40 protein-coding genes, 1 pseudogene and 1 other annotated feature (1 of these 42 running past the window's edge) are annotated in these 57,671 nt (G+C 41.1%); of the genes and pseudogenes, 36 read left to right on the top strand and 5 right to left on the bottom strand.

The window, feature by feature from the left end; genetic code table 11:
- From CTER_RS01025 to ilvB, 7 genes are all read left to right on the top strand, one after another.
- Positions 1 to 1,150 carry the 3' portion of a GldG family protein gene (locus CTER_RS01025; RefSeq protein ID WP_242834918.1) on the top strand. The gene continues 266 nt to the left of window position 1, outside the view, so only the last 1,150 of its 1,416 coding nucleotides appear in the window; its start codon lies beyond the left edge, outside the window; the stop codon is at positions 1,148 to 1,150.
- A gap of 3 nt (positions 1,151 to 1,153) precedes the next feature.
- The gene (locus tag CTER_RS01020) at positions 1,154 to 2,554 is read left to right on the top strand and encodes a DUF4340 domain-containing protein (RefSeq protein WP_004622981.1); all 1,401 of its coding nucleotides are present in this window, start codon (positions 1,154 to 1,156) and stop codon (positions 2,552 to 2,554) included.
- A 120-nt stretch (positions 2,555 to 2,674) separates the two neighbouring features.
- Entirely contained in the window at positions 2,675 to 3,769 is a 1,095-nt protein-coding gene (locus tag CTER_RS01015) for a YkvI family membrane protein (protein ID WP_004623020.1), read from the top strand.
- A 196-nt stretch (positions 3,770 to 3,965) separates the two neighbouring features.
- On the top strand, positions 3,966 to 5,156 hold the full coding sequence (locus CTER_RS01010) for a DUF5711 family protein (protein ID WP_004622979.1): 1,191 nt from the start codon (positions 3,966 to 3,968) through the stop codon (positions 5,154 to 5,156).
- 17 nt (positions 5,157 to 5,173) lie between these two features.
- The gene (locus CTER_RS01005; protein ID WP_004623023.1) at positions 5,174 to 5,881 is read left to right on the top strand and encodes a CvpA family protein; all 708 of its coding nucleotides are present in this window, start codon (positions 5,174 to 5,176) and stop codon (positions 5,879 to 5,881) included.
- 355 nt (positions 5,882 to 6,236) lie between these two features.
- On the top strand, positions 6,237 to 7,895 hold the full coding sequence (gene ilvD / locus CTER_RS01000) for a dihydroxy-acid dehydratase (protein WP_004623005.1): 1,659 nt from the start codon (positions 6,237 to 6,239) through the stop codon (positions 7,893 to 7,895).
- Positions 7,896 to 7,941: 46 nt separating this feature from the next.
- Positions 7,942 to 9,621, top strand: coding sequence for a biosynthetic-type acetolactate synthase large subunit (gene ilvB / locus CTER_RS00995; protein ID WP_004623012.1), 1,680 nt, complete (start codon positions 7,942 to 7,944; stop codon positions 9,619 to 9,621).
- Positions 9,622 to 9,733: 112 nt separating this feature from the next.
- Here the strand turns inward: ilvB and CTER_RS00990 are convergent, their stop codons facing one another.
- Positions 9,734 to 11,965 carry a WG repeat-containing protein gene (locus CTER_RS00990; protein WP_004622991.1) on the bottom strand — a complete coding sequence of 744 codons (2,232 nt, stop codon included), beginning with the start codon at positions 11,963 to 11,965 and terminating at the stop codon, positions 9,734 to 9,736.
- 315 nt (positions 11,966 to 12,280) lie between these two features.
- Between CTER_RS00990 and rpmG the strand changes: the two genes are divergently transcribed.
- The 24 genes from rpmG (at position 12,281) to CTER_RS00870 (ending at position 46,627) form a co-directional block, all read left to right on the top strand.
- Positions 12,281 to 12,430, top strand: coding sequence for a 50S ribosomal protein L33 (gene rpmG, locus CTER_RS00985; RefSeq protein WP_004623026.1), 150 nt, complete (start codon positions 12,281 to 12,283; stop codon positions 12,428 to 12,430).
- Positions 12,431 to 12,678: 248 nt separating this feature from the next.
- Positions 12,679 to 12,912, top strand: a complete 234-nt coding sequence (secE, locus tag CTER_RS00980; RefSeq protein WP_004622984.1) for a preprotein translocase subunit SecE — start codon at positions 12,679 to 12,681, stop codon at positions 12,910 to 12,912.
- Positions 12,913 to 13,043: 131 nt separating this feature from the next.
- Positions 13,044 to 13,562, top strand: a complete 519-nt coding sequence (gene nusG / locus CTER_RS00975; protein ID WP_004623022.1) for a transcription termination/antitermination protein NusG — start codon at positions 13,044 to 13,046, stop codon at positions 13,560 to 13,562.
- A 112-nt stretch (positions 13,563 to 13,674) separates the two neighbouring features.
- Positions 13,675 to 14,100, top strand: a complete 426-nt coding sequence (rplK, locus tag CTER_RS00970) for a 50S ribosomal protein L11 (protein ID WP_004623030.1) — start codon at positions 13,675 to 13,677, stop codon at positions 14,098 to 14,100.
- A gap of 78 nt (positions 14,101 to 14,178) precedes the next feature.
- The gene (gene rplA, locus CTER_RS00965) at positions 14,179 to 14,874 is read left to right on the top strand and encodes a 50S ribosomal protein L1 (protein ID WP_004623032.1); all 696 of its coding nucleotides are present in this window, start codon (positions 14,179 to 14,181) and stop codon (positions 14,872 to 14,874) included.
- A gap of 87 nt (positions 14,875 to 14,961) precedes the next feature.
- Positions 14,962 to 15,168, top strand: a sequence feature (ribosomal protein L10 leader region).
- Between the two features lie 66 nt (positions 15,169 to 15,234).
- The gene (gene rplJ / locus CTER_RS00960) at positions 15,235 to 15,768 is read left to right on the top strand and encodes a 50S ribosomal protein L10 (protein WP_004623003.1); all 534 of its coding nucleotides are present in this window, start codon (positions 15,235 to 15,237) and stop codon (positions 15,766 to 15,768) included.
- A 105-nt stretch (positions 15,769 to 15,873) separates the two neighbouring features.
- Positions 15,874 to 16,257 carry a 50S ribosomal protein L7/L12 gene (gene rplL / locus CTER_RS00955; RefSeq protein WP_004622989.1) on the top strand — a complete coding sequence of 128 codons (384 nt, stop codon included), beginning with the start codon at positions 15,874 to 15,876 and terminating at the stop codon, positions 16,255 to 16,257.
- Positions 16,258 to 16,596: 339 nt separating this feature from the next.
- Positions 16,597 to 18,924 (top strand): helix-turn-helix domain-containing protein, encoded by a 2,328-nt coding sequence (locus CTER_RS00950; RefSeq protein WP_165585938.1) that lies wholly within the window; start codon positions 16,597 to 16,599, stop codon positions 18,922 to 18,924.
- A gap of 30 nt (positions 18,925 to 18,954) precedes the next feature.
- Positions 18,955 to 20,478 (top strand): ABC transporter substrate-binding protein, encoded by a 1,524-nt coding sequence (locus CTER_RS00945; protein ID WP_004623008.1) that lies wholly within the window; start codon positions 18,955 to 18,957, stop codon positions 20,476 to 20,478.
- A gap of 415 nt (positions 20,479 to 20,893) precedes the next feature.
- A complete protein-coding gene (locus tag CTER_RS00940) occupies positions 20,894 to 21,814 on the top strand; it encodes an ABC transporter permease (protein ID WP_004623000.1) in 921 nt (306 codons plus the stop codon).
- A gap of 23 nt (positions 21,815 to 21,837) precedes the next feature.
- Positions 21,838 to 22,719 (top strand): carbohydrate ABC transporter permease, encoded by an 882-nt coding sequence (locus tag CTER_RS00935; protein ID WP_004623016.1) that lies wholly within the window; start codon positions 21,838 to 21,840, stop codon positions 22,717 to 22,719.
- A gap of 72 nt (positions 22,720 to 22,791) precedes the next feature.
- Entirely contained in the window at positions 22,792 to 24,354 is a 1,563-nt protein-coding gene (locus CTER_RS00930) for an ABC transporter substrate-binding protein (protein ID WP_004622987.1), read from the top strand.
- Positions 24,355 to 24,563: 209 nt separating this feature from the next.
- Positions 24,564 to 25,559 carry an HAD family hydrolase gene (locus CTER_RS00925; protein WP_004623015.1) on the top strand — a complete coding sequence of 332 codons (996 nt, stop codon included), beginning with the start codon at positions 24,564 to 24,566 and terminating at the stop codon, positions 25,557 to 25,559.
- Positions 25,560 to 25,642: 83 nt separating this feature from the next.
- Complete coding sequence (locus CTER_RS00920; RefSeq protein WP_004622998.1) at positions 25,643 to 28,459, top strand: alpha-mannosidase; 2,817 nt, start codon at positions 25,643 to 25,645, stop codon at positions 28,457 to 28,459.
- A 119-nt stretch (positions 28,460 to 28,578) separates the two neighbouring features.
- On the top strand, positions 28,579 to 30,066 hold the full coding sequence (locus CTER_RS00915; protein ID WP_004623024.1) for a carboxylesterase/lipase family protein: 1,488 nt from the start codon (positions 28,579 to 28,581) through the stop codon (positions 30,064 to 30,066).
- Positions 30,067 to 30,679: 613 nt separating this feature from the next.
- On the top strand, positions 30,680 to 34,420 hold the full coding sequence (gene rpoB / locus CTER_RS00910; RefSeq protein ID WP_004623007.1) for a DNA-directed RNA polymerase subunit beta: 3,741 nt from the start codon (positions 30,680 to 30,682) through the stop codon (positions 34,418 to 34,420).
- A gap of 19 nt (positions 34,421 to 34,439) precedes the next feature.
- The gene (rpoC, locus tag CTER_RS00905; protein ID WP_004623025.1) at positions 34,440 to 37,937 is read left to right on the top strand and encodes a DNA-directed RNA polymerase subunit beta'; all 3,498 of its coding nucleotides are present in this window, start codon (positions 34,440 to 34,442) and stop codon (positions 37,935 to 37,937) included.
- Positions 37,938 to 38,167: 230 nt separating this feature from the next.
- Positions 38,168 to 39,718 (top strand): GyrI-like domain-containing protein, encoded by a 1,551-nt coding sequence (locus CTER_RS28515; protein ID WP_004623002.1) that lies wholly within the window; start codon positions 38,168 to 38,170, stop codon positions 39,716 to 39,718.
- 206 nt (positions 39,719 to 39,924) lie between these two features.
- Positions 39,925 to 40,167: a ribosomal L7Ae/L30e/S12e/Gadd45 family protein gene (locus CTER_RS00895; RefSeq protein WP_004623017.1), complete on the top strand. Its 243-nt coding sequence runs from the start codon at positions 39,925 to 39,927 to the stop codon at positions 40,165 to 40,167.
- Between the two features lie 146 nt (positions 40,168 to 40,313).
- Positions 40,314 to 40,742: a 30S ribosomal protein S12 gene (gene rpsL, locus CTER_RS00890; RefSeq protein ID WP_004622993.1), complete on the top strand. Its 429-nt coding sequence runs from the start codon at positions 40,314 to 40,316 to the stop codon at positions 40,740 to 40,742.
- Between the two features lie 286 nt (positions 40,743 to 41,028).
- Positions 41,029 to 41,499, top strand: coding sequence for a 30S ribosomal protein S7 (gene rpsG, locus CTER_RS00885; protein WP_004622996.1), 471 nt, complete (start codon positions 41,029 to 41,031; stop codon positions 41,497 to 41,499).
- A 204-nt stretch (positions 41,500 to 41,703) separates the two neighbouring features.
- Positions 41,704 to 43,791, top strand: a complete 2,088-nt coding sequence (fusA, locus tag CTER_RS00880; RefSeq protein ID WP_004623014.1) for an elongation factor G — start codon at positions 41,704 to 41,706, stop codon at positions 43,789 to 43,791.
- Between the two features lie 95 nt (positions 43,792 to 43,886).
- Positions 43,887 to 45,089, top strand: coding sequence for an elongation factor Tu (gene tuf, locus CTER_RS00875; RefSeq protein ID WP_004623013.1), 1,203 nt, complete (start codon positions 43,887 to 43,889; stop codon positions 45,087 to 45,089).
- A gap of 227 nt (positions 45,090 to 45,316) precedes the next feature.
- Positions 45,317 to 46,627, top strand: a complete 1,311-nt coding sequence (locus CTER_RS00870; protein WP_004623027.1) for an ABC transporter substrate-binding protein — start codon at positions 45,317 to 45,319, stop codon at positions 46,625 to 46,627.
- Here CTER_RS00870 and CTER_RS00865 read toward each other — a convergent pair whose 3' ends face one another.
- From CTER_RS00865 to CTER_RS00855, 3 genes are read right to left on the bottom strand one after another with little or no spacing between them, the layout of a single operon-like run.
- Positions 46,628 to 47,611 carry a helix-turn-helix domain-containing protein gene (locus CTER_RS00865; RefSeq protein ID WP_131469355.1) on the bottom strand — a complete coding sequence of 328 codons (984 nt, stop codon included), beginning with the start codon at positions 47,609 to 47,611 and terminating at the stop codon, positions 46,628 to 46,630. It lies immediately after the preceding gene.
- A gap of 8 nt (positions 47,612 to 47,619) precedes the next feature.
- Entirely contained in the window at positions 47,620 to 48,243 is a 624-nt protein-coding gene (locus tag CTER_RS00860) for a response regulator (RefSeq protein ID WP_040759925.1), read from the bottom strand.
- A gap of 12 nt (positions 48,244 to 48,255) precedes the next feature.
- Positions 48,256 to 50,067, bottom strand: a complete 1,812-nt coding sequence (locus tag CTER_RS00855) for a sensor histidine kinase (RefSeq protein ID WP_004623021.1) — start codon at positions 50,065 to 50,067, stop codon at positions 48,256 to 48,258.
- 276 nt (positions 50,068 to 50,343) lie between these two features.
- Between CTER_RS00855 and CTER_RS00850 the strand changes: the two genes are divergently transcribed.
- From CTER_RS00850 to CTER_RS00835, 4 genes are all read left to right on the top strand, one after another.
- The gene (locus CTER_RS00850) at positions 50,344 to 51,411 is read left to right on the top strand and encodes a substrate-binding domain-containing protein (RefSeq protein ID WP_004623028.1); all 1,068 of its coding nucleotides are present in this window, start codon (positions 50,344 to 50,346) and stop codon (positions 51,409 to 51,411) included.
- A gap of 69 nt (positions 51,412 to 51,480) precedes the next feature.
- Positions 51,481 to 52,989: a sugar ABC transporter ATP-binding protein gene (locus CTER_RS00845; RefSeq protein WP_004623011.1), complete on the top strand. Its 1,509-nt coding sequence runs from the start codon at positions 51,481 to 51,483 to the stop codon at positions 52,987 to 52,989.
- A gap of 10 nt (positions 52,990 to 52,999) precedes the next feature.
- Positions 53,000 to 54,001 carry an ABC transporter permease gene (locus CTER_RS00840; protein WP_004623031.1) on the top strand — a complete coding sequence of 334 codons (1,002 nt, stop codon included), beginning with the start codon at positions 53,000 to 53,002 and terminating at the stop codon, positions 53,999 to 54,001.
- 208 nt (positions 54,002 to 54,209) lie between these two features.
- Entirely contained in the window at positions 54,210 to 55,403 is a 1,194-nt protein-coding gene (locus CTER_RS00835) for an oxygen-binding di-iron domain-containing protein (protein ID WP_004622976.1), read from the top strand.
- Between the two features lie 368 nt (positions 55,404 to 55,771).
- Here the strand turns inward: CTER_RS00835 and CTER_RS00830 are convergent, their stop codons facing one another.
- Positions 55,772 to 57,262: a Ppx/GppA phosphatase family protein gene (locus CTER_RS00830; protein WP_004623029.1), complete on the bottom strand. Its 1,491-nt coding sequence runs from the start codon at positions 57,260 to 57,262 to the stop codon at positions 55,772 to 55,774.
- A 159-nt stretch (positions 57,263 to 57,421) separates the two neighbouring features.
- Here CTER_RS00830 and CTER_RS00825 point away from each other — a divergent pair.
- Positions 57,422 to 57,671: pseudogene (locus tag CTER_RS00825) on the top strand (hypothetical protein); the annotation flags it as partial.

Below are 57,671 nucleotides of genomic sequence, written 5' to 3'. Positions count from 1 at the left end.
CCTTTTGGGACAATATGAGAAATTGGGAATAAAGGTTACGTATATTGACCCTGATAAGGATCCGGGAACAATAGCTTCCTTTGATAAGGACAAGACCAAGAATATTGCAAGAGGCGATTTCGTAGTAAAAAGCGGAAACAAGGTTAAAAAGCTCAGCGCCCAGGATCTCTACGGACAGTCCTCCGAATACGGAAGAATGTTCAGTGCGGAGCCCTTAATAACAGGTGCCATCAAATTTGTTACTTCAGATGTAACACCCATTGCCTATTTCGTTCAAGGCCATGATGAAAATTCGGTAGACAGCGATCTCACACAGGTAAGGACGGCGCTTGAAAATAATAACATGGAAGTTAAGCAGCTCTCACTTGTTACAGAGGAGAACATCCCTGAGGATTGCAAGCTGCTTGTGTTTGCTTCCCCCAAGAAAGACCTTACTGATGCCGAAATGATCAAGGTAAATGCTTACCTGAAAAAGAACGGCAGAGTAGTATTTTTATTTGATCCTGTTGAATCGGGAAACAAATTCCCGAACTTTGAAGAAGTACTTCAAGCATATAATGTAGGCATCAATTACGACAAGGTCAAAGAACTTGATCAGAATATGCACTTGCCCGGAGATGAGTACTCACTGGTAGCAAAGCTTGAAAGCAATGATATAAATTCTTCTTACAGCAGCAAGGAGCAGTATTTGTTCCTGCCGGATTCAAGAAGCCTTTCCATACTGAAGAATGACAAGGAATGGCTTAAGACTTACTCACTTGCAAAAACAACTGACAAGGCTCAGGCAGCAAGCATTTTGAACCAGGGTGAAACACAGTCGGGTCCTTTTGATCTTGCAATTGCTTCCGAAATTCAGGGAGGCAGCAAGGTACTCGTATTCGGTAATGGAGTATTCCTCACCGACAGGGCATTATCAAGCCAGTATTCGACTTATTTTGCAACCGGAGCAAACTACTTCGTATATACGATAGTGAACTGGATGCAGGATAAGGCCGACCAGACCACGATTTCTTCCAAACTGGTATCAACCAAAACTCTGACTACAAACGAGAGTCAGGTTAAGGTAATATCTGTCGTTTTAATGGGAGTTCTACCGGTTCTGATAATGGGATGCGGCTTTGTTGTGTGGTCCAGAAGGAGGCATTTGTAAAATATGAAGTTATTCAGAAATGCTATTATTCTCGTTGTTGTTCTTGGACTTCTGGGAGGAGCATACTTTTATCTGAGTAATAGAAACTCGGATAAAAACGACGGTTCAGCCTCAGAGTCCACGCAGGCCGAAGAAATTTCCGTTACATCCGGCAAGCAGGAAGATGTAACTTCGATTGAGTTTAATAATGAGAAAGGTTCCTATAAACTGGTCAAAAAGGATAATGCCTGGTCAATGGAACCCGGGATGGAATTTGAAATAAACAGCAGTTATGTTGATTCGGCTGCCTCAGATTTAGCGGATGTAAATGCAAACAGGATTATTGAGGAAAAAGCTGCCGATCTCGGCAAATACGGCCTGGATAAGCCCACTGCCTCGGTCAAGGTGGGAATGAAGGACGGTTCGATCCAGGAAATTGAAGTCGGAGCTGCCACACCTACAAATGACGGACTTTATATTAAGAAAAAAGGTGAGGATAAGGTATATGTGGTTGGACTTTATTATAAGGACAAATTCACATACAGCAGGGGATATTTCGCTGTAAAGGATATTTTGCCGGTTGATCCTAAAACCTTGAAAAAGCTCTCCTACGAGAAAAACGGAGAGATGCAGTTTGATCTGGATATAAAATCAGAGAGCGATGTGGATATAGTAGCACCTGTCAAGGAAAAGGCAGAAGCCTCGGATGTATCGGCTATGACCAACGCGGTAGTCCAATTGGCAATTGCCGATATTGTGGATGAAAATCCCGATCTGGCCCAATACGGTCTGGATAAGCCTGCCTTTACCCTGGAATATGGAGACGGCAAGACCACAAAGAAGATATTGTTCGGCAAACAGCTTGAAAAAGGTAAAACAACCTATGCCAAATATCCTGACGGGAAGAGCGTATTTACAGTGGATATTTCACCATTGACCTTCCTGGATGTGAAATTCAGCAATATTGTAAATACCTTCGTTTTCCTGCCCAATATCAATGATGTGAACAAGGTTGAACTCACAATTGACGGAAAGACTATCGTATCAGATATAACGACGGTTAAGGATGATTCCGACAAGGATACCTTCAAGGTTGATGGGAAAGATGCAAACATGGAGGGCAGCAATTCCAAGTCACTGTTCAGAAACTTTTATTCTGCAATGATTGGTATTACCATGAGCAGGTATGAGACAGGGGCCACACCCACAGGTACTCCGGAAGTGACTATCAAGTACTTTATGAAGCCTGATTCAAAGCCTGTGACCATTGAGTATATACCAAAGGACCAAAACTACTTCTATGCTGTAAAGGACGGAGTCTACACAAACAGAGTGGTGCTGAAGTCGGTACTTGATGAACCCGATGGCATAAGAGCCTCCTATAAAGCTCTAAAAGAAGCCATTGATAAAGCTGAAAAGAAGTAGCAAACCAACAAGGCAAATTAATAAAATGTAATGTGAAGGGCAGCTCCCTCATAGAATTATACAGAGGTTATAACCTCGGGAACGGAAGGTTCCAAATTTTCTATGTTGGGAGTTGCTTTTTTGGTTAAAGGAGAAATCGGTAATATTTTCAAGGTGGCATTTTTATATATGGCAACGATAATCGGAGCAGGATTTGCATCGGGGCAGGAAATCATACAATTTTTTTCAATGTATTATGCAGGAGGCTTTTTTGGGATCATACTGGCGGGTCTGCTGTTCTCAATTGTAGGGTATGTAGTCCTCAATAAGGTCTACACCGAAAGAATAAGCAGCTATGACGAATTTTTGTTCCCCATGACGGGTTATTTCCTTGGCAGGCTGATGGAATTCATAGTGATGCTGTTTATGGCCTGCATAATGTGCGTGATGGTTGCCGGACTGGGAAATGTGCTTGCCGAGCTCACGGGAATGGAGTACAGATATTGTGTTGCAATAGGTGCGGCAGCCACTCTTCTGGCAATAATGACAAATATAAAGGGAATTGTGACCATAAGCTCTTTCTTATCACCGGTACTTATTGTGGGGATAATATTTGTTGGTCTTTACATCCTGGCATCGAAGGACACCTCTGTCTTCAATATATCCGAAAAGGCCAGGGTGGTCACCAACAACTGGGTATTTTCCGCAATACTCTATGTGAGCTATAACACAATACTCTCAACGGTATTGATGACCAGGATGCTCCCGTACCTTAAGACCGGCAGGGTTGGAAAATGGGGAGGGATAATAGGCGGCGGAATGCTTTGCATAACGGCACTTGTTTTAAATTCGGCACTATACTCCTTTTATCCTCATTCAATAATTTCCGAAATACCGGTGCTTGGTATAATCCAGAACAACAGCAGGCTTCTGTCCAATATTTACAGTATAATTCTGATACTTGCCATGTACACCTCGGCGGTAACCGCCGGTTATTGCCTGACTGAAAGAGTCAGTACCAAAATGAAAATCAGCTACAAACTTGTTGCAGCTGTGATCTGTGCGGTAGCAATACCAATGTCGTCGCTGGGCTTTTCCAGGCTGATAGCCACCCTGTATCCGGTATTTGGTTACCTTGGGCTGTTTCTGCTGTTCATAATACTTTTCCAATTCGTAAGGAGCCAGGTTTCACCGGGAACGGGTCAAAGAAGGGGAAGCAGTCCCGGAAAGTCATGACGACGTCCGGGAATAAGCTGCAAGGCACTTGAGTGAACGCAGGGCTAATCTGCGAAGCAAATTTCTTGTGGGAATAGTGGACTATATTATGCCCCGTATGCTAAACTTTTACTATACGGAGGACGATAAATAAAAAGGTGTGGAAAATCAATATTGATGATTGTTACTAAAGAAAAAGCTTTGAGGTGAAAGAATATTGTCTATTCAGGAAAATCAGGGGGATACCCCGGTTAAAATAAAAAAGCCCAACTCAGTCTCAGGTGTTATAATTTTTTTTCTGCTGATTATAGCTATTATAATTATGGCATTTGCGGTCTACCTTAAGTCAATAGGCTATGATTTCGAAAAATTTAATATAAACAGTGCCATTGCCTTTGCAAAAAATCATACTCAGGATTCAATGGGCGGAACTGCTGCCGACATTTCCTTTTCCCAGGACGGGAGTGTTGATTGCAAGGTTTACAGAGATTATATCATTGTGCTTTCCCAGGATGGGGTAAAGTGGTATGATAAATCAGGTAGACTTTTACAGGAAAAGGCACTTACCATGACCAGACCGGTATTGAGAAGTTCACGCAAATATATGGCGGTAGTTGATATTTCCGGGCGGGATATATATTTCTTTAAGGACAAGACCCAGCTCTGGACAAGGAAACTCGACAGTCAGATAATAAATGCCGAAGTCAGCGAAGAGGGGGATTGTACGGTTGTAACCCAATCAAAGGAATACAAGTCTGCCGTCCTTGTCATTGATGTAAACGGAGTTGACAAATATACAAAGTTTTGCGCGGAGGAAATTGTTCTGGGTGCAAAAACTTTAACCGGCGGCGAGGATGTACTGATCAACCAGGTGGTTACCAAAGGCATTAAAGCAGGGACAAAGTTTGAATTCAACAGTATTTATGAGGAAAAGCCGATTGCGGTTTTTGATATAGCGGATAATGTGTTTCCTGTCGTTCAGACCATAGGAAATAATATTGCAGCCGTAGGCCAGAATACGGTGGTTTTGATGGACAGGCAGGGAAAACAGCTGTGGAGGAAAAGCGCCGAATCCATATATTGTGTGGCTCCCGGTACCGACAAATATGTTATCCTGGCAGGAAAGTTCACCGATCCTTCCGGTTCGGCAAGTCAGAGGGTTTTAGTGCTGAACTTAAAGGGGGAAGAGGTGTACAGCTTTGATCAGCCCGAAAATATAAGCGGCATCAGTGTATATGGGGACCAGCTGGCCTTAAGAACTCAGAGAAGCATATACCTGTATACTGTCAAAGGGAAAAAAATCGGGCATTACATTGCTCGCAATGAGATCAAGGATGCCTATTTGACCGGCTCAAACGAAGCCATAGTAATAACGGGCGGAAACATTTCACTGGTTGAAATAAAATAATACTGAAAGGGTTGCACATGAACTGGACGGACATTGGTGTATTGGTCATTATTGTTATATTTACGGCAATTGGTATGAGGAACGGTTTCCTATACTCTGTCTTCAGGCTGCTCTCATATATATTATCGGTAATTTTCGCCATAAAATTTTATCCTGTCTTATCGGCAATGCTTCAAAAGACAGTCATCTATGCCAATATAAAAGCCTCGGTAATCAGCGGCATAGTCAGGCAGCAGTCAGCCGACGGCCTTTCGCTCCAGGAGAGGACGGCACAGTCGATTGTTGACAGCTTAAAGCTTCCGGGGTTTATAAAAGAGGCCATAATTGAAAATGTCGGTAAAAAGGATGTCCTGGGCTTTCAAAAAATTACCGAAGCTGTAGGTTCCGAGATAGCCACGCTTGTGATAAATATTATGAGTATGATTCTAATATATCTGATAATACGCTTCGGACTCATTTTTGCGCGGGTTATAATCAAAACAATAGCAAAACTCCCGGTTTTCAAGCAGTTGGACAAGGCCGGAGGATTTGTTCTGGGAGCAATAGAGGGCATATTCATGGTATACATACTTTGTGCTCTGCTTGTACTGTTCAGTGCCTTTCCGAAGTTTTCATCGGTAATAGATTCTGTCAGGACTTCACAGTTTGCCAGTTACTTCTATCAGAATAATTTCATTGTCGGCTTTTTATCTCCCGAGCACCAGCAGGAGCAGGTAAAATCATAATTGACTTTAAGGCAATTAATGTTTTCTCCCCTGGTTTACGGTTTGTTTTAATGTTTTTTATCCACTTGCCCCGTCGGTCTGGACACTTCCCTAACATAAGAGTAAAATAAGTTTAAATCAAGCTGGGACAGAGTTATCCCGGCTATTATTTTAGCGTATAGGAATTTATTATCGTTGCAATTGATGATATATCTGAAACAGGAGTGGTACACTAAAAAACACCAAGCAAATAGATAAAATAGATAAAATAGATAAACATGTAATTAGATAAACATATAGGATTAAATAAATTAACTTACTATTGAGACTAAGTGCCGCCAAAAAAGTTTCAGGCGCGCACCGAATGGAGGTTCATATGAGAAGTGATATTGTAAAAAAAGGTATTGAAAGAGCTCCTCACAGAGCACTTTTTAAGGCAATGGGGTATACCGATGAGGAACTTGAGAGGCCTTTAATCGGGGTGGTAAACTCACAAAATGAAATAATTCCGGGACATATACATCTGGATAAAATAACCGAGGCGGTCAAGGCAGGAATAAGAATGGCCGGAGGAACGCCAATCGAATTCGGCGCCATAGGTGTCTGCGACGGTATTGCCATGGGCCATACCGGTATGAAATATTCACTTGCGACCAGAGAACTAATTGCTGATTCCTGTGAAGCCATGGGGAAAGCACACAGCTTTGACGGAATGGTCTTTATACCCAACTGTGACAAAATCGTACCGGGTATGCTGATGGCTGCAGCCAGGATCGATGTACCCTCCATTGTCATAAGCGGGGGGCCCATGCTCTCTCTGAACAAGGACGGAAAGCAGCTGGACCTGAATACCATGTTTGAAGCGGTAGGTGCTTTCAAGGCCGGAAAAATAACCAGGGAAGAGGTCGATGACTTTGAAAACAGTGCATGTCCGGGCTGCGGTTCCTGCTCCGGCATGTTTACGGCAAACTCCATGAACTGCCTCACAGAAGTGCTGGGCCTCGGACTTACAGGAAACGGAACGATACCTGCCGTATACGCCGAAAGGATCAGGCTTGCAAAACATGCCGGCATGAAGGTTATGGAGCTGGTGGAAAAGGATATCAAACCCTCCGACATACTGACCCAAAAGGCCTTTGAAAATGCCCTGACGGTGGATATGGCACTGGGCTGTTCAACAAATTCCGTCCTCCATCTCCCAGCCATAGCAAATGAGGCAGGCATGCAGATCGATCTGGATATAATCAACGAAATCAGTTCAAGGACGCCCAACCTCTGCAAGCTGGCGCCGGCAGGCAGTTATCATATTCAGGACCTCTATGCGGCAGGCGGAGTACAGGCGGTCATGAAGGAATTATCCAAAAAAGGACTGCTCCATCTTGACCTGATAACAGCCACAGGCAAAACGGTAGGAGAAAATATAGAGAATGCGGTCGTAAAGGATTACAACGTCATTAAAAATATAGATGCACCGCACAGTGCCACCGGAGGAATAGCAGTGCTCAGGGGAAATATCGCGCCTGACGGGGCGGTGGTGAAGAAGTCGGCCGTAGCCGATTCAATGCTGGTTCATAAAGGGCCTGCAAGAGTGTTTGACAGTGAAGATGACGCAATTAAATCAATATATGAAGGCAAAATTGTAGAGGGAGATGTGGTGATCATCCGGTATGAGGGCCCCAAAGGGGGGCCAGGCATGCGGGAGATGCTGGGACCAACCTCTGCCATAGCAGGCATGGGATTGGACAGCTGCGTGGCACTTATCACCGACGGAAGATTTTCCGGCGCTTCGAGAGGAGCCTCTATAGGCCACGTATCTCCCGAAGCAATGGAGGGCGGACCTATAGCTCTCATTCAGGAGGGGGATATTGTTGACATCAATATACCCGAAGGGCGCCTCAACATAGAGTGCAGCCGGGAGGATCTGGACAGAAGGAAAGCTCTTTGGAGCGCACCTGCACCCAAGATAACCTCGGGATATCTGGGCAGGTATGCCAGACTTGTCACTTCTGCCAGTACGGGAGCAGTTTTGAAGTAGTAAGGTGATAAGCAGGAAGATATGCAGGGAATGAAGGAGTGAGTGAATGAAAATATTAGGTGCCGATATTATTATAGAATGTTTAAAAGAGCAGGGTGTTGATACGGTTTTCGGTTATCCCGGAGGTCAGGCCATAGTTATCTATGATGCACTGTACAGGGCGAGAAACGAGATAAGGCATATACTTACCTCGCATGAACAAGGGGCTTCCCATGCCGCTGACGGCTATGCCCGTGCCACCGGCAAGGTGGGTGTGTGCATAGCGACCTCGGGCCCGGGTGCCACAAATCTGGTTACGGGTATTGCCACAGCCTATATGGATTCTGTACCCATGGTCGCCATAACAGGTCAGGTGCCCACCGGCCTGCTGGGTAAGGACTCTTTTCAGGAGGTGGATATTACAGGCATCACCATGCCTATAACAAAGCATAATTTTATAGTCAAGGATGTAACAAAGCTGGCCGATACCATCAGAAAGGCATTTGCAATAGCAAGGGAGGGCAGGCCGGGTCCTGTTCTGGTGGACATCTGCAAAGATGTCACCGCCACCGAAATGGAATATACTCCGAGAACTCCAGGCAAAGATGATTACATCTCAAATAAATACCATGAAATAAGCGGAGAAGAATTTGAAGCGGCAATCAAAGCCATTAACAGCGCTTTCAGACCGGTTATACTGTCGGGTGCAGGTGTGGGTATTGCCGGTGCCGAAGAAGAGGTCAGAAGCCTTGCTGAGAGTGCCTGCATCCCTGTCAGCACTTCCCTGATGGGAATGGGTACTTTTCCGGGGACTCATGAGCTCTTTATGGGAATGGTCGGGATGCACGGAACCAAGACTTCCAACTATGCGGTACATAACTGCGATCTGTTCATTGCCATAGGGAACCGCTTCAGCGACAGGATTGTCAGCAAGGTCAGCAGCTTTGCACCGGGCGCTGAAGTAATGCATATCGATGTGGATTCGGCCGAGGTCGGTAAAAACATATCGGTTGATTACCCTCTTGTGGGTAATATCAAGCAGATACTCCAAACCTTGATAAAAGGTGTGGAACCAAAAAGGGATACAGAGTGGATATCAAAGGTAAACGCATGGAAAGAGAAATACCCGCTGAAATATAATAAATCGTCCGAAGTTCTCCGGCCCCAGTACATTGTGGAGCGGCTGCATGAACTTACACACGGTGATGCTGTCATAACCACCGAAGTGGGACAGCACCAGATGTGGGCCGCCCAGTACTATAAGTACACCAGGTTCAGGCAATTTGTTTCCTCCGGCGGTCTGGGTACCATGGGCTATGGCCTCGGAGCCTGTATTGGGGCACAGCTTGGCAGACCAGATAAAAAGGTCATCAACATCGCCGGTGACGGCAGTTTCAGGATGAACCTGAACGAGCTGGCCACTGCCGTGGAGTATAAGCTGCCCATAATCATCGCTCTTTTCAATAACAGGGCACTTGGGATGGTCAGGCAGTGGCAGGAGCTATTTTATGACAGCAGGTTCAGCCAGACCACAATAGACAGGGGAACAAATTTCAAGGCACTGGCTGAAGCCTTTGGGGCAAAGGGGATAAATGTGACGCACCCGGATCAGGTAGACGGGGCGATCAGAGCGGCACTGTCCGAAACGGATACTCCGGTATTGATAAACTTTGAGATCGACAAGGATGACAAGGTATTTCCCATTGTGCCTCCGGGTGCAGGAATAAATGAGGTTGTAGACTGTTAGGATTTGATGATATAAATTAAAAATAAATGGCCGGCTTGATATCAGCCGGCCATTTATTTTATACAAATCATATACATTTAGAGGATTTTATCCGATTACGCTTTTATGCTGACTACCACTTTACAATATCACTAAGCTTGTATTTTGAATCCTCATCAGGTTCGACGGTATAGCACCAGCTATATTTGTTATTTACAAAGTCCTCGCCTGAATACTTGACCGCAACCTCCTCTATGACATAAACCCTGTATGTATTGGAAGCATCACCCTTTTCAACAGCATATATTTCATATTTGTTGAGCTTTTCTTTTGTATTTTTACTGGATAGATTGGATACCAGTTTTTTCTGTGAGTTATATAGATTACTCCCTTTCAAGAGGCAGTGCTCGACAGTTGAAAAGGTATTGCTGTTGATAGCACTTATTATGTTTTGCTCGTAGGAGCCCATAAGACTTTCAATTTGACTGACGATTGAACTATCGATATTCCGGAATAATTTGGGCTTATTGTCGATTATGGTCTTGTCAAAAGAATTCCAGAAAGCTCCGCTGGTGTCAATAATGCTGCCTATTTGGCCATAAGGGATTTCAAACTCTGGAAAACCGGCTACATATGAGGCAATTGCATAAGGGAAATAATATATTTTCAAGGAGTCACTTCCCAGTACGAAATCATGATCTTCCGTGACTTCCGGTTTTTCTTCAAAATAAGTCATACCATCGTCGGGGAAAGTTGAACTTATTTTGGTATTTAAGGCTATCTGATTGTCCACGAGAGAGGTAAGCTCGTCGGCATACTTGCTGCCGGCTTTAAACAAGTCCTTCAGCTGATAGAAAGTCCCGGTTTTGATATCAATATGGAAATACTCCATGGAAGGCAGACCATGCGCAGCACCGATAGGATACCAATAGCCGGTTTTTTCTATTATAAGTAAATTTTTGTTAAGGGAGACCGAAAAATCATAGGAGATGTCCTCAGGATACTCATCATTACTGGATGCAGGAGTGTTTTCGTATTCGCCGATAAACTCCGCCTTCAGCTTTTTATTAATGCTTTCCTGTACTGCAGGATCTTCCAGACCGGTAATTTCAGGATATTCGATATACGTATGGTAATCTCTTCTGAAAGATACTACATTGGCTTTAATCCGGCCATTTAGCGGGATAATCCTATCCTTTTGCCAGAGGATTGCACCGTTTTCTTTCAGATATGCCAGACCGCCGTCCAGCTTTGCCTGGAGAATGCCGCCCATATATTTGATATCACCGATTCCCGGGAGGTTGGGAAGAGTGTCAACCATATTTCCTTTTTTATCTATAAAGAACGTACTGGTATTATCACAGGCAACAGCATGATCCCCCTCAAATTGATTTATTCTATAGAATTTGAAATCACTGAGCTGTTCACCTTTGATGTTGAACAGTGCTTTGGGATAATAATAGTCGGAATATGGGGCGGAGAGGTTCCTGCTTGCGGCAAACATGTCCGAACCCAGGTAAGTGATTCCCGAGTATTCGGGTTTGAGTATGTATTTTCCTTTTGTATCTATCAAACCATATGTGTCGCATATCTCCTGGGATTCCACCGAAACAACGGCATATCCCCTGGTAAATCTGCCTGCTGAGTAAAATGCCGGTTCTATTACCACATCGCCGCTGTAGTTCTTATATCCGTACAACTTGCTTTTTTCATCGTAGAAAGAGGTAAATCCTTCCGAGCTTTCATAATCATTATAACATTTCAGTACTTCCAATACCTTGCCCGATTTATCAATAACCGAAAATTTGTCTTCACCTGTTTCAACCACTGCCCTGCCGTCATTGAAATCTTCGGCATTTAAAAACTTGGCGGGAATGACAACTTTACCCGTCAGGTCCATGAAACCGTATTTCATATTTTCGTCCGAGAAGCTTAGCAGTCCATCCTGATAATCATGAATTTTGTATTCTGAGGTGAAAAGAACCCTGCCGGAGGAGTCCACTACTGTGGAACCGGAATCCATGGTATTTAAGACGGCAATGCCGTTTTCGAAATCGGGAAGAAAGGAGGAAAACGGACCGGATATGACCTTGCCTGACTTATTGATAAAATAAACCTTGCAAATGTCGAATTCATTATCCCCGTTGCCAACAATGGCGATACCACTGTCATTGAACTCCCTGGCAAAGTTATAGCCGGGCTGTATGGCAAAGGCTCCGGTTTGATCGATGTAACCCCACTTTTCTCCTGAAACGGTTTCAGTTGAGGCGGGATACAAATCAACTCCCCTGTCATCGGCAAAAACTCCGAGATATGTAAAGCACAGGATTGCTATCAGCGCAAAAGTGATAATCCTACTTTTCATTTAATAACTCCTTTCAAAAAGTGCGTCAGACTGATATATTACAACTTATAATAAGATTATACAGCAGCATGTTTAAAAAATAGTGACAGTTTTGTAATATCTTGATATGTCCCGGTATTGAGGTTGCCAATATTTGTTTGAAAGATTCCTGAGCGCATGTTCTGAAAAACATATGCTTGACTTTTTTTCGCTTATATGTTAAATTAGTTATTGCTCGTTGTGTAAGTCTTTTTTTTTATGTCTAAAATAAATCTGATAAATTGACTTATATGGTGAAACACACAAATACACATTAAGCGGCTGGAGGTGTTACTGATGAGAGTTAAGATTACACTCGCATGTACTGATTGCAAACAAAGAAATTATTCTAACATGAAGAATAAGAAGAATGACCCGGATAGACTTGAATTGAAAAAATTCTGTAAATTCTGTCACAAGCACACAGTTCACAAAGAGACAAAATAAATAATATTAGATACTGTTCAATATTGTTATTTGTCTCTTCGGAAACTAAATAAGTATGGTGGAATATCGGTTGCCGGACTTATTGTTTCCTTTGGAGACTAAATCATTCTGTGAAATCGGTGGCAATGTTTAATGGACCTTTTGTTTGGTTATACTTCTGCATAAGATCCATGATTATAGGAATTGTGTCAACAATTACTGTATAACTGCCAATTGATATTAAAAAAATATTTTATTGGGATGTGATTATGATGGCTGAAAACGAGGTTAAAAAAGTGTCTCGCATTAAGCGAACCGGCCAGGGTATGGCAAGGCTATTCAGAGAAATAAGGGCCGAACTGAAAAAGGTTATATGGCCAAATAGGACTCAGCTGATAAACAATACCATTACAGTACTTATTTTCTGCCTGGTTGTTGGCGTAATAATATGGGCTGCAGATTTCGGTTTGACAGCATTGGCTGATGTTGTATTTACAAAATAGCAGTTTAACGTCTTGTTAATACTAAAGTTCCGTCCGGGCTGGTGTGAACCGGTTTAATCGGGATGTTTTTCCAAGGCTAATAGAATTAGAGGGAGGACATGGGGCTCTGAATTGGTGGGCCTGTTTTTGATATGTCTGAGGATACTAAATGGTATGTAGTTCATACTTATTCCGGGTATGAAAACAAAGTAAAGGCTAATCTTGAAAAGATAGTGGAAAACAGAGGCATGCAGGATTATATTGTCGATATCGTTGTTCCCATGGAAGAACAGATTGAGATTAAGGACGGCAAAAAGAAGGCAACACTTAAAAAGGTTTTTCCCGGATATGTGCTTGTTAAAATGATTATGTCGGACGAGTCCTGGTATATAGTCAGAAACACCAGAGGAGTTACGGGTTTTGTCGGACCTGGATCCAAACCGGTGCCATTGTCCGATGATGAAGTAAAAGCAATGGGTGTTGAAGAATTTGCACCTGAGATAGACTATGATGTCAATGATAATGTTAGAGTTACGTCAGGCCCTCTGGAAAACTTTATCGGAATTGTTGAAGAGATCAATCTTGAAAAGAAAAAGGTTCGTGTTTCGGTATCCATGTTCGGAAGGGAAACCCCTGTAGAACTTGAACTGACACAGATTATGAAAATATAGGCCATAAGGCAGATAGAAAAGCATATGATGTTTTTCTGTCCTTTTAATAAATAACTTATAAGCAATACCGGCGAATACACATGTGTTCGCAGAAAATTGGGAGGTGGAATTAATGGCAAAGAAAATTGCAGGTTACGTAAAACTTCAGATTCCTGCGGGGAAAGCAACTCCGGCTCCACCGGTTGGACCAGCTTTAGGACAGCACGGCGTTAACATTATGGGTTTTTGTAAGGAATTCAATGAAAGAACAGCAAAAGACGCGGGACTTATAATCCCTGTTGTTATAACAGTTTATGCTGACAGATCTTTCTCCTTCATCACAAAGACTCCTCCGGCAGCTGTTCTTCTGAAAAAAGCATGCAAAATTGAAAGCGGCTCTGGTAAGCCAAACAAGGAGAAAGTTGCAAAGATCACCAAGGCGGAAGTTCGTAAAATTGCAGAAATGAAGATGCCCGACCTGAACGCGGCAAGCGTTGATGCGGCAGCAAGTATGATAGCTGGTACTGCTCGCAGTATGGGCATCGTAGTAATAGACTAGTTTTTAAATTACTAGTTACAGTTTGTGGGAGGAAACAAAAGTTTCCGACAATAATCAACCACTTAAGGAGTGTGACGTATGTTTAGAGGAAAGAAGTATCAAGAAAGTTCAAAACTTGTTGATAGACAAAAGCTTCACGATCCGGCAGAGGCTCTCGACCTTACTCAGAAAACCGCAAAAGCAAAGTTTGATGAGACTGTCGAAGTTCATATAAAGCTCGGTGTTGACTCCAGACATGCAGACCAACAGGTAAGAGGTGCGGTAGTACTTCCTCACGGAACCGGTAAAAAGGTCAGAGTGTTGGTATTTGCAAAAGGAGACAAGGCAAAGGAAGCAGAACAGGCCGGTGCTGAGTTTGTTGGTGCTGAAGAATTGGTAACAAAGATTCAGAATGAAAACTGGTTTGAATATGACGTAGTAGTTGCAACACCGGATATGATGGGTGTTGTTGGTAGATTGGGTAAGGTGCTCGGTCCCAAGGGACTTATGCCAAATCCAAAGGCGGGTACTGTATCAATGGATGTAGCTAAAGCTATTGCCGATATCAAAGCCGGTAAAATTGAGTACAGACTTGACAAGACAAATATTATTCATTGTCCGATAGGAAAGGTTTCTTTTGGTACAGAGAAGTTAATGGATAACTTCCATACGCTTCTTGGAGCAGTTATAAAGGCTAAGCCTTCCGCTGCCAAGGGACAATACCTGAGGAGTGTTGTAGTTTCTTCAACTATGGGACCTGGTGTTAAAATCAACCCCATAAAGGTTACTGAATAATAAACCTGAATGACTTCTAAAAATAAGTACTTTACAAAATGCTTGTTTAGTATTAATATATAAAAGGTCGGGCGATACATTTTTGTTTCGCTTTGAAATAGTGAGCCATAGACAGTGGGAGCCGGAGTAGCAATACCGAGGCCTAACAGATGCCTGCATCATCCCGCCGAGGTTGTGATCGTGAATTGTTAAATCAGTTTGCGTCAGTTAATAAAATTACCATTGGTAACTTTTGAAACAGTTAATCACCCTTTGAGTGTCTATGTGCATGCAAAGGGTTTTTTATTTTTGTTATATGAACAGGAAAAAATATTCTTTAATATATTTTTCTTACAAAAACCGCAAAAGGAGGTGGATGTTTTGCCTAGTAACAAAATTCTTGAACAAAAAAAGCAGGTAGTTGCCGATTTGACTGAAAAAGTTAAAGCTGCACAATCAATAGTATTGGCTGATTACAGAGGTTTGACCGTTGAACAGGATACTGCATTGAGAAATGCTTTGAGAGCAGCTGGTGTGGAGTATAAAGTAGTTAAGAATACATTGACCAGTTTAGCTATGAAAGAAAGCGGACTGGAAGCTCTGGATCCTTTCTTGAATGGCCCTACTGCAATGGCACTCAGTTCAACTGATGCTGTGGCACCTGCAAAGGTTCTTTCAGATTTTTCCAAGAAGTTTGAAAAGCTCGAACTCAAGGTTGGTGTTGTTGAAGGTAAGGTTATTGATATCAATGGTATCAAGGCTCTTGCAGACTTGCCATCACGTGAAGTCCTTATCGCGAAAGTATTGGGAGGCTTCAATGCTCCTATTTCCGGCTTCGTAAATGTATTGAACGGAAATATGAGAGGTTTGGTTGTAGCATTGAATGCTATTGCTGAACAAAAAGCAAACGCTTAAATTAAATCAATAAATTAATAAATAAATTTTATTAATTATAAAGTAATTTAATTTGTTAAATTAAAAAAATTAAAAATTAAAAAATTATTTGGAGGTAATTATACAATGGCTAGCGAAAAAGTAACAAAATTAATTGAAGACGTAAAGGCTTTAACAGTATTGGAATTATCAGAACTCGTAAAGGCTCTTGAAGAAGAGTTTGGAGTATCAGCAGCAGCTCCTGTAGCAGTTGCAGCAGCTCCTGCAGCAGGTGGAGCAGCAGCTCCTGTAGAAGAAAAGACTGAATTCGATGTAATATTGAAGGATGTTGGAGCAGACAAGATCAAGGTTATCAAAGTTGTTAGAGAAGCAACCGGCCTTGGTTTGAAAGAAGCTAAGGATCTCGTTGACGGAGCTCCTAAGACTGTCAAGGAAAACGTTTCAAAGGACGAAGCTGCAGCAATCGAAGCTAAGTTCAAAGAAGTTGGAGCAACTGTTGAAATTAAATAATATTATTGATTTTAAACCGGATTTTGCTGTTTAAACGGCAATCCGGCAGTAAAAAGAGGCTACTCTTATATTTAAGAGCGGCCTCTTTTTTTGGTTCTATGTCAATAGTTGGGGTAGAACAGTAAATTGAAATTTTATCAAAGGCCAGTCACTTTTCGGAAAGCAGGAATTTTGGAGCTACATATCGAATTTAACGTTATCAGATTAAATATTAAAGTACAATTCTAACTACACTGATTTTTCTGTAAATATTTGATAAAAGGATTAAATATGAATCTAAAAAAACTCCTGAGAGCAAAAAAATACCGCACAAGAATTTTTATATGGATAACATCAGTTATGATTATTTTGATAATCATGTTTTCCTCACTTATTTATTTAAATGTTGAAAAGACAGTCCTGGGCAGTGAGTACGAAACCAGTCAGAAAATACTGAATCAAATGAAATATAACATTGATTTTCTTGATCAGATGGTCAAAAATCTCTGCTTATCCACATACTATAGCAATGACATAAAGACTCTGATGAACTTCACCGAGGAAGAAACCTATGAACAGATGAATATTATAAACAAGCTGAGTAATTCGGTGGTGGCCAGTAATCCATATATTCAGTCGATTTATGTATACAACAATAGGAAAAAGGTGTTCTATTCAACATATAATTCCTTTAAATACGAGGACCCGGATTTATTAAAGCTAATCCAATCAAACCCCAATATTCCGGTTCTGAAACCCATTTTCCGGAGGACCGAGAGCTACCATTCGGGTAATGTAATCAAGTACAGCAATGTGCTGTCCTATTTCATGTATGAAATGAAGGACAAACAGAACAATATGCAGGGCGCGGTTATTATCAACATAAAATTGGACTGGCTTATCGAAAATATAAATATAATAAATATGTTTAACAACAGCAGGCAGGATAAAATATTCATTATAAACGATGAGGGAGAGTTTATCAGGGACGGGGTAAACAGCAATCCCGACAACACCCAATTTGAAGATTATTTAAGAAAGCTTTATTTTTCAAAGAAGATAAGCGTGGAAAAAATCAAGCAAACGGAATTACTTAAAGACAGTATAAACGGTAAAAATTACTTTATATCAATAATCCCTATTGAGCAGGCTGGCTGGGTCATGTACAAGGTTCAGCCCTACAGCATTGTGTTTGATTATATCAATAAGTTGAAGATAACTATCCTTGTCATAACAGGCATTGTTTTAATCCTTATTTTCATTGCATCCTACTCAATATCAAAAGGCATTTACAGACCCTTTGAAGGACTGCTAAAGCTGGTAGGCTTTAACAGTCAAAGCAATGTTAAGGCCAGGCAGAATGTCGATGAATTCTCTTACCTTCACGAGGTATATAAAAGCTCCATAGATCAAATAGAGAAGTTCAGCACAGAACGGAGAAACAACGAGAAGATAATAAAAACGTATTTTCTAAGAAAATTAATATTGCAAAGCGGCTCAATTTCTGATGAAGAATTTGAAATAAATAAAGCTGAACACGACCTATTGTTGGACCGGAACCAACCATTCCGGGTAATTTTGCTAATTATAGATAGGCATAAGGAATTTGAAGAAAAAAATGATTTAAAGACAAGGGAACTGACAAAGTTTGCCATTGTCAATATCACCATGGAGATACTGACAGCCGGCTTTTATTGTGAAGCTGTTGAAATGAAAAATGATGAGATAGCAATAATACTTAATTCAGCAGGTAAAACCCAACCCGATATGGATTTGAACAGTGACCGACGGGAAATATCAGCAGCTGATAATTATGACAAACTTATACAAAAAGTCCGTGAGGCTCAGGAAATAGTGTTTCGATACTATAATATTTCTTTTACGGCGGTTTTCAGTGAAGAAATGTCGGAAGTCGGCAGTATAACCCGTCTGTATAATCAGGCTGCCGACTGTTCGGTATACAGATTTGTATTTGGCCTGTCCTCAGTCATACTGCCCGAAATGCTGAACAAAAATTCCTTTAAGACCGACTTTAAATATGAAAATCAAAACAAGCTGCTAGGAGAACTGAAGCAGGCAAATCTGAAAAATGCAGAAAACTGTCTGGAGAGTATTATAGAAGATATCAGAAAATTGGAATACAATAATATGATGCTTTCAATAGCCCACCTGGTAAATTCCTTGAAAAATATAGTTTACGATATGAATCAGACAAACCGGGAGCCGATAATTATAAGTCCCATTTTATCCAGTAATGAGATATTTGAGCTTGAAACCATTGATGAATTCAAGGGAATAATAATGATGATATTGCAACAGATTGCAGTTAAGGTTGAGACCAAATCAGGCAACCGGGATATGGAACTGGCCGAAAGCATTCAGCATATCATTATTAAGAATTACACGGATTATGATCTGAGTATTGCCGGTATATCCGAAAAACTGCGGCTGCCGGCGGCCAGAATAAGCAAAGTATTCAAAGAGAATTACAATATGTCGGTGGTGGAATATATAAATATGGTAAGGCTTGAAAAGGCTGTGGAGTGGATGGAGAATTCACGGTTAAGTATAGGCGAGATAATGAATAAGGTCGGAATTGAAAATGAAAGCTATTTTTACAAGATATTCAAAGCCAAATATGGCACAACTCCACGGGGATATATATCCAATAATTTTAAAAAGCAATAAATTTTATCCCTTATAGGGAGGATGATGACTATGAAAATAACGCTGTACAAATCAAAGCTGTGTCACCTTCTTTTATTTTTGATTGTAATTTCCTGTGCTTTACTTTCGGCCTGCTCAAATCCTTTAAACAGCATGCTTGGAAGTGATACCGGCGGCAGCCTGCAAGGAGCCGTTCCCTACGAAATAAAATGGTACCTTCCAAACAGTGTACAGCCGGATATGCAACTGGTCAATGATGAAATGAGCAGGATAACTGTGGAAAAAATCAATGCCTCGTTAAATGTGGAATTCATAGATTGGGGCAGCTACGATCAGAAAATGAGAGTTAAAATGGCTTCGGCCGAACCGATGGATTTAATATTTACTTCAAACTGGTCAAATGATTATGTTACTGCTGCCAATAAAGGTGCCTATCTTGAAATTGATCAGGAAAAGCTAAAAGCCCTGGCTCCCAATGTTCTTGAAAGTATCCCGGAGAAATGCTGGAAATCGGTTTACGTAAAGGATAAGCTTTATTCGTTCATAAACACACAGATTGAAGGCAGAACGCCCGGAATTCTTGGCTATAAGAAGTACTTTGACAAATATTCCATAGACATAACGAAAATTAAAAAAATGGAGGAGCTGACACCTTTTCTGGAAAAGGTGAAGGCCGGTGAACCGGGAATCATACCCATTGGTATTGATGGAATAGACACAGGCTTTAACGATATTGCCCTGACCTATGGCATTGAGATTTTTTCGAGGGAAAATCCCGCCGCAATTTATATTGACGACGATTCAATAAAGGTTATGAACTATTTTGAAGCCCCGGAGACAAAATCATACCTGAAGCTGGTACATGATTGGTATACAAAAGGTTTTATCAGGAGGGATGCCGTAACGGTGAAGGACCACAGGGCAGATCTCAAGTCAGGTAAAATAGCATTGATGACAACCGTTATAAATCCGGATACGATGGCCAACCAGGCGGAATTGTGGGGAGTTAAGGTATCCGACATGGTTGGGCAGTCTTTTATGAATACTTACATGGGCAATGGAGGAATTCTTTCAAGTCTGACAGCTATCAGCAAAACCTCAAAAGATCCTGATAAAAGCTATAGATTATATAATCTGTTGTATGATAAACAGGATACAAAGTTATTCAACATGCTGAATTACGGAATTGAGAACAGACATTATACGCGCAGGGGGGACGTTGTAAAGCAGATACCCAACTCCGGCTACTGGATTTCCTGCGGCTGGGAAAACGGAAGTATGTTCAATTCCTACCGCCAGAGCGAAGAACAGCTGAACTGGTATCCGATAGGTCCGGATATGAATAACAATGCCAAAACCTCAAAGCTGCTGGGCTTCTGCTTTAATCCCGAGCCGGTGACAATAGAACTTATGCAATGTGCAGCTGTGGTAAATGAATATTATAATGCACTTTTTACGGGGTCCGTGGACCCTGATAAAAATCTGCCGCTGTTCTTAAATAAATTGAAAAAGGCCGGAGCCGACAGAGTTATAGAGGAAATGCAAAGTCAAATTGATGAGTGGAGACAAAAATAGAATATAATTCAGGGAGGGATGCAATTCGGATCCATTTGCAGGGAACCAATTGATAGTGTAAAAAACAAATAACATTACATGATATGGCATTCAGAAACCTTAACAGGTTTACCGAGTGCTTTTTTTGTTGTATTTTCCGGATGCGGGAATAAATCCTTGAATGCCGTGATCATAAGGCTTACAGCTTGTTCATATCAAAAAAGTACAGTAGTTTTCAGTTGATTAAAAATAAAAGTACAGTCCCTTGAGCAGTTCAAAAAAAATATACAGTTCATATGAAAGTAAATCTTGAAATGGACAGTATTTTTCATTTCTACAAGACTATACAATAAAGCCACAGCAAACATGAACCATTAATCACACATTAAGTCACAACAATTATGTAAACAACTTAAAAAGGAAAGGTAGTGAATAAATGAATTCTATCTCCAAAGAATTAAAGGAATTTAAGAAGAACAAGGATTTATTTTTCATCGGATTGCCGGGAATGCTGGCTTTATTTATAGTTTGTTATCTTCCCATGTTCGGATTGATAATAGCATTTAAAAGGTTTAATTTTGATGACGGTATACTGGGGAGTCCCTGGGCGGGACTGGACAATTTCAAGTTTTTCTTCACTTCACAGGACGCTTTCAGGGTCACCAGAAATACTCTTCTTCTTAATGGTACTTTTATAATTCTCAGTTTTGCTGCTGCTGTTTTTGTGGCACTTATGCTCAACGAGCTGAATAAAAGAAGTGTTAAAGTATTCCAGACGGTTTTATTTGTTCCTTATTTCATATCATGGATTGTTGTAGGATATCTTGTCTATGGATTTTTAAGCTTTGACTACGGAGTAATCAATTCAATTTTAAAGGGTTTAAATATGGCTCCGGTGGATTGGTATTCAGATCCCAAATATTGGCCGGTCATATTGACGGCTTCATATTTGTGGAAAAACGTAGGATATCTGACCATTATATTTTATACCGGAATGCTGGGGATTGATGCGTCATTCTATGAGGCGGCATCCATAGACGGAGCCTCAAAGTTCCAGCAGGCCAAAGCTATAACAATACCTCTTATAAAGCCTTTGGTGATCCTTATGTTGATTCTCAGCATCGGTAAAATATTTTACTCCGATTTTGGATTGTTTTTCTTTGTACCACGAGAGGTGGGAGCTCTTCTTCCGACGACGGATGTTATTGATACATATGTTTACAGATCCCTCCGGGTTATAGGAGACCTGGGAATGGCTTCTGCTGCAGGTTTCTACCAGTCCATTGTAGGGTTCCTGCTTGTTCTTGGTTCTAATTTGTTTATCAGAAAGGTCAGTAAGGAAAATGCAGTATTTTAATGATGTCTGGAGGGGGTCTGATTATGCAAAAGCTTCGAAGTAATAAGTTAAATTTAATTATGAAATTCATATTGACAATAATATCTGTTTTAACGCTGCTGCCTTTGGTTTACCTGATTTCAGTTTCTTTCTCAACTGATGCGGGAATAGCCAGGTACGGATATACACTTATCCCAAGATCCTTCACACTCGAAGGGTACAAGTATATTTTCAAGGTACCCAGGCCTATAATCACGGGCTATATGGTTTCTGTCACGGTGACGGTTTTGGGTACAGCTCTTGGTTTGGCACTGTCGTCCACCCTTGCCTATGTAATGGCGAGAAAGGACTACAGGTACAGCAAAGCCACTTCATTCTACGTGTTTTTTACAATGCTTTTCAATGGCGGACTGGTTCCGACATACATAGTCATGACAAAGCTGCTGCATGTTCAAAATACAATTTGGGGTCTTATCATACCATACAGTATAAGCCCCTGGTTCACCATGATAATGAAGGGGTTTATGGAAACTCTTCCATTTGAGATAGTCGAGTCGGCAAAAATAGACGGAGCAGGAGAATTCAAAACCTTTGTCAGAATAATCCTTCCTGTGGCAAAGCCCGCCATAGCGACAGTAGGCCTGTTCTACGCCTTTGCCTATTGGAACGACTGGTGGCTTGCAATGCTTTATATCAGCAAGGAAAGTCTCATTCCGCTCCAGTTTCTTCTGTACAGAACCTTAAGTAATTTAAGCTACATTCTCAATAATATGTCATCTCTCTTAAATGTGAATATGAGCAATATTCCAAGTGAGTCGGTGAGAATGGGAATGGCGGTTATTGCAGCGGGACCCATGCTGATACTCTTTCCGTTCTTCCAGAAACACTTTGTCAAGGGGCTTACTGTGGGCAGTGTCAAAGGTTAGTAAAATGGCAGCTGTTAATGCGATTGTCAACCCTGAAAGGGTTACGATAAAAAAATTAAAGGAGGAAATAAAATGTTAAGCAAAAAAATCAAATCATTATCACTGATTCTGTCGTCTGCTTTGATCTTAAGTATGGGTTTATCAGCATGCGGGTCGTCAGATAAATCTGCAGAAGCTCCGGGTACTTCCCAGGCGGCTTCCGGTACTGGAACTGCCGCGGCTTCACCGGATACCCAGCTTGAACCCTATGAAATCAACTGGTTTTTCCCTAATGGAGCCCAGGCAGATGTAAATCTTGTCGCAGAGGAAATGAGTAAGATAACAAAAGAGAAAATAAATGCTGCATTAAAACTGACAATACTTGATTGGGGCAGCTATGCACAGAATATGCAGATAAAAATGGCCGCATCGGAGCCTATGGATCTGGTATGGACTGACGGAGGAACGCTTCCTTATCTGCCATTGGTAAATAAAGGGGCATTTACCGAAATAACGGATGACATGCTCAAGCAATACGGGCCCAATATTTTAAAAGGTGTACCCGAGACTGCATGGCCGGCAGCAAAGGTCAACGGCAAACTATATGCAATAATAAATACCCAGGTTTTGGGAAGAACCCCAGGTATATTGTTCCAGAAGAAATATGTGGATCAGTTCGGACTTGATTTGAATAGTGTAAAGAAACTTGAGGATCTGACGGCCTTCTACGAAAAAGTTCATGCAGCAGATCCTGCACTGGTACCTTTTGAAGTGGCACAGAGCAACAGCGGCGGTATTTTTTTCAATGAATACTCAAGCACACTGGGCATAGAACTGCTTGGCAGACAAAATCCGGCGGCAGTATATATCAGTGATGATTCAACAAAGGTAATGAATTATTTTGAAGCCCCTGAAACAAAAGAATACCTGAAACTGATGCATGAATGGTATCTAAAAGGAATTATAAAGAAGGAAGCTCCAATGCTCAAGGATGTTACTCCCGATCAGAAGGCGGGGAAAACAGTATCAATTCCCACAGTTGTAAATCCTGACACAGCGGCAAATGTCTCCAGCAAATTGGGACTTAAGGCCGAAGAAATGGTAGCCCTGACTCTGTCAAAAACCTTTATGAATACAGCGTCCATCATTGCAACAATGACAGGCATCAGCAAGACTTCAAAAAATCCCGAAAGATGCATCATGTTATACAATCTGCTTTACGATGAGAAGGATACCAAACTTTTCAACATGATGAACTACGGTATCGAAGGCAAACACTATACTTTGGCCGGTGATGTGGCAACCTTTACGCAAAACAGCGGCTATATGCTTGCAAGCGGCTGGGAAAACGGAAATATGTTCAATTCCTACAGACAAAGTGAAGCTCAGCCGGAATGGTATCCTGTAGGACCTGATATGAACAAAAATGCAACAGTTTCCAAGCTTCTGGGATTCAACCTTGACCCTGAACCTATAAAGAATGAACTGGCTCAGGTTGCATCAGTTGTAGATGAATTCTACGGCGGATTGTTTACAGGTGCTGTGGATCCGGAGACTACATTGCCGAAATTCCTTGAAAAACTCAAGGGTGCAGGTTCGGAAAAGATCATAGCAGAAGTTCAGAAGCAGATAGACGGGTGGAAAACCACGAGATAAAAGCGGCAATGAAAATATAATACTAATTTTGGAAGCAGTACCGAGTACCAACTCATATCCTTGGACAGCCCCGGACGTATTATCTGCAGGAACCTGCAATTTATTATTTCCGGGTCAGCCAATGATATGGGTTGTACTTACATAGGGCTTTAAAATCAGTATTGCACAGTTTTTTGATACCCTGTTTTATTAAATATAGGAGAATACAGATGGAGAAAAACCATAGGAAACAAATAATCCCCGGGCTGGGGGAAGTAAGTGAGGAAACAGGCTTCATATTTTTGGACGCATGCAGTGACGGTTTCTACAATGTCAATAAGGATGGGGTGATAAGTATTATTTCAACCGGAGACAAAAAGGTTGAATTTATAGTCTTTGAAGACCGGACTATTGCATATGTCGGCTCCGGCATGGGCTATCCGGCATATTATCCTGTCCTGCCTGTAAAATACCGGAAGCCTGTAAAGGCTGTGCTTATGGATTTGGATGGAACAACAGTCAGAAGTGAGGAATTCTGGATATGGATCATATCAAAGACTGTTTCGAGCTTGTTGGACAAGCCTGAATTTGAACTTGAAAATCAGGATATTCCTTTTGTATCAGGACACAGTGTATCGGAACATCTCAGGTATTGCCTAAACAAATACTGTCCTGAAAAGAGTCTGGAGGAGGCAAGGAATTATTATTTTAAACATACTCACCATGAGATGGGCGAGATAATGAAGGGCAGGGGGAAGAAAGGTGCTTTTACACCTTCTCCCGGTATAAAGGATTTTCTGTATGAATTGAAAGCCATGGATGTTAAATTGGGACTGGTAACCTCGGGGCTTTACGAGAAGGCTTATCCCGAGATACTTTCGGCTTTTGACACCCTGGGAATGGGTGACCCTTCGGACTTCTATGATTGCATAATCACTGCAGGATATCCTTTGAGAAAAGGAACCCCCGGCACTCTGGGAGAGCTGTCTCCGAAACCGCATCCCTGGCTCTATGCTGAAACATGCAGGGTTGGACTGGGTATTGATTTTTCGGAAAGAAACAGTGTGATCGGTATCGAAGACAGCGGTGCCGGCATCAGCTCGGTAAGATTGGCCGGTTTCACCACAGTAGGCATATCGGGCGGAAATATCATTGAAAGCGGAACAAAAGGACTTTGTGATTATTACTGCAAGTCCTTTGACGAAATAATGAAATTAATAAAATAGTTTTGGAAGTAACATATGCCGGCAAAAGCAAATCAGGAACCAAAACCTGATTTATCAAATAGAAACTGTAGGAGGATACCAGGATGAATAAAAAAGAACAAAATATCGGCTACATAATACCTCATACTCATTGGGACAGGGAATGGCGGTATCCTATCTGGAAAAACAGGATGCTGCTTGTGGAATTTATGGAGGAATTAATTGAAATTCTGGATAACGATGAGGACTATCATTGCTTTTTACTGGACGGACAGGTGGCACCCATCGAAGATTATCTGGAGGTCAGGCCTGAGGATGGAGAAAAAGTAAAAAAATATATCCGGGATGGACGTATCGCAGTGGGACCCTGGTATACGCTTCCCGACCTGTATCCGCTGGACGGGGAAAGCCTGGTAAGAAATCTTCTCAAAGGTATCAGGGTATCAAAAAAATACGGCGATCCTTTAAAGGTTGGCTACAACTCCTTCGGATGGGGGCAGACCGCACAATTTCCCCAGATATACAAGGGCTTTGGTATGGATTTCATAATTTGTGCCAAAAAGGTATCCGAAGAAAGAGCTCCCGAAAGCGAATTCCTGTGGGAAGCACCCGACGGCACCAAGGTTTTGACAAGCAGGCTTGGAAAGCATGCAAGGGGGAACTTTTATTTCAACACATATCTGTATGCGAAATATGGCATAAACTGCCTTAGCAGCGAATACAAGTATAGTCCGGGCCTATCGGGGCTTGCAGTACACAATGCAGACTCCGGAAATTGTGACGAAGATTTTTTTATGCTTGAATCCAAAAAGGACTTCGATCCGGCATTGCTGAAAAAGGGGCTTGAAGATGCCTGGGAAGCGGCCGGGGAAACTGTACTTAAAACACACCGGCTGCTTTTGAATGGCACCGACTTCTCCACTCCCCACCCTGAAATGACAGAGATGATAAAAGCTTTAAATAAAATAGACGGAAATATACAGTTCATAAACACCGGATTGGAGGAGTATGCCCGGAAGATTCACGAGCTGGTGGATTTAAAACAGCTTCGTACAATAAAAGGTGAGCTGAGGGACGGACCGGCCTGTGATTGTTCGGGCAATGCCCTTGCATCAAGGATTTACCTTAAACAGCTTAATAAAAAAGTTCAAAATGTACTGATACATAAAGCGGAGCCGCTTTCGGTTATCGCCGGCATAATGGGAAAGAGCTATCCGAAAGGCTTCCTGGATAGGGCATGGAAGTACGCCCTTGAAGCTCACCCTCATGATTCCATTAACGGGGTGACTCAGGATAAGACTGCAGATGACGTTGAACATAGACTGAATCAGGCACTTGAGATGGGGAACGTGATTTATGATAAGGCGGCTTCAGAGATCATCAAGCTGATAGACCTGTCACGGCATAATGAAAAGGATGCGCTTTTAGTTGTTTTCAATCCTCATCCGAGGCCGGTAAGTGATATTATAAAAGCCTGCATCTGTACCCCTCAAAGTGAAAGCATCTGGAATCTGAAAGCCATTGACAGTGACGGCAACGACATTGGGATACAGGAAATTTCAAGGGATGAAAAATCTTATCCCGTACATGATGTTGAAGCCAGACCATGGCCATATTTTACAGACCGGCACATATGTTATGTCAATACAGGTGTTATACCGGCTATGGGCTATAAGGTCATTAAATTTATTCCTGAGAGCAATTTTAAAAGAAATCATTTTTATTGGCTGGAAATGAGAAAAAGTACCGGAGAGTATATATCCCATACCGATAATGTACTTGAGAATGAATATCTCAGAGTTGAAATAAACTCAAACGGAACATTAAAGGTAAATGATAAAAAAAGCGGAATAGAATATAATGGGCTCCATTACTTTGAGGATTCAGGGGACATTGGAAACTATTGGGCCTATTATGCTCCGTATAACGATAAAACCTATACAAGCCTTACAGGCAGGGTCCAAACCTGGTGCGAGGACAACGGCCCCCTGTCCGCAACCATCGCTGTGGAATATTCCATGGAGCTGCCTGCATATGGTCATGAAGCCATGTATGGCATCAGGGGAGAGAGTAAGCGCAGTGATGAGACGGAAATATTAAAGATAGTATCCCGTATAACTCTCAAGAAAGCTTCAAAGAGAGTGGATATAAAGACGATCATAAAAAATAATGTAAAAAATCACAGGTTGAGGGTCGCGTTCCCAACAGGGATTAAAGCGGAGTATGCGGCTGCCGCAGGGCATTTTGCCGTAGATCACAGACCGGGTGCTCCCGTAAGGGGAAAAGACGGGAGGTATTGGCCTGAGATGCAGACTTTGCCCATGCAGTCCTTTGTGGATGTAAATGATAGTGTAAGGGGTATAGCCCTTCTGAATAATTCTCTTACCGAATATGAGCTCAGGGAGGATGAAAAAAATACCTTGTACCTGACATTGTTTAGAGCAATGGGGAATATGATAGTCACCTGGTGGGAGGCAGTGGGAGTCTTCCCCGGAAAGGATGGAAGCCAGCTGCTTAGAACCATGGAGTTTGAATATTCAATCTATCCCCATGAGGGTGGTTGGAAGCAGGCCGATGTATACGGTGAAGCGGAAAAGCTTAATGTTCCTGTTGCAATGTATCAGATTTCAGGAAGTACTGCGGGCACTTTGCCCGAAAAGCTGGGTTTTCTTTCAGTTGAACCTGAAAATTTGATATTATCAGCCTTTAAGAAGGCTGAGGACAGAAATTCATATATTTTGCGGCTATTTAATCCAACTGATGAAGCACTGTCAGGAAAAATAAAACTTGCGGCAAAGATAAAAGAAGCCTTTATAACCAACCTTGATGAGGAACGTATAACCGGGCTGCAGCTCAAAACCGGTGAACTGTTCATAGAAGCGGAGAGCAATAAAATAATTACTGTTGAAGTGGTTATCTAGTTTTTAACAGCTATTTATTGAATGTTCCCCAAATTGATAAATTAAAGCAATGCCCAAAAAACCATGGTTGCCCCGCACATGGGTTTTTGGGCAAAGTATCGTTAACAGGAGGAAATGAGATGTTATCACTGCATGATGGGTATGCAAGAGTAATTAGCGGCTGGCTTGCAGGTCAAAAACTGAAAAGCGGAGTGAAAGTTTTCAAAGGCATTCCGTATGCCTCAGCTCCAACAGGGAATCTTCGCTGGAAGGCACCTGAACCGCCGGCAGAATGGAGCGGGATCAGGGAAGCATATGAATTCGGCCCCGAGGCGGTACAGGAGGGTATGCTGAGAAGTCTGGGAACACAGGCTGTCAGTGAGGATTGTCTATATTTAAACATATGGACACCCGCTGGAAATATAACTGATAAATTAGCCGTACTTGTATGGATTCACGGCGGGTCATTGCTGGAAGGCGCCGGATCAAACTTTTTATATGAAGGTTCAAAGCTGGCCGAGACAGGTATTGTCATAGTGACAATAAATTACCGCCTTGGTATTTTCGGCTTTCTGGCCCATCCCCAACTTACGGCCGAGAGCGGTGATAATTCCTCCGGCAACTATGGCTTGCTTGACCAGCTGATGGCAATAAAATGGGTTAGGGAGAATATTGGACAGTTTGGAGGAGACCCGGGAAGAATTACGTTAGGGGGTCAATCGGCAGGAGCACTTTGCGCAGGTGCATTATTGGCATCACAAAAAGCCGGGGGACTGTTTCAACGGGCAATTCTTCAAAGCGGACCACCGTTTGGACTCGGCGAATTTTACTCACGGCTTGCTGAAGAGGAAAGAACAGGCGAGAATTTTTTTAAGGCCATGGGAGTAAAAAACATAGCCGAACTAAGGTTGAAACCAACCGCTGAAATATTCAAAAAAAGCCGGGATATTTCCTTTATGGCAAGGATAACGGTGGGTGGGCGGCTGCTTGCAGATTACCCAGGCAGGCTCATATGTGAGGGAAAATATCAAAAAGTACCTGTTCTGCTGGGGGGAGTCTCACATGAATTCTCCGACAAATATTCACCTGTTGAGGGTTTGTCTGAAAATAAATATATCGATATTGTAAGAAAACAGTACGGAAGCTATTCGACAAAGCTTTTGGAGTTATATCCCCCGGCCGGTGATATCGCCAATGCCCGGACCGCCATCAGAATGGAAGCCCATAAACTTATGACAGGAGCGGAAATAGTTGCAAAGGCGGTAGCCGGAGACGGAGGTGACGCATACCTGTATTATTTTTGCAGGGCAGTGTCCAAAGAAGAGAATTATTTTTATGGAGCAAATCATTCATCGGAGCTCCCGTTTTTATTCCACCTGGCAGACAGGGGAAATATTTTCCCGTGGGATGTGAGGTCCTGGGAAAAAGCAGACTATGAATACTCAAAATCTATGATGGCCTTTTGGTCGAATTTTGTCCGTAAGGGTGACCCCAATGGTAAAAATTTACCGGTCTGGAGTAAATATGGGATGGACAATCCAAAGATTTTGGCATTCGGAGACGAAATAAAAGAGATACAGGACCTGGAAAGCTTTAATTTTGCTGCTTTTGAGGATATATTACTATGAAATAAAAGGCTAAAAAATCTTTAAGATTTTTTAGCCTTTTGCTCCATTAATAATTATCTTTATATTGTCTATTTTAGCAATTGACAAGCAGTATTAACTATGGTATCATTATACACTGCATTAAAATTATGTTATTAGACCCAATTGGGAAATTTCTTGTTTTTCTTATATAGTATTATAGCATGAGCTGTAATAAAAATGCAACAATACGAATAAACAAGACAATAATTGTTAATAATATTTTAATGTCTGCGAATCTGTTAAAAACTGAATATTAGTTATTATAGCTACAAGGTTCAGTATGCGTATTTTTGAAAATTATATACAACCTAAATTACTGGTATATTATTGTTTTTGATACGGGATTTGGGTGCGGTACAAATAATAAAACCTTTCCTTATAGGGCTGTTATTGGTACTCACAGCTTTAAGTGTTTTGATTTATGATTTCCCATAATATAATTCTAATTATGTGAAATTTTAATAATATTCCCAAAGAGTCTGACGACTAAATAATTCATGAATACGTTATGGAGACGGCAATTGAATAATATATTCATAAAATTTTGCAGTCAGATTCTTGTAAAGTCATAAGTTTATGAGGTGATATAAATATGGTACAACCCGTAAAATTGGGTAGAAACACCAGGATGAGTTACTCTAAAATTCAAGAAGTCGTTGAAATGCCAAACCTGATTGAGGTCCAGAAGAATTCATATCAGTGGTTTTTGGACGAAGGTCTCAGAGAAGTTTTCAGAGATATATCTCCAATTATGGATTACACCGGAAACCTTATCTTGGATTTTGTTGATTACTCGCTTGATGACACACCAAAGTACAGTGTCGAAGAATGCAAGGAGAGAGACACTACATACTCTGCTCCCCTCAAGGCGAAGGTCAGATTAATTAACAAGGAATCCGGAGAAGTTAAGGAACAGGAAATCTTTATGGGTGATTTCCCATTAATGACAGACAACGGTACCTTTATAATTAACGGTGCAGAGCGTGTAATTGTAAGTCAGCTCGTCAGATCGCCTGGTATTTACTATTCAATGAAGTTTGACCGTGTAGGTAAGAAGTTGTACTCTAATACAGTAATCCCGAACAGGGGTGCATGGCTTGAATATGAGACAGATTCCAATGATATCCTGTCGGTAAGAATCGACAGAACAAGGAAGCTGCCTCTTACAGTGCTGTTAAGGGCTTTGGGCTATGGTACTGATTACGAGATTACGCAATTACTTGGGGAAGATGAAAGAATCCTTGCGACCATTCAAAAGGATAATGCAAAGACCAGCGAGGAAGGTCTGCTTGAAATATACAAGAGATTGAGACCTGGAGAGCCTCCTACGGTTGACAGCGCAAAGACTCTTTTAAACAGCTTGTTTTTTGATGCAAAAAGATACGATCTTGCCAAATTCGGCAGGTTTAAATTCAATAAGAAGCTTTCCATATCCAATATGATCAGCGGGCAGATAGCTGCTGAGAATATTGCTTTGGCAGAAACCGGTGAGGTACTGGTGGAGGCCGGTGAGGTTATAAGCAGAGAAAAGGCTGAAGCAGTTCAAAATTCAGGCGTAAACGTTGTATTTGTCACCGTAGAGGGAAAATCCGTCAAGGTTATCGGTAACAATACTGTCAACATACGTTCTTTTGTTGATTTTGATGTTACTGATTTAGGGATAACTGAAAAAGTTCAATTCAAGGTTTTGAAGGAAATACTTGACAGCAACAGCGGAAAAGATCAGATCAAGAAGGCTCTTGCCGAAAGGATTAACGATCTTATTCCAAAACATATAACAATAGATGATATCATCTCCTCAATAAGCTATATAATAAATCTTGACTATGGTATCGGTACAATTGATGATATCGACCACCTGGGCAACAGAAGACTGCGTTCGGTGGGTGAATTGCTCCAGAACCAGTTCAGGATAGGTTTGTCCAGAATGGAAAGAGTTGTGAGAGAAAGAATGACTATACAGGATATAGACATTGTCACTCCTCAGGCTCTCATAAATATCAGACCTGTTGCCGCATCAATAAAAGAGTTTTTTGGAAGCAGCCAGTTGTCACAGTTCATGGACCAGACAAACCCGCTTGCAGAATTAACTCACAAGAGGAGATTGAGCGCACTGGGACCCGGTGGTTTGAGCAGAGAGAGAGCTGGCTTTGAAGTCCGTGACGTTCACCACTCCCACTATGGCCGCATGTGTCCTATAGAAACTCCTGAAGGACCGAACATAGGTCTGATAGGTTCTTTGAGTACCTATGCGAGAGTTAACGAATACGGTTTTATTGAATCACCATATAGAATAGTTGACAAGGAAAACAGAAGGGTTACGGATAAGATTGTATACCTTACTGCCGACGTGGAAGATCCTTTTATAGTAGCCCAGGCTACAGAGCCTCTGGATGAAGAGGGCAGATTTAAATCAAACAAGGTTATTACCAGATACAGGCATGAAATACTGGAAGTCGAAAGCAACAAAGTGGACTACATGGACGTATCACCCAAGCAGATGGTTTCTGTTGCGACTGCAATGATTCCGTTCCTTGAAAACGATGATGCCAACCGTGCCCTCATGGGTTCCAACATGCAGCGTCAGGCCGTGCCTCTTATAAAGGCCGATTCTCCAATAGTCGGTACAGGTATAGAGTACACAGCAGCCAGAGACTCAGGTGTTTGCGTTATTGCTAAAAATCCGGGTGTCGTTGACAAGGTATCGGCAAGTGAAATAACCATCAAGACCAAGAGCGGGCAAAAGGATGTATACAAGCTTCTCAAATACATGCGTTCAAACCAGGGCACCTGTCTGAACCAGAGACCTATCGTAAGAAAAGGCGAGGTTGTTGAGAAGGGCGATATTATAGCTGACGGTCCTTCAACCGACAATGGTGAAATTGCACTGGGAAGAAATATCCTCATAGGCTTTATGACCTGGGAAGGATATAACTACGAGGATGCTATCCTCATAAATGAAAAGCTTGTTAAGGAAGACGTATATACTTCAATCCACATTGAGGAATACGAAGCCGAATCCAGAGATACCAAGCTGGGACCTGAAGAAATCACCAGGGATATTCCGAATGTGGGAGAAGAAGCCTTAAAGGACCTGGATGACAGAGGAATAATCAGGATTGGTGCCGAGGTTCGTGCAGGAGATATTCTGGTAGGTAAGGTCACTCCGAAGGGAGAAACCGAACTTACTGCCGAAGAACGCCTATTGAGAGCCATATTCGGTGAAAAGGCGAGAGAAGTCCGTGATACCTCCCTGAGAGTACCTCACGGTGAATCCGGTATTATTGTGGATGTTAAGGTATTTACCCGTGAGAATGGCGATGAATTGCCGCCCGGAGTAAATCAGCTGGTCAGATGTTATATCGCCCAGAAGAGAAAGATTTCCGTTGGTGACAAGATGGCGGGAAGACATGGTAACAAGGGTGTTATTTCAAGAATACTCCCTGAGGAAGACATGCCGTTCCTTCCTGATGGAACTCCTTTGGAAATAGTTTTAAATCCTCTCGGCGTTCCTTCTCGTATGAATATCGGTCAGGTGCTTGAAGTGCATCTGGGTTTTGCAGCCAAAGCTCTGGGCTGGAAAATTGCCACACCTGTATTTGACGGGGCTACCGAGGAAGACATTAAAGACACATTGATCCATGCGGGTAAAGATCCGGATGGCAAGACCGTGCTTTATGACGGAAGAACCGGTGATCCATTTGACAATAGAGTAACAGTAGGGTACATGTATTACCTGAAGCTTGCACATCTTGTTGATGACAAGATCCATGCCCGTTCAACAGGTCCGTACTCACTGGTAACCCAGCAGCCTCTCGGAGGTAAAGCACAGTTCGGCGGACAGAGATTTGGAGAAATGGAAGTTTGGGCATTGGAGGCATACGGTGCTGCTTATACACTGCAGGAAATTCTGACTGTTAAGTCAGATGATGTTGTGGGCAGAGTTAAGACTTATGAATCAATCGTTAAGGGTGAAAACATTCCTGAACCTGGAATACCTGAGTCCTTTAAAGTTCTTATAAAAGAACTCCAGAGTCTTGCACTTGATGTAAAGGTGTACTCTGAAGAACAGGGAGAAATTGCCATTAAGGAATCGGTTGATGATGATCTTGAAGAGTTGAATGTAAACATCGAGGGCAGAGAAGACGAAGTTGTTATCACAAATGATTTTGATGATGAGTTGAGGGACGATGTCCTTGAGGATGATCTGGATATTGATGATCTTGATATCGGAAGCATCAGCACAGGAGATAATCTTGAAGAGGAATTGACGGATGAATTATTTGCCGATGACGAAGCGCTTGGTGAAGACTTTGACGATGAGGATTTTTAAGGAAGGGAGATAAGCTATTATGTTTGAACTGAACAATTTTGATTCTATTAAAATAGGATTAGCTTCTCCGGAAAAGGTCAGAGAATGGTCAAAAGGTGAAGTAAAAAAACCTGAAACAATTAACTATAGAACTTTAAAGCCGGAAAGAGACGGATTATTCTGCGAAAGGATTTTCGGACCTCAAAAGGACTGGGAATGCCACTGCGGAAAATATAAGAGGATCAGATACAAGGGAATTGTTTGCGACAGATGCGGAGTTGAAGTTACCCGTTCAAAGGTAAGAAGAGAAAGAATGGGTCACATCGAGCTTGCTGCGCCGGTTTCACATATCTGGTATTTCAAGGGTATACCCAGCAGAATGGGTTTGATTCTTGATATGTCCCCAAGATCACTTGAAAAGATCTTGTACTTTGCTTCTTACGTGGTAATCGATCCTGGACAGACACCATTGTCCAAGAAACAGGTGCTTACCGAAAAGGAATACAGGGACAGTGTTGAAAAATTCGGACTCAGCTTTAAGGCTGCAATGGGTGCAGAAGCGGTCAAGGAACTGCTGATGGAAATTGACCTGGAAAGCCTTTCAAAAGAGCTGAGAAACGACCTGGTGGATTCTACGGGACAAAAGAGGATCAGAGCAGTAAAAAGATTGGAAGTTGTTGAAGCTTTCAGACTGTCGGGAAACCGTCCTGAATGGATGATCCTTGATGTTGTGCCTGTTATACCTCCGGAATTAAGACCTATGGTACAGCTGGACGGCGGAAGATTTGCAACCTCGGACTTAAATGACCTTTACAGAAGGGTTATAAACAGAAATAACCGATTAAAGAGACTTCTTGATTTAGGAGCCCCTGATATAATTGTCAGAAACGAAAAGCGTATGCTCCAGGAAGCTGTGGATGCGCTCATAGATAACGGAAGAAGAGGCCGCCCTGTTACCGGTCCCGGAAACAGACCGCTCAAGTCCCTGTCGGATATGCTTAAAGGAAAGCAGGGGCGTTTCCGTCAGAACTTGCTGGGTAAGCGTGTTGACTACTCGGGACGTTCGGTTATCGTTGTGGGACCGGACCTTAAGATATTCCAGTGCGGCTTGCCAAAGGAAATGGCTCTTGAGCTGTTCAAGCCTTTCGTTATGAAAAAGCTGGTTAATGACGGTCTGGCGCACAACATAAAGAGTGCCAAGAGAATGGTCGAAAGAGTCAGAAATGAAGTTTGGGACGTATTGGAAGAAGTAATCAAGGAGCATCCGGTATTGCTCAACCGTGCCCCGACACTTCACAGACTCGGTATACAGGCCTTTGAACCTGTGCTTGTTGAAGGCAGGGCATTAAAGCTCCATCCTCTGGTATGCTCGGCTTACAATGCCGACTTTGACGGTGACCAGATGGCCGTTCACGTGCCTTTGTCAGCTGAAGCGCAGTCGGAGGCAAGATTCCTCATGCTGTCGGCAAACAACCTGCTGGCACCGAAGGATGGCAAGCCTATAACCGTTCCTACCCAGGATATGGTTTTGGGAAGCTATTACCTGACAATTGAAAAACCAAACGAACCCGGAGACGGCAAGGTATTCGGAAGCATGGACGAAGTGCTGATGGCCTACCAGGAAGGAGTCCTCGGACTTCATGCACAGATCAGGGTCCGTATTGAAAAGCTGATTGACGGAGTAATGAAGAAAAGTCTCATCGCGTGTACTGCGGGCAGGCTGATATTTAATGAAGCAATTCCTCAGGATTTGGGTTTTGTTGACAGATCTGACCCGGATAAGAAGTTTGATCTGGAAGTCAACTTCCTGGTTGGTAAGAAGGAGCTTGGCAAGATCATTGACAAATGTATCAGAGTTCACGGTACTACCAAGACTGCAGTCATCCTTGACAAGATAAAGGCTCTGGGCTTCAAGTACTCAACAAAGGGAGCCATAACCATCAGCGTATCCGATATGGTTATACCTGAAATAAAGAAACAGTATTTGCAGGAAACTGAAAATACAATTGATAATATAGTTAAGCAGTACAAGAGAGGTCTTATCTCCAACGAAGAAAGATACAACTCTGTTATCAGCGCCTGGACCGAGACCGGTGAAAATATTACAAAAGCTCTTATTGACAACCTTGACAGGTTCAACCCTGTTTACATGATGTCCCAATCAGGAGCGAGAGGTAATATCAACCAGATCAAACAGCTGGCCGGTATGAGAGGTTTGATGGCCGATACCTCTGGTAAGACCATCGAGATACCTATAAAATCAAACTTCCGTGAAGGGCTTAACGTTCTGGAATTCTTTATTTCAACTCACGGAGCCAGAAAAGGTCTGGCCGATACGGCCCTCAGAACTGCCGACTCAGGTTACCTCACAAGACGTCTTGTTGACGTATCACAGGATGTTATAGTAAGAGAACTTGACTGCGGAACCGATAAGGGTATCGAGATAGGCGATGTAAAGGACGGCACTGAGGTAATAGAACCATTGTCCGAGAGACTTGTAGGCAGATACACCATTGAAGATGTATTTGATCCTGCCACCGGAGAATTGATTCATGCCAAGGATGATGTTATAAACGAAAAGATTGCTGACAGGATAGTTAATGCAGGTATAAAGAAAATAAAAATCAGATCAGTCCTCACCTGTCACTCGGAAGTTGGAATCTGTGCAAAATGTTACGGCGCCAACCTTGCTACAGGCGATTCAGTCAATGTGGGTGAAGCTGTGGGTATTATCGCAGCCCAGTCCATAGGTGAGCCTGGTACACAGCTTACAATGAGAACCTTCCACACCGGCGGTGTTGCGGGTGACGATATCACACAGGGTCTCCCCCGTGTTGAGGAATTGTTTGAAGCGAGAAGACCAAAAGGTCTTGCAATAATTTCTGAAATAGCGGGTGCTGTTAAGTTATCCGACTCGAAGAAAAAGAGAGAGGTTATCATAACAGCAGAAGACGGTGAAACCAAATCCTACCAGATACCTTACGGATCCAGAATCAAGGTATATGACGGGGATGTTGTGGAAGCCGGTGATGAACTGACCGAAGGTTCGGTAAATCCGCATGATATCCTTAAGATCAAGGGCATCAAAGGCGTTCAGGCTTATCTGCTGCAGGAAGTACAAAGAGTTTACAGAATGCAGGGTGTTGATATCAATGATAAGCATATTGAAGTTATAGTAAGACAGATGATGAGAAAAGTTAAAATTGATGATGCCGGGGATACAAATCTGTTACCGGGCGGACTGGTTGACATATTTGAATTCGAGAGGGAAAATGCCAAGGCTGTGGAGGCCGGTTTGACACCTGCAACAGGCGAACGTACTCTGCTGGGTATAACAAAGGCGTCCCTTGCAACCGAATCCTTCCTGTCGGCCGCATCCTTCCAGGAAACAACAAGAGTCCTGACTGAAGCAGCTATAAAGGGCAAGGTAGATCCTCTTCTAGGTCTTAAGGAAAATGTCATCATTGGTAAGCTTATCCCGGCAGGTACCGGTATGAGCCGCTACAAGGACATCAGCATCAGCAATGTAATTGAGTAGGAGACCGAAGCCGGGATTCAATTGGTGAAGGTTGTACTTTAATTATATAAACCAAATTTAACAATTAAAAAAGCGGAGACAGTCAAACCACTGTTCTCCGCTTTTGCTGCGTTTTACAAAACAGGTATCGGTATATTTTATTTTGACAAACTTAAAATCTGACTTTCTCAATAATTACACAGATGGTAATATATAGTTATAATTAGCCGTTTGTTAAAGGGGGAATAAAATTGGCAAGGATTTTTAAATTTGAAATATCAGATATGCCAAAAGTATATTTAGTGGGCAGAGAGTCAAAATATAACATACAGACACATATACAGGGTGATAACCGCATTCCTGCCTTTTGGGACAAATGCCTTGCCGACGGGACTTTCAAGGAGCTTGAAAAGCAGTGGGAATTTTTATATGAACCTGGGTATGTGGGTGCTACCATCAATTGGGATATGGGTTACGGAAGATTTTCATATGTTTGCGGAATGCTTTACAAGGAGGGGGTTACTGTTCCGGAAGGCTATGTTATGTATGAAATCGGAGATGTAAAAATAGGAAGGTGCTGGATTAAAGGCAGGGATTCGGAAGATGTGACCTCAAATGCACATACACTGACAATGCAGGCCATAAGAGACCAAAAGCTATGTCCCAATCAATTGAAATGGTCAATGGAAATATTTAATGGCCAAAGATTTTTGACACCTGATGAAAACGGCGAGATCATTCTGGATTACTATATCCCGTTAGCCAAATCATTCGAAAGTCTCGGGAAGAGAGTAATATATCCGTATCTGGCTGCCTATCCTGATTTCAAAGCGGTTTGCAGCAACAGTGCCGGTGAAAATTCACAAAGACAGATGTATGATTTTCTTTATGAAAGTATCAATGCAATATACGCGGATTTACCACTTATTGGCATACCGTATGAGGATGACGATTGCTATGAGTACTGGCAGCCCGGCAGCAGCAAGCCTGAGCTCAGCGCTAAAATGCAGAATATCAGAAAGACCTTCCTGGCGTTTTTTGAATATTTGATGAGGATGGGATTGGCAGGTGAAGCAGTGCAGGAAGGATTGCTTATAAAAAAAGATAAAATGGTCATTCAAAATAGAATGAAGAATAAACTTTCACTCTTCGGTCTTACATCTGTCGAAAACAAGGATGAGTATTTTTTTACACATAATAAATATAAAGAGATCTTTCCTGCCTGGAAATTTTATTGCAGCAATGCAGAGGGCTTAAAAATCAATCCCAAAGATGTACATGCTTTCCTTCACGGGTATGTTGAGGGAAAACAAATCACTGCGGCGGGAATGTTTGGAAGGATCAGAAATGCAGACCTTATTTCCCAACTGGAAGGGCTTTTTATCCAAAAGGGTTACAATTGCAAGTATGACCATTTGAGAGTTGTTTATGAAAAGGAATATCCGGATAAGCAAAAGGCACACATGAATATATATTATGATTATAAAAAATTAGAGCAGATGATTTTTGAATTTAAATCTCCGCAATTAAGTAAAGTATTAAAATATTATGACCAAATGGACGATGAGTTGAAAACCCTGGTTTTCAGCCGCACAAAAATATGCGATGGCTGTGGTTATTGCACCCAAACCGACAGGTCGGGAAAGCGAAAACGCCTTGCAGTGACCCTTAAGCTGGATGGAGAAAAAAAGTCCAAATGTCCGCTGTTTCCGTCATTTGTATGGGATAATGCAAACGAAGAAATGATAAAAATAGTTAAAAAGCTGTTTGATTTTTCAGAAGAAATATTATACGGCAATTAGTTGCAAAGAAGCGGTATCTACTGATAAACTTATGCAGGCTTGACAAAAGGCGTATGAGAGTGATAGAATAATTCAGTGCATTATTTTGTGCCTTTTTTTGTGTGTTTAAAAAACAAGTTGCTGCGTTTCAGATACCATGAAAGCACGGGTAAAGCATGAGTAATAAGTAGCAATTGGCGGTACTGCCGTCAAGCGGAGGAGTTAAATTGTTAGAGGATTTTAAACACTGTAAAAAGACAGTCGGTGTAAAACAGTCGACAAAAGCTGTGGAAAACGGTGCGGCAGCGAGGGTAATAATAGCTAAAGACTGCGAACAGAGGGTTGTAAGAGGTATTATAGAACTCTGTGAAAAGACATCCGTTCCAATAACATATGCAGACTCTATGAAGCAGCTTGGGAAAGCCTGCGGCATTGAAGTTGAAGCCGCTGTTGCATGTATTTTGAAATAGAGCTTATAACGCAAGCTTTCAATGGAACCCGTTACCTGCAGAGGTACGGATGAGTGTTTTACCGGTTATATTGTTTATCGCCTCGACCTGTTTGAGGATGATATATTTAATATATATAATTAATTACCTTGAAAGGAGGTGTACTAATGCCAACATTTAATCAGCTGGTTAGAAAGGGCAGAGAAGTAATGGAAAAGAAATCCACTGCTCCAGCTCTCCAGAAGGGATTTAACTCAAAGAAGAAAAAACCTACAGATATCAGCAGCCCTCAGAAAAGAGGTGTTTGTACTGTTGTTAAGACTTCAACACCAAAGAAGCCGAACTCGGCTCTTCGTAAGGTTGCCAGAGTCCGTCTTACAAATGGTATAGAAGTATCTGCATATATTCCTGGTATAGGTCATAACCTGCAGGAACATAGCGTTGTTCTTATCAGGGGTGGAAGAGTTAAGGACCTGCCTGGTGTAAGATACCACATAGTAAGAGGTACTCTTGACACTGCCGGAGTTGCCAAAAGAATGCAGGCCCGTTCGAAATACGGCGCTAAGCGTCCTAAGGCTGGTGCCGCTAAAAAGTAATACCACAGCGTGCTGACAATTTAAAATGTTAGGTGCTTAGTACGTGATTATATATATGCGCAGGTATGCTACGGCATACTTGATTTAAGAGAAAATAGGTTCAATGGACTGTCCGGTTGTCCCTGACAGTTCATCATAAATAAATTGATCTATAGTCTGTTAAACTATTAAGGTATATTTTATGAAACAGTACTTGCGCTGACGACGGTTTAAACCACGAGTACCTGTGATACGTTCCTATGGGTTTGGCCCATACTAAATGTTATCATAAAAGGAGGGAAGTAAAGTGCCAAGAAAAGGTCATATTTCTAAAAGAGACGTTTTACCTGATCCAATATACGGAAGTAAAATTGTTACTAAATTAATCAACAATGTAATGTATGATGGTAAGAAGGGTGTAGCACAACAAATCTGCTATGATGCCTTTGATATCATGAAAGAAAAAACCGGCAGAGATCCTCTCGAAGTTTTTGAAGAGGCTATGGCAAACATCATGCCTGTGCTCGAAGTAAAAGCAAGAAGAGTTGGTGGTGCTACCTACCAGGTTCCTATGGAAGTCAGACCTGATAGAAGACAAGCTTTGGGTTTAAGATGGCTTGTTGATTACTCGCGCAAAAGAGGCGAGCGTACTATGAGGGAAAGACTTGCCGGTGAATTATTGGATGCCGTCAACAACATGGGCGGAGCATACAAGAAGAAAGAAGATACTCATAAGATGGCTGAAGCCAACAGAGCGTTTGCACACTACAGATGGTAATACCATCATTGGCAAGCTCTGGCAGCAGCCTCATTATGCATGTTAAGAATTTGTAAAATTTATATTTTTCTTATACTGCATATTGATAAATGGGGTATTATAAGAAAGAAATGACACAATAAATTAAGACAAAATTGAAGAATTGATAGCAATCTATCGTGGTTGAAAATTATCAATTTGGACTATCGCGAAAGGAGGGTAATCATGCCCAGGCAATTTGACTTGCAACATACAAGAAATATCGGTATAATGGCTCATATAGATGCTGGTAAAACTACAACAACTGAGCGTATACTGTTTTATACAGGCAAAGTTCACAAGATCGGCGAAGTTCATGAAGGTGCTGCTACTATGGACTGGATGGAGCAGGAGCAGGAGAGAGGTATAACCATTACTTCTGCCGCTACTACAGCACAGTGGAAGGGTAACAGAATTAATATTATTGACACGCCGGGGCACGTTGACTTCACTGTTGAAGTTGAAAGATCTCTTCGTGTACTCGATGGTTCAGTAACAGTTTTCTGTGCAAAAGGCGGTGTTGAACCCCAATCTGAAACAGTTTGGAGACAGGCTGACAAGTATGGAGTTCCACGTATGGCATATGTTAACAAAATGGATATTATGGGAGCCGATTTTTATAATGTAATCGGTATGATGAAAGACAGATTACAGTGTAATGCGGTGCCAATACAATTACCAATAGGCAGTGAAGATACTTTCAAAGGTATTGTTGATTTGATTAACATGAAGGCTCTGCTCTTTAAAGATGATTTGGGCCAGTTAGTCGAAGAGGCGTCTATCCCTGACGACATGGCTGATGTTGTAAAAAAATATCGTGATCTATTATTAGAATCAGTTGCTGAACAAGATGAAGAGACAATGATGAAATACCTTGAAGGTGAGGAAATCACTACAGAGGAAATCAAGAAGGGTATCAGACTGGCTACAATAAGCCTGAAAATGATACCTGTTGTATGCGGTTCATCTTACAAAAACAAGGGTGTGCAGCAGATGCTGGATGCAGTTGTTGATTTTATGCCTTCTCCGCTTGACATCCCAGCTATAAAGGGTATGTCTGTTGACGGTGAAACTGAAATCGAAAGACCTGCAGACGACAATGGTCCGTTCTCGGCTCTTGCATTCAAAATCATGACTGACCCTTATGTTGGTAAACTCTGCTTTTTCAGAGTGTACTCAGGCACATTGAACTCAGGTTCATATGTCCTTAACTCAACAAAAGGCAAGAGAGAGAGAATCGGTAGAATTCTTCAAATGCATGCCAACCACAGAGAAGAAATACAGACGGTTTATTCCGGTGATATCGCTGCCGCTGTTGGTCTTAAAGATACAACGACAGGTGATACCCTTTGTGAAGAAGCTAATGTAGTTATTCTTGAATCAATGGAATTCCCGGAACCGGTTATAGAAGTAGCCATTGAGCCTAAGACTAAAGCCGGTCAGGAAAAAATGGGTATTGCGTTGCAGAAACTTGCTGAAGAAGATCCGACCTTCAGAGTTCATACAGATAGCGAGACCGGCCAAACCATCATTGGTGGTATGGGTGAGCTCCATCTTGACATCATCGTTGACAGAATGATGAGAGAATTCAAGGTTGAAGCAAATGTTGGTAACCCGCAGGTTTCCTATAAGGAAACTATCCGTAAGGCTGTCAAGTCAGAAATGAAGTATGCAAGACAGTCAGGCGGTAAAGGTCAGTACGGTCACTGCGTAATTGAGATCGAACCGAGAGAACCGGGTGAAGGTTATGAATTTGTAAACAAAATCACCGGTGGTGCTATTCCAAAGGAATACATCGCACCAATCGATGCCGGTATACAGGAAGCAATGCAGGCCGGTGTACTTGGCGGATACAACGTAGTTGACGTAAGAGTTATTCTTATTGACGGTTCATACCATGAAGTTGACTCCTCGGAAATGGCGTTTAAGATAGCAGGTTCCATGGCATTTAAAGATGGCTGCAGAAGAGCAAATCCTGTCCTTCTTGAACCTATCATGAGAGTTGACGTAAACGTTCCTGAGGAATATATGGGAGACGTTATGGGCGGACTCAACTCAAGAAGAGGACGTATTGAAGGTATGGAAGCACGCAGCGGCGCTCAGAACATCAGAGCAGTGGTGCCATTGTCTGAAATGTTCGGATACGCTACCGCACTTCGTTCTTCAACACAGGGAAGAGGTACCTTCTCAATGGAAACCAGCCACTTCGAAGAAGTGCCTAAGAGTATCCAGGAAAAGGTTATTGCAGGCAGAAGCGGTAAATCTAATGATTAATTTCATGTTAATTGCAAGAGCTTATGCTTTTGTTAAATAAACCAAAATCTACAAAGTGGCGCAATGCGCCTTTATGAAAGGATGGAGATTTTAAAATGGCTAAGGCTAAATTTGAAAGAACTAAACCCCACGTTAATATCGGAACAATCGGTCACGTTGACCATGGTAAGACTTCCTTAACAGCTGCAATCACCAAGGTATTGGGATTACTTGGAAGAGCTGAATTTAAAGATTATGGTACTATTGACTCCGCTCCGGAGGAGAGAGAAAGAGGTATCACAATCAATACTGCTCACGTTGAATATGAAACAGAAACAAGACACTATGCTCACGTTGACTGCCCTGGCCATGCCGACTATGTTAAGAACATGATCACCGGTGCTGCTCAGATGGACGGTGCTATCCTCGTTGTTTCAGCTGCTGACGGCCCAATGCCACAGACCAGAGAACATATCCTTCTCGCAGGTCAGGTTGGTGTTCCTTATATAGTAGTATTCCTGAACAAGTGTGATATGGTTGATGACGAAGAACTTATCGAATTGGTTGAGATGGAAGTTAGAGAATTATTGAGCTCCTACGAATTCCCCGGCGATGATACTCCTATTGTCAGAGGATCAGCTCTTTTAGCTCTCGAGTGTACTTCAAAGGAAGTTAGTGCTCCTGAGTATGCACCAATCTTGAAACTCATGGATGAAGTTGACAGATATATCCCAACTCCTGAAAGAGCAACTGACAAGGCATTCATTATGCCTGTCGAGGACGTTTTCTCAATCACAGGCCGTGGAACTGTTGCTACAGGTAGAGTTGAAAGAGGTATCGTAAAGGTTGGAGACGAAGTTGAAATCGTTGGTTTGATGGATGCTCCAAGAAAGACAACCGTTACAGGTGTTGAAATGTTCAGAAAGCTTCTTGATCAGGCTGTTGCCGGTGATAACATCGGTGCTCTCTTAAGAGGTATTCAGAGAACTGATATCGAAAGAGGACAGGTTTTAGCTAAACCAGGATCAATTAAGCCTCACACTTACTATGAAGGTCAGGTATACGTTCTGACTGCTGCAGAAGGTGGAAGACACAAACCATTCTTCAATGGTTACAGACCACAGTTCTACTTCAGAACAACTGACGTTACAGGTGTTATCGAAATTCCTGAAGGAACTGAAATGGTTATGCCTGGTGACCACATCACTATGAAGATCAAATTGATCACTCCTATCGCTATGGAAGAAGGACTTAAGTTCGCTATCCGTGAAGGTGGAAGAACAGTTGGTGCTGGTAACGTTTCAAAGATAATTGAATAATATGGCATTATAAAAAAGAACCGATGAAAATCGGTTCTTTTTTTCGTGCCGGGGTAAATTATATTGTCGGTTGACAATGTTTTGATATATAATTAATGAATCTATAATGCCGGCACATATTCAAAAATATCAGCTAAAATGTTAATACCCTCTATTGACAATGTACAATACGTTTTTGAGTGGTTAATTTGCCCTGCGGCTGCGTTGAAGCCTTTTGGAGGAAATTTATGAAGAAAGCTGTTCTCATGGCCATAGCTTTAATGACTTTAATTTTGACAATTATATTTACAAATGGATGTAGAATTGCTGATACCAGTTCCAAAGCAGCTGATAATAAGAAGATGCAATTAAGCTATATCAACTGGGTATCTGCTGAAATGGCTACACGAAATAAAATTGATGCCATAATAGATGAATTTGTTAAAAAGAACCCAAATGTTTCAATTGAAAACATTCCCATACCATTTGACGAGTGCCCCAGACAGCTTGTTATCATGTCGGAAAGCGGCAGCTTGCCTGATATCATTCAAATGACCGGATATTGGACAGCATTGCTTGCAAGTCAGGATACCCTTATAGATCTCACCGGTTATGCCGAAGAAGGAAATTATATACTTGACAGCTATTCCAAAAGCTTTGTAGATGCAGCAAAATATAATGGGACGCTTTATGCCATCCCTGCGGCACTGACTCCCAGCGGATTCTGGTATAACAAGCAGCTTATGGAACAGGCCGGAATAAAGAATCCTCCCCGTACCATTGATGAATTAAATAATCAACTGAAAATAATTAAGAAAAAGTTTGATGGGAAAGTCTATGGAATAGGCATTGATACCACTACCATTGACTATGCCTTTACAGAAAACTTACCTTATTTCTGGGCATTTGGAGCAAAGGATCTATTGGAGGATCCAAGCGATCCCAACTTTGAGCAGCCCGCTGTTTTAGATGCGTTAAAGTGGTTTGGCTCGGTAGCGGAAAATGGATACTCTCCTGTCAATAAGGAAACTAAAATGGAAAGAGAGCTGATGGCCAACAACAAGATGGTTTACAAGCTGGATGGGACTTATTTTAAAGGTATACTTCAGGATATCAACAGCAATTTATCCGACGAAAATTTTGATAAGATATTCGGTGTTACAACCATGCCGACCAAAGATGGTGTATTACAATGCACCAATGCCGAAATCCACTCTTTGGGAATTGCTGAAACGTGCCAATATAAAGATATCGCCTGGGAATTTGTCAAGTTTATGGCAGCATCGGATTATTCGGTAGAAAGCTACATTATTCCTATGGGAATGCTGCCGCCGCAAAGAAGTTCCATTACAAATAATTATAATAAACTATCCTCAGCTCAAATTAATACTTTTTTAGGCGAAATTGCTCCATATGCAAAAGTTATGCCGTTCAGCCCCAAACTGGGGGTAGCCGGAAAAGAAATTATAAATGGACTTCAACAGATTTTTAAGGAGGAAAAGCCTGAGGAGGTCCAAACCAGTGTAGCCGAGGCGCTAAAGCATATATATAACAGATAATTATTTATTGCCGGAGTTGATAATGTTGTATTTTGACGGATTTACACCAACAGTTTTTTTAAATAACTTGCTGAAGTAGGTATAGTTTAAATACCCGACTTTTTCAGAAACCTCAAAAGCCTTTATCCCCTCCAGCAACAGCTCTTTTGATTTGTCTATTCTTAATTTTGTAAGGTAGTCTGTAAAACTGATACCGGTTTCTTTTTTAAATACCCTCGAAAAATAGAAGGCGTTTAGATTAACCTTATCTGCCACTGTTTGAAGGGTAAGTTCTTTGTCGTAATTTAAATTTATATACTCTACCGCTTTTAAAATCTTATTAATATCCTTTTTGTCCACATCTGATGAAATTAATTCAATATTATCTATAAAGTAATTTCTGATTACTTCTTCAATATCACTGATATTTTCTGCGACAACTATATTTTCATAGGTGTTTGAATTTTTATTGCTTTTAAAGTATTCCTCCTGAAAAATCCAGTTGAATTTTTCAATTAAATTCAAATAAAGACTTCTGGATTCTTTAATATCTAAAAGTTTGTTGCCGGATATTATTAATTGCCGGACTTCCTCCAATATCTCATTACACGGTTTTATGTTTTTTGATTTGATCATAAGCTGAAGTCTTTCAAGCAAATGCTGAGTTAAGCCGGGATTAATTTGAACAAGTTCTGTAAATTTAATATCCTGATATCTTATGATGCTTCCCTTTGCCCTGTAAAATTTGAAATAAAGTGCTTTAACAGTTTCACCATATGCAATTTTTATACCATTTATGCCGGTATGGATATTGCTGATACCCATGGAAATACTGATATTTAAATAATCATTTAAAACTTCTTTAAAATCATTACATGTTTCAAGTAATTCCTCAATAAAAGATTCCGTTTGTTCAACCGGGAAAATCATAACATACTCACTGGAACTGCACATGATAAATTCTGACGAAGCGGTGCCCAGGACTTCGTCAGCCATATTTTTCATGGAAAATCTCAATAGCTTCTCATCCTTTTCCGAGTATTTTTTTGAACGTCTTTGAAATTGTCAATATAAATAGTAAGGAGTATATAATATCCTTCCGGAAAATTGATGTTAAAATTCCTTAAATATTCCTCGGTTTCGTTTTTGTTTAAACTGTTTTCATCCAGTAATTCTTTAAGAAAATCATCTCTCAGCATGGAAATACATTCGGTAACGTACTGCTTGTACTTGTCACTGTCTTTCGGAAATACTTTGTACCTGATAATTTCTTCCTTGAGCTTTGAAAGTATGGGCAGGATTTTTTCGGGGTTAATGTCATTCTTCCTTAAGTAATCAACCGCTCCATTCTTCATTGCTTCTCTAACATATTCATAGTCGGAATATGAACTGAGGATTATAACTTTTGTATTTGAATATTTTGAGCATATTTCTTTTGTAAGGCCTATACCATCTAAAATAGGCATTTTAATGTCAGTGATTACGATATCCGGAGAGAGCTGATCCAGAAGGTTTAATGCCTGTTCTCCGTTAGAAGCTTCTCCCACGATGGTAAAACCGTGTGTTTCCCATTCCAGGGCTAATTTCAAGCCAATCCGTACCAGGGGTTCATCATCAACTATAAGTATTTTAATCATATGCAGGCTCCTTTATAAAATAACCGGTATTTTTATTTGAGCTTCGGTACCGGCATTTATATGGCTTTTAATGTTAACTCCATATTGATAGCCAAAGTAAAGCTTAATCCTTTGATGCACGTTTTTTATACCAATTTTGTTAAAGCTGTTTTTGTTTTCATGATCGGTATTTAGCAGATTATTAAGAGTAGCCTCATCCATTCCGGTTCCATCATCTCTGACAGTAAAACAAATATCATCCTCCTGCCTGAATATTTTAACTGTTATGGTGCCTTTGCCGCCTCTGGGCTCAAGTCCGTGAAATATGGAATTTTCTATAAAGGGCTGGAGAGTAAATTTAAGAGTTTTGAATGATAATGTAGCCTCTTCTATTTCAAAGATAAACTTGATTTTATTATAATATCTGACTTTTTGAATTTCGATATAGTCCTGCAATGCAGTAACTTCATCTTTAATGGACACAAATTCTTCAGTTTTCTTGGCTGTAAACTGGAGAAGCTTCACAAGGCTGTCTATGGTATTTGCAATTTTATCCGATTTCTGGAGAACTGCCATCAGCTTTATGGTATTTAACGTATTATATAAAAAATGAGGGTTGATTTGTGCCTGTAAAGCATTAATTTCTGCTTGTCTCTTTAAATCCTGCTCATAATAAACATCAGAAATAAGTTGATTTATTTTATCCAGCATCAGGTTGAATTTTTCGCCCAGGCGACCTACTTCATCTATCGAGGTTATATCCAGCTTGTTTTTGAAATTGCTTTGTATTGCCGTTGACATGCCCAGTTCCAAATTCTTGATAGGACGTACGATCCTCTTGGAAAAGTAAACAATCAGGAAATATAAAAATGAGCATAAGAAGATAATAACAATAATAATTACTGCTTTCAGGACATTGGCTTCTAAAACAAGGTTGGAATATTTCATTGTAAACAGTATCTTCCAACCTGTGAGACTTGAAGTCTGGTAGGTTGCAAACATTTTGGCGCCATCATTATCAAAAAAGGTAAAAATCCCCTCCGGATTAAGGATGTCAGACTTGATTTCAGCATCAAGATATCCCATGTATTGAGAATTATCATTGCAGTAATTTATAAAACCATCTCCATTAACAAAGTATACTTTTACACCTTCGTTTTTCAAAATATCCTTGTATAAATCATTAATGGCATCAAGGCTGATATTCATAGCCAGAATACCTATTTCAGAATAATCGGCGGGATTATATATTTTTCTGGCAATTGTTATAACATTGCTTTTACTGTTGTCAATTAATTGGTTATCCCTGTGGGTGTTTGAAATGATGATTTCTCTTTTGGAGGCCTGCACTTTTTTAAACCAATCTTCATTATCCGGAGAATATGAGTTATTGACATTATAAATTGTCTTGTAAGCCAGGACATTTCTGCTTTCTGTATAGAGTGAAATTGAATTGATATATTTGCTTTTGCGGGTTGAGGCCAATAATACATTATATATCTGATCGGTTTCCTTTAAATACTGAAGAGTTTTATTATCCTGCCTGGTTTCATTATCCGGCATAGCTCTCCGGGATAAATCCAAAGATGTCATGTCATTTGTTTCATACGCTATATTCATCAGTAAATCATTCATCTGGGAAAAATAACTATCCGTTTTGCTGATTATGGAGTGCTGGATTTCGCTTGTATAATCAACTGCTCTTTTCTGAACAACGGAAATTATATAATTATACGTGAATAAACCTATTATAATAATTGGAATTATCAGAAGGATACTGAATAAAAAAATTATTTTATTTCTAATACTTAAGTTAATAAAATTTCTCAGTACAGAAAAAAACATCATTATCCTCCTCAACTAATAAACACAATTATATCATTATTAACATAAGCAGCAAACCGGCAACGGGGACAAAATGATTAAAGTAATCAAATTGTAAGTCTAAAAGTAATCAAAGTATAACCTGAACAGTATTATTTAAAAAAAGTAATCAAATTTAAAGTCTTTATACCATTCTAATAATTCAAAATAAATTTTTTTAATATTAAAATTAGATCATTGTTCAGCTTTTGCAAGTAAAGTTGAAGCGTCAATAAATAATTTGAGGAGGAATTTAAAATGGGAAAAGTAGTAAAACATTTATCAGCCGTACTGGCTGTGGTATGTTTTCTGGGAGCAGCATTAACAGGATGCGGTGGCGGTACTTCTGAAAAAACCGCGGATTCAACTGCCGCAGCTCAGACCGCAGCGGTTACAGGTCAGGAGTCTGCGACGGCCGGGAAAATAAAGATAGGCTATATCAGTAAGATGCTGACTCACCCATGGTTTTTGGAAGAGGAAAAGGGTATGAAGGAAAAGGCAGCGGAATTGGGCGTAGATTTTGTATCAATCGATGCAAATCTTAAGGATGAACCCTGCATGGCCGCAGTAGATAATCTTATCGCCCAGAAAGTTGATGCAGTTGCAATTACAGCAACAAATCAAGGTTTGGGACCGGCCATTGCCAAAAAGTTAAAGGATGCGGGTATTGCTCTGGTTACAACGGATGATCCCATGAAAGATGATGCAGGCAACTATATTCCGCATATAGGATTTGCAGTAAGAGAACTTGCAATGCAGGGCGGAGAGGCTCTTGGTAAAATTGCAAATGACAGAGGCTGGTTTAAAGAAGGAAATGTTGTCAAGGTTATGCAAATTGACGTTCCAACCAATTCAGTTATCCATGAAAGGACCCTTGGATATCAGGAGGCACTAAAAAAGGCATGCCCCCAATTAAAAGACAGTGATTTCATAGTGCAGGCATCACAGGATGGCATGTTTGATAAGAACCTTCCGGTTGCATCGGCAATATTAAATGCAAACCCACAGGTTACCCACTGGATTGTCACCGGTATAAATGACGATGGAGCACTTGCCCCGATAAAAATATTTCAGGAAAACAAATTCAACATGGACAATGTAATTGCGTGCGCTTTTGGCGGGTACGAACTTGCCCAGGCTGAATTTGAAAAAGGCAGCAATAGTATTATAGCCATAGGAATGCCGGCATACGATGAGGGAGCACTGGCAATACAGACATTATATGACAATGTTGTAAATAACAAAACAATGCCTGAAATGAGCGCAATTCCCTGCCAATTGGTTACGGCTGACAACTATAAGGATTACTATGGAAATAAAAAGTAATTAAAAGAATATGGAATCGAAAAACAGGTTTAAACTGTTTTTCGATTCCCCTGAATGGAGTTGTATTGTATGCAAGAGGACATTATTTTAAAAATGGAGAACATATGCAAGTCCTTCCCGGGGGTTAAAGCCCTGGACAACGTCAGCTTCCAGCTTGGCAGAGGTGAAGTTCATGCCATATGCGGTGAAAATGGAGCAGGAAAATCTACTCTTTTAAAGATATTAACCGGCGTTTATAAAAAAGACAGCGGCGATATTATCCTTAACGGTAACAGCGTTAATATCAAGAGTATTCAGCATGCAAAACAGGTTGGTATCGGTTCCATACCCCAGGAGATCCAAATGGCACCCAGGCTAAGTGTGGCCGAGAATATGTTTATGGCTTCCTATCCTAAGAAATGGTGTGTTTTTGTGGATTGGGAAAAGATGAAAAAGGATACTCTGCTGCAGCAGAAAAAACTTGGCGGGGTGGCCGAAACCCTGGGAATAACAAATCATGTTGAAACAATGAGCATGGGACATAAGCAATTAATAGAAATCATGAAGGCTTTATCCACAGATGCGGACATTATAGCCTTTGATGAACCTACTTCATCATTATCGGAGGAAGAGGTTGAGCAGCTGTTTAAACTTATTGAAGATTTAAAAAGCAAAGGTAAATCTATTATATATGTAAGCCATAAGCTTAAGGAGATTTTTACAATTTGCAACAGGATAACCGTATTGAAAGATGGTAGGTTTGTTGGTACAAAAGATATAAAACAAACAAATATTTCAGAGTTGATCGGGATGATGGTTGGCAGAAACCTGGATCTTTTTGAGAAAAAAACCGGGTCTGAATCCATACCGGGAGAAGTTGTTTTGGAAGTAAAAGGTCTTGCAAGGGATAATGTTGTAAAAGGTGTGGACTTTGAACTGAGGAAAGGTGAAATAATAGGTTTGTTTGGTATCGTCGGATCCGGCAGAACAGAAACTGCAAGAATGATATTTGGAATAGACCGGAAAACATCCGGTGATATATATCTTAATGGTAAAAAAATTGATATTACATCCCCGAAAATGGCAGTTCAACAGAAAATAGGTTTTGTAACAGAGGATAGACATGGAGAGGGATTGGCACTGAGGGCACCACTGAGGTGGAATATTTCACTGCCGTTTATAGCCAAGCTGAGGAATTTGATTTTTATAAAGCATGAAGAAGATAAAAAGTGTGCTGTTGATTATATTGAAAAGCTGAAAATAAAGACCCGCAGTGATTTAACCAATGCTGAAAATTTAAGCGGAGGCAATCAGCAAAAGGTGGTAATATCAAAATGGCTTGGGGCACAATCACAAATTCTTATTTTTGATGAACCTACAAGAGGAATAGATGTTGGTTCTAAATCAGAAATCTACAGATTGATAAAAAGTCTTGCAGATGAAGGCAAGTCAATAATAATGATTTCTTCCGAATTACCTGAAATACTGGCATTGAGTGATCGCATACTCGTATTCAGAGAGGGTTGCATAAATGCTGAATTAAAGAATACAGAGTCTTTAAAAGAAGAAGATATTTTAAAATATGCGATTATGCAGTGAGGTGGAAACTATGACAAAACTACAGGCTCAAAATTTACAAAATTTAAATGATAATAAGGAAGCCGGAAACACTACTCAGAAACTGTTATCATTCTTGAATAAATATATGCTGTTCATAATTCTGATTGGTTCTATAATTACCTTTTCTATACTCTCCCCGTACTTTTTGACATTAAAGAATTTTCTGGCATTGGGGTTGACAATTTCGGTTATTGGAATCGTTTGTATTGGCCAGACTCTCTGTGTTCTTATCAGAGGCTTTGATCTTTCAGTTGGATTTAATGCAGGGTTCTGCGGCATGGTCACGGCTTATTTATGTGCCAACATGCGTATTCCCTATATTATTTGCCTGCTGCTTGGACTTGCCCTTGGCGGACTGGTGGGATTGGTTAATGGAATGCTGATAACAAAGGGTAAAATAAATCCTTTAATTACCACTTTAGCAACAGGCTTTGTGTTAACCGGCGGAATACTGATTGTGAGTAAAGGTTATTCAATCATTGTAGATGATACACAATTTATTTTTCTTGGAACAACTAAAATATTAGGTATACCATTGCCTATAATAATCATGATTCTGCTTTTCATTGTTTTTAACATAATATTAAAGCATACCGTTTTCGGAAGATGGATTTATTGCATGGGAGGAAACCCCACAGCAGCAAAAATTGCAGGCATAAATATTCAAAAACTCGAGATGCAGGTATATGCGTTGAGTGGAGTTATGGCAGCATTCGGAGGAATACTGCTGGCGTCCAGAATGGGTTCTGCGCAGACAAGTGCAGGCAGTACATATTCACTTGACTCTGTTGCAGCATCAGTTTTAGGCGGAATTGCACTGGCCGGCGGTGAAGGAAAAATATTCGGAACCTTGGGCGGGGTAGCTATTATCGGAATTCTGCAAAATGGTCTGGTAATGCTTGGTGTACGTCAGGAATATCAAAGCATAGCAACAGGACTTGTTCTGATATTGGCAGTATTATTACAGAACATGAATAATAAAAAAGCATAAGAGAAATATAAATTAAGTTTATCACCGGATCATCGGCGAACTGACTAAAAATATTTTCATTAACCAATAATATATTTTATGTAATATGCTATTATTTTATTATATGTTTATATTATTCCCAAACTGGGTATATAGTTAGACATTGGGCAGTTTGGAAAGCTTATAAGTATTTAATATAATATTTGATTAGATTGAAAGGATGGGTAATATGCTGGAGATAAAAAAGAATATTTATTGGTGCGGCATCAGAGACTGGGGACTGGATGTATTTCATGGACATGAACTGTCTACACATAGAGGTTCTTCTTACAATTCATACCTGATAAAGGATAAGAAGACTGTATTGGTGGATACAGTCTGGGACCCATATAAGGAAAAGTTCGTTGAGGATCTTGAAAAAGAGGTTGGTCTGTCGAATATAGACGCAATAGTTATAAACCACTCCGAGCCGGATCACGGAGGAAGTCTGGGCCTTATCATGGAAAAAATACCGAACACTCCGATTTACTGCACAAAAAACGGTGCTGAAATTATAAAGAAATATTTCGGCAAGGATTGGAATTTCCAGATAGTCAAGACCGGCGATACTCTTGACCTGGGTGAATATAAACTGAAGTTCGTAGAGATGCAGATGATCCACTGGCCCGATAGTATGCTGGCGTATGTGGAAGGTGCTAAACTGGCATTGTCAAACGATGCTTTCGGTCAGCATTATGCTGCAATATCAATGTTTAATGATGAGGTTGATGAGTGCGAGCTCTATGAAGAGGCAATTAAATATTACACTAATATACTGTGGCCTTTTAAGCCGTTGATAAAAAAGAAAATAGAGCAGATTTTAGCTTTGAATCTTGATATAGATATGATTGCTCCAAGTCATGGAGTTATCTGGAGAACCAACCCTCTGCAGATAATTAAGAAATATCAGGAATGGTCGGAAACCGATTACAACGAAGGCTATGTAACAATCATATACGATACCATGTATCACTCCACAAAGGCAATGGCAGAAGCCTTCGGAAAAGGTCTTGAAGAGGAAGGCGTCAATTACAGGATATTTAACATAGCAACCAAGGACAAGAGTGACCTGAATGTTGAAATATTTAAAGCCGCTGCTGTGCTCATGGGAAGCTGTACAGTCAACAATACCGTACTTAGGCCTACTGCTGCCCTGCTGGAGGAATTAAAGGGCTTAAAAGCCAAAGGAAAGCTTGCTATGGGCTTTGGTTCATACGGCTGGAGCGGAGAGGCCCATAAACTGATAAGTGACAGGCTTGCCGAAGCGGGTATGACAATCTGCGCAGAACCGCTGGGGTTTAAATACATGCCCGGTGAGGAAGAACTGCAAAAGTGTGTGGAAGTTGGAAGAGATATAGCAAGGCAGTTGAAAGCAAGAAAATAAAATTAACCGGGTATGCTGGTTTGTTGACCAGCTTTGCCAGTAAAGAATTGTTACTGAATATACTGGTACTTTCATACTAACTTCAAGCAATGGATTGCACACAAAGTGCTTACTTGAAATAGTACGGTTCAAAACAAGTAATTTTTGCCGTCGCTCAAACTCGACATCCTGTCTCGATTTGAAGCTCAAAGTGACATCCAGTCACTTTGCCGGCTAAAATACCTGTTTTTCGCCTACAAATTTCAGTAAGCACTTTTATCGTGCAGTCCATTGCTTGAAGTTGTACTTGCGTACCAGTATAATCGGGGATAACCGATTATACTGTCAGGCAGGAAGCAGGTATAAACCGAATTAGCGGGTTAAAATTATCAATCCCGGGGGAGTATCACAAGCTTTCTGTTAAACAGACGCTTGAAAGTATTTTTGCAATCCAGGGCGGCTGCTATTTCCTGGTCGGCCTTACTTGTGGTTTTGAGCGTCAGCACAACAGAATCTTCAGTTATGGTGCAGTTTATATTTTCTACATTGCCATTTAACTTCAAATCCAATTTTTCAGAGATTTTAAGCAGAATGCCCAGCTGCTGGATAAAAAGCACATCTGCCTGGTCAATAAGAGATTTATAAGCCTGAAGGTCTATCTTAAATTCGTCTTTTCTGTGCAGGGCGGCTGTGTAGGCTGCCATAAGCAGTTCTTTATGTGACAAACCGCTTAATCTGGAATTCATAATAATGTTAAAAGTGTGTTTATGGTGATCGTAAAAGTTTATCTTTATCCCGGAATCATGGAGCAAAGCAGAGGTTTTTATCACTTTGCCGGCATCTGCAGCCTGACAGAACAAGGGTTTCAGCTGGGTGTACAAACTGCTGCAAAGCTTGTATAGATGGCAGGCATGTTTTTGTTCCACATCAAGGTTGACCATGGCATTTTCAAGGGAATAATCCAAAACATTTGCAACAGGGGTTTTCTTCCTGAGTATGTTTTCGAACAGCAGGCCCTCTCTGACACCGCTTCCGCTCAGAAAAATATCTTTGGTGCTACAGAGATTTATAATATACTGTATTGCCGCAATGGGCCCGATAAATATGTCGGCTCTGTCATTTGACAGGCCCTTTATTTTTTTCAGCTTTCCTGACAATAAATCAATGGTAATAAAGTGTATCTCCTGTATATCGGTATCACTCAGCCGGTAATTGTGTACGTTGTCAATGGGATAGTCCTTGCGTTTTCTGTCGATTTTACCGATATTTCTGAAGGTTCCCCCTATACCCATGACAGGAAGCCCTTTAGCCTGATAAATCCAGGGGATGTCGGCCGTTATTCTGCCGAAGGCATGGGTAAATCCTGCAGGATTGTTTAAATACATTTCGGTTAAGGATATTGAGCCGTAGGGTATGCTTATTGAATATTCTATTTCTCTATCTTTAACCAGTATTAGCTCCATACTGCTCCCGCCGATGTCCATCATCAGGCAGTCAGCAATTTCCATGCTGTTTATAACTCCCGCATAGTCGTAATAGGCCTCTTCTTCTCCCGAGAGTACCCTTACCTCCACACCGGCACGGGAGCGGACAAGCTCCAGAAAAGCGTTTTGGTTGGAGGCTCGTCTGACCGCTTCAGTTGCAACAGCAATTATATTTTGTACACCGTAGGAGTCACAGATTGCTTTAAAGCTGATGACAGTATCTACGGCTTTATTCATTCTGAGGGGATCAAGACTGCTGTCGGCCCCCATATCCTTGCCGAGCCTCACGGATTCCTTAAGCTCGTATAATATTCTAAAGTATTTATCACATTTTATTTCCACAATAATCAACCTTACAGAGTTGGAACCTATATCTATAATGCCTGTTCTGGTCATAAGTGCTCCTTTATTATCAGCTGGATGTTCTACACAATTTTAACACAAATCCTGAATTTCATGTTAAAAATTCAGTGTTAACTTTAGGTTAATACTGTTGTTGGTAATTGTCATATATTGTAGAATTTGAATATGGAACATATGCGGGAGGGGTTATATTTGTCTGAAAAATACAGTACCATAGCGGCAATTGATATAGGATCCAATAAAATCAGCATGACCATGGCTGAAATCTCTCCGAGCGGTAAAGTAAAGTTTATTGAGGATGTAAAAATATCGTCCTCAATTGGCAAGGATACCTTTAACGACGGCAGGATATCGGCAGGGACCATTTATGAAACCTGTGAGATACTGAAAAAATTTACTCTTCTGATGAAGGACTACGGAATAGAAAAGCATGTGGCTATTG

It is taken from the genome of Ruminiclostridium cellobioparum subsp. termitidis CT1112, assembly GCF_000350485.1.
Lineage (GTDB): Bacteria > Bacillota > Clostridia > Acetivibrionales > DSM-1351 > Ruminiclostridium > Ruminiclostridium termitidis.
The sequence above is the reverse complement of the archived record's forward strand: the minus strand, read 5'-3'. Positions and strand labels throughout refer to the sequence as shown.

Coding starts and splice junctions, on each gene's coding strand:
- rplL (WP_004622989.1), top strand. CDS start 15,874: ATGGCTAGCGAAAAAGTAACAAAATTAATTGAAGACGTAAAGGCTTTA.
- CTER_RS00915 (WP_004623024.1), top strand. CDS start 28,579: ATGTTATCACTGCATGATGGGTATGCAAGAGTAATTAGCGGCTGGCTT.
- rpoC (WP_004623025.1), top strand. CDS start 34,440: ATGTTTGAACTGAACAATTTTGATTCTATTAAAATAGGATTAGCTTCT.
- rplA (WP_004623032.1), top strand. CDS start 14,179: ATGTTTAGAGGAAAGAAGTATCAAGAAAGTTCAAAACTTGTTGATAGA.
- CTER_RS00855 (WP_004623021.1), bottom strand. CDS start 50,067: ATGTTTTTTTCTGTACTGAGAAATTTTATTAACTTAAGTATTAGAAAT.
- CTER_RS00925 (WP_004623015.1), top strand. CDS start 24,564: ATGGAGAAAAACCATAGGAAACAAATAATCCCCGGGCTGGGGGAAGTA.
- CTER_RS00860 (WP_040759925.1), bottom strand. CDS start 48,243: ATGATTAAAATACTTATAGTTGATGATGAACCCCTGGTACGGATTGGC.
- CTER_RS00835 (WP_004622976.1), top strand. CDS start 54,210: ATGCTGGAGATAAAAAAGAATATTTATTGGTGCGGCATCAGAGACTGG.
- CTER_RS00870 (WP_004623027.1), top strand. CDS start 45,317: ATGAAGAAAGCTGTTCTCATGGCCATAGCTTTAATGACTTTAATTTTG.
- secE (WP_004622984.1), top strand. CDS start 12,679: ATGATGGCTGAAAACGAGGTTAAAAAAGTGTCTCGCATTAAGCGAACC.
- rplK (WP_004623030.1), top strand. CDS start 13,675: ATGGCAAAGAAAATTGCAGGTTACGTAAAACTTCAGATTCCTGCGGGG.
- tuf (WP_004623013.1), top strand. CDS start 43,887: ATGGCTAAGGCTAAATTTGAAAGAACTAAACCCCACGTTAATATCGGA.
- ilvD (WP_004623005.1), top strand. CDS start 6,237: ATGAGAAGTGATATTGTAAAAAAAGGTATTGAAAGAGCTCCTCACAGA.
- CTER_RS00950 (WP_165585938.1), top strand. CDS start 16,597: ATGATTATTTTGATAATCATGTTTTCCTCACTTATTTATTTAAATGTT.
- CTER_RS00850 (WP_004623028.1), top strand. CDS start 50,344: ATGGGAAAAGTAGTAAAACATTTATCAGCCGTACTGGCTGTGGTATGT.
- CTER_RS00940 (WP_004623000.1), top strand. CDS start 20,894: ATGAATTCTATCTCCAAAGAATTAAAGGAATTTAAGAAGAACAAGGAT.
- rpsL (WP_004622993.1), top strand. CDS start 40,314: ATGCCAACATTTAATCAGCTGGTTAGAAAGGGCAGAGAAGTAATGGAA.
- CTER_RS00930 (WP_004622987.1), top strand. CDS start 22,792: ATGTTAAGCAAAAAAATCAAATCATTATCACTGATTCTGTCGTCTGCT.
- CTER_RS00830 (WP_004623029.1), bottom strand. CDS start 57,262: ATGACCAGAACAGGCATTATAGATATAGGTTCCAACTCTGTAAGGTTG.
- CTER_RS00920 (WP_004622998.1), top strand. CDS start 25,643: ATGAATAAAAAAGAACAAAATATCGGCTACATAATACCTCATACTCAT.
- CTER_RS00840 (WP_004623031.1), top strand. CDS start 53,000: ATGACAAAACTACAGGCTCAAAATTTACAAAATTTAAATGATAATAAG.
- fusA (WP_004623014.1), top strand. CDS start 41,704: ATGCCCAGGCAATTTGACTTGCAACATACAAGAAATATCGGTATAATG.
- ilvB (WP_004623012.1), top strand. CDS start 7,942: ATGAAAATATTAGGTGCCGATATTATTATAGAATGTTTAAAAGAGCAG.
- nusG (WP_004623022.1), top strand. CDS start 13,044: ATGTCTGAGGATACTAAATGGTATGTAGTTCATACTTATTCCGGGTAT.
- CTER_RS00865 (WP_131469355.1), bottom strand. CDS start 47,611: ATGAAAAATATGGCTGACGAAGTCCTGGGCACCGCTTCGTCAGAATTT.
- CTER_RS00935 (WP_004623016.1), top strand. CDS start 21,838: ATGCAAAAGCTTCGAAGTAATAAGTTAAATTTAATTATGAAATTCATA.
- CTER_RS00990 (WP_004622991.1), bottom strand. CDS start 11,965: ATGAAAAGTAGGATTATCACTTTTGCGCTGATAGCAATCCTGTGCTTT.
- CTER_RS00945 (WP_004623008.1), top strand. CDS start 18,955: ATGAAAATAACGCTGTACAAATCAAAGCTGTGTCACCTTCTTTTATTT.
- rpoB (WP_004623007.1), top strand. CDS start 30,680: ATGGTACAACCCGTAAAATTGGGTAGAAACACCAGGATGAGTTACTCT.
- CTER_RS01020 (WP_004622981.1), top strand. CDS start 1,154: ATGAAGTTATTCAGAAATGCTATTATTCTCGTTGTTGTTCTTGGACTT.
- CTER_RS00845 (WP_004623011.1), top strand. CDS start 51,481: ATGCAAGAGGACATTATTTTAAAAATGGAGAACATATGCAAGTCCTTC.
- rpmG (WP_004623026.1), top strand. CDS start 12,281: ATGAGAGTTAAGATTACACTCGCATGTACTGATTGCAAACAAAGAAAT.
- CTER_RS01005 (WP_004623023.1), top strand. CDS start 5,174: ATGAACTGGACGGACATTGGTGTATTGGTCATTATTGTTATATTTACG.